Genomic DNA, 57,671 nt, shown 5'->3' with positions numbered 1-57,671 from the left:
ACCGCAACGCCCCACGCAATGCGGCACAGCTTTGCGACCCACCTGCTCGACGCAGGCGGCGACCTTCGCGCGATTCAGGAATTGCTGGGCCACGCGACGCTCTCAACCACGCAAGCCTATACTGCCGTCGACACCTCGCGCCTGATGGAGGTCTATAAAATGGCCCACCCCAAGGCCTGATGCGTTGCGCCCGCGGACAATTTGCGCCAAGACACCGCCATGACAGTTCAGTTCAAAGCCCTTTGCGTCCATCTTTTGACTGCTACCGGCGCGGTGTTTGCGATGCTGGCCATGCTTGCCGCAGTCGACCAGAATTGGAGCATCATGTTCCTCTGGCTGGTCGTCGCCTTTGCGGTGGACGGCGTCGATGGACCGCTCGCCCGGAAATACAATGTTAAGACCAACGCCCCAATCTATGACGGCGTGCTGCTTGATCTGATTATCGATTATCTGACCTACGTGTTTGTCCCGGCCTATGCGCTGTTCAAATCGGACCTTTTGTCCGGCTGGTCGGGCTGGATCGTCATTATCGTCATCACATTCACCAGCGCGCTTTACTTCGCCGACACGCGGATGAAGACGCGGGACAACTCGTTTTCGGGGTTTCCGGGGTGTTGGAATATGGTCGTTATCGTCCTGTTCGCAACTCAGCCGAATTATTGGATCATCCTTGGCATCGTCTGCCTTCTGGCGATCACGATGTTCCTGCCGCTGAAGTTCATCCATCCCGTCCGCACCGAACGCTGGCGCGTGCTGTCCCTGCCAATCGCTTTTGCGTGGACATGGTTCGCAGGCTGGGCCGCGTGGGTCGATTTCCACCCGGAAAGCTGGGCGTTGTGGGGGCTGGTTCTGACAAGCATTTACCTGACCGTCGTTGGCATCGTCCAGCAACTGATCCCAGTACGCACCCGCGCTTAGATCAGCAGGCTGGCCGCGCCCTCATGCTTTAGCAGGGCAACCTTCATCTCTACCCCGCCCGCGCCGGAAAACCCGCCGAGAGAGCTTGCACCAAGAACGCGGTGGCACGGGATGATGATCGGGATCGGATTGCCACCACACGCCCCACCAATCGCTTGTGCCGGCACGCCGAGTTCGGTTGCGATGTCGCCGTAGGTCCGAGTTTCACCGAAGGGAATGGCGGACATGGCGGCGCAAACTTTGCGTTGTAGGTCTGAGCCGTGGACGTTCAAAGGCAGGTCAAAGTCGGTGAGTGCGTCGTCAAAATAGGCGGATAGCTGACGGGCGGCTTCGATGAGAAGCTCCGTCACCTCGCCCTCAGGCTCTGCATCCCAAAGCAATCGCGTGATTGCGCCGCTTTCTTCAACAACGCCGAGGGTTCCGACAGGGGTTTTGACGGTTGTAATTGGCATGGAATAAAGGTGAGCGATGAAACGCCCCGGCGCAAGGGCCGAGGCGTTCCGTTTCTTGCGGATTGTGGTTAGCCCAACGCTTCGTCACACCGTGCGCACACCGCGGCATGAGAGTGTTTTCCAACATCCGGCAGCACTTTCCAGCAGCGCTGGCATTTCGTGCCGTCCGCCTTTTCGAACACCACGCCGACGCCTTCGACCTCTGGCATACGGAACGCTTCCGACGGGATCGGATCGCCCGACAGGTAGATGTCAGACGTGATGCAGATATCATCAAACGGAACGGTTTTCAGCGCGGCCAGCGTGTCGGCGTCGCGGACATGAACGACGGGCGCGGCCTCCAGCGATGCGCCGATCACCTTGTCCTGACGCTGCACCTCTAGCGCCGCCGTTACCGCGCGGCGGACGCGGCGGATAGCGGACCATTTGGCGGCAAGGGGTTCGTCCAGCCATTCAGCGGGCGTGACGGGCATGTCTTGCAGATGGACCGAGCTGTCATCTCCGGGGAAGCGTTCGAGCCAGACCTCTTCCATCGTGAAGGTCAGGACAGGGGCGAGCCACGTGACCAGCCGATGATAAAGCAGGTCCAACACCGTGCGCGCAGCACGGCGGCGGTCGCTGTTACCGTCGCAATAAAGCGCGTCCTTCCGGATATCGAAATAGAAGGATGACAGGTCCACCGTGGCAAAGTTGAACACCGCCTGGAACACGCCCTGGAAATCGTATTTGGCGTAGCCCGTCCGCACCGTGTGATCCAGCTGCGCAAGGCGATGCAGCACCCAGCGTTCCAGTTCCGGCATATCTGCGGGATCGACGCGATCCTCTTCGCGGAAATGGGCCAGCGCACCGAGCATGAAGCGCATAGTGTTGCGCAGGCGGCGGTAGCTGTCGGCAGTGCCTTTCAGGATCTCCGGCCCGATCCGCTGATCGCCGGTATAGTCGGTCTGGGCGACCCAAAGGCGCAGAATGTCGGCGCCGTATTGCTTCACGACCGCCTCGGGCACGATGGTGTTGCCCAAGGATTTGGACATCTTGTTGCCCTTCTCATCCAGCGTGAAGCCGTGGGTCAGCACGCCGCGATAGGGCGCGCGGCCACGGGTACCACAGGCTTGCAGCATCGAGGAGTGGAACCACCCCCGATGCTGGTCGGTGCCTTCGAGGTAGAGATCGGCAAGCCCATCGTCGGAGCCGTCTTCCCGGTCGCGCAGAACGAAGGCGTGGGTCGATCCGGAATCGAACCACACATCGAGGATGTCAAAGACCTGCTCCCAGTCGTCGGCGTTGTAGTCGTTGCCGAGGAACCGTTCCTTGGCGCCCTCAGCATACCACGCATCGGCCCCCTCAGCCTCAAACGCTTCGATCACGCGGGCATTCACGGCCTCATCCCGCAGCAGGAAGTCGGGGTCGGTCGGCAGCGCACCTTTCTTGGTAAAGCAGGTCAGCGGCACGCCCCAGGCGCGTTGACGGGACAGCACCCAGTCGGGCCGCGCTTCGATCATCGAATAAAGGCGGTTGCGGCCGGTCTGCGGAGTCCATTCGACCAGCTTGTCGATAGAGGTCAGCGCCCGTTCGCGGATCGTCTTGCCGTAATCGTCCATGCCGTCGCCAAGCTGCTTGTCGATGGCGGCGAACCACTGCGGCGTATTGCGGAAGATTACCGGCGCTTTCGACCGCCAGCTATGCGGATAGCTGTGCGTGACACGGCCACGGGCGATGATGCCGCCAACCTCAACCAGCTTGTCGATCACGGCGGGGTTGGCCTTGCCTTCCTTCCCTTTGCGGTCGAAGACCTGCAACCCGGCAAAGAACGGCACATGCGGCAAAAACTCGGATTCCTCGCCTACGTTATGGGTCATCCGGTCCATCCAGCCGCGCTTCACGAACGCCTCGTAGTCGTCGGCACCGTGGCTGGGGGCGGTATGAACAAAGCCGGTCCCGGCCTCTTCCGTCACGTGATCGCCGTCGATCAGCGGCACGGGATAGTCCCAGAAACCCTCTGCCCCGTCCGCTTTGTAGAACGGGTGGTGGCAGACCATCTGCTCCAGATCCTCATTCGTCACGTCATCTGCGCGGGTAAACGTGGTCACACGGGATTTGGTCAGCGTTTCTTCGGCCAACGAATCCGCGAGGATGTAAAGATCGCCCTTCGCGGTCCAGCTTTCTTCCTCGGTCTCGTCAACCTGATATAGCCCGTAAGAGATGTCGGGGTTATACGCGATGGCCTTGTTTGACGGGATCGTCCACGGTGTCGTCGTCCAGATCACCACCCGCGCGTCGCGCAGATCGGGGCGGCCTGCACGGCTGGCATTCGCGCTCATCCGAACTTTGAACGGCACCCAGATCGTGTGGGATTTGTGATCGTGATACTCGATCTCCGCCTCGGCCAGCGCGGTCTTTTCAACCGGCGACCACATCACGGGTTTGGAACCTTGGTAAAGCGTGCCGTTCATCAGGAATTTCTGGAATTCGGAGGCGATCACCGCTTCAGCGTGGAAATCCATCGTAAGATAAGGCTTCTCCCACTTCCCGGTGACGCCAAGGCGCTTGAATTCATCGCGCTGCACGTCGATCCAGCCATCGGCAAAGCGGCGGCATTCCTGACGAAAATCGACAACATCGACCTCATCCTTGTTCTTGCCCTTCGCGCGGTATTGTTCCTCGATCTTCCATTCGATGGGCAGGCCGTGGCAATCCCAGCCGGGGATGTAGCGGGCATCCTTGCCCATCATCTGCTGGCTGCGCACGACCATATCCTTGAGGATCTTGTTCAGCGCGTGGCCGATATGCAGATGGCCGTTCGCATAGGGGGGGCCATCGTGGAGCGTAAAGCTATCGCGGCCCTCAGCCCGATCGCGCAGGCGGTCATAGATGCCGATTTTCTCCCATTTTTCCAGCCATTCGGGTTCGCGTTTCGGCAACCCCGCGCGCATAGGGAAATCGGTGACGGGAAGGTTTAGCGTGTCTTTGTAGTCAGGCGTGTCGGCACACATATCTTGTGGTCCTTGAGACTTGAATCAAAAATATCGGAGGAAAGCGGCGCGGGGTTCCATACGCCTTGACCCGGTCGCCCTGATGGTCAGAGCGCCGGGCATGTAATTCGCAAGAGAGTCACAAGCAGGCGGGTCATGGGCGCGGTTATAGGCGCGGCCTTTGCCAACGTCCAGTCCTGCATACCCTAACCCTTGGATCGGCCGAACAACCCGGTCAGTGCCCGCTGGACAAGGTTCGTGACGGACGGACGCTTGGACTGACGGAAGGGAAGCGGGCGACAGACTTCCAGCGCGGCAACGCCGACACGGGCGGTCAGGGCACCATTGATGATCCCCTCGCCAAACCGTCGCGAAACCTTGGACAGCACTCCACCGCCGGCGACGGAACCGATCAGATCATCACCAACCGCTACAGCACCCGTTGCGACCAGATGGGTCAGCACCGTTTTCAGCAACCGCCAACTGCCAAGCGTTCCCGCCCGTCCGCCGTAAATCTCCGCAACCCGGCGGATCATGCGCATATTGGCGGCAAGCGCCGTGAACAAGTCAGCAAGCGCGATTGGAACGATAGCCGTCACCGTCGCAACTTGCCGCGCCGCCGCTTCGATTTCCTGTCGTGCCGCTTTGTCGAGCGGACTCATCAGTTCTGTCTCGGCCAGTCGCAGCAGGCTGTCGGCATCGAACATATCGCCCTGCCGCTCCGCGAACCGTTCCCGCGCCCAGCGCATATCTTCGCGGGATTTATAAAGCGCGTCGAGCCGTTCGGCCACGTGGCGCGCGGCGGGCAGATCATCAGCAATCAGCGCCTCTTCGGTGGCGGCATGAAGCGCATCAAGGCGGCGCAAGCGGGCGAACCCGGCGAGTTCGCGCAAGGTGATGGCGATCAGGATCAGGATGAACAAGCCAACCAAGCCCAAGGCAATCGCGCCAAGCACTGGGGAGCGATCGACCAACCCAGTCACAAAATCCCACGCCCAAAGCGACAGCGCGAAGGTCACGATTGACGCGAGCACCCCCCAGAACAGCCGCCCCAGCCAGGACCGTCGCCGCGCACCAATCATGGCGAGCGCTTGCATCGCCTGACCCTGCTGTGTGACCTCGTGCGACAGGTCCGGCACCGGCGGGGCCACATCCGGCCCCGGCCGGTCGTCGCTTGTATCAAGATCGATGACAATTGGTCCGCGTTTCTTGGTCATGCCGCCACCTTCTGTTCCCAGGCAAAGCGAATGTCGGGCAGATGGTCGTCATTGCCCGTTCCATCCGTCCGCTCAACCTCGGCAAAACCTTCGCGCAGGTAGAACCGCCGCGCGGGCGTGTTCGCCTGATGCGTCCAAAGCGTCAGTGTCGGACGGCAGCCTTTCGCATGGTCAAGCAAGCGCTTGCCTAGCCCCCTGCCCGGTTCGCTGACGTAAAGCGCGTGGACCACATCGCAGTCGCGGGCCAACATCCCCGCCACGTGATCCGTCAGGGCCAGAGTCACCCAGTTCCGGTCGATCATCAGCCGCGCGAAATGCAGCATCTCGTTCCTGCTATAGCGCTGGTGCAGCCACGGGGTTTCGCGCATCCAGCCGAACATGATCGCGGCGACCTCTGGCGCGTCGGACGGGCGCGCTTGTCTCAACTCCGGCGTCATAACTTATCCCCGATCAGGAACTGCGCGGCTTTGTCCAGCCGGATATGCGGCGGCCCGTCGCCGGGTTTCAACTTCAACGGTGCAGGCGCGAAGGACATGATGTCATAATCCTGATCCAGCCACCTGTCTGCCCCTGCCCGAGCCGAGGACAGCAGCGCGTTCGGGTCTTCCGGCAGTTCACCGGGATAAAGCGCCGCCTGCTTTCCGGTCTTCAGCAACGTCCCCCGCACACAGTCGAGCGGTGCGCCTTCATGGGTGATCGTCTCCTCGACCGTCGCGCGGATCGCTGCAATCGACATTGCCGCGGTCCCGGCCCCGGCGAAATCCGCCCGGTCGCGGGCGTCACGCAGCATTGCGTCCATGATCGCGGTCAGGCGAGGGTGCTGACTGTGATGAAGGTGATCTGCTTTGGTCGCGGCAAACAGGATTTTTTCGACACGCCGCCCCAGCAGCAGTTGGGTGAGGAACCCGTTACGTCCGGGCCGGAAGCTCGACAAGATTTCCGTCATCGCGCGGCGCATATCCTCAACCGCGTCGGGGCCACTGTGGATCGCGCCCAACGCGTCTACCAAAACCACCTGTCTGTCGATCCGTGCGAAATGATCCCGGAAGAACGGCTTTACGACTTGGGATTTATAGGCCTCATACCGGCGCTCCATCTCTCGCCACAAGGATTTGCGCGTCGGGCGGTCAGGCTGCGGCAGCGGGGCAAAGGTCAAAACCGGCGCCCCGGCCAGATCACCGGGCAACAGGAACCGGCCCGGCGTGCAGTCGGAATAGCCCGCCGCACGGGCGCGGATCAGGTAATTGGTATAGCTTTGGGCAAGCGCTTGGGCGGCGGATTCATCGAACGGAGCAGTCGGATCAGCGGCAGAAACGGCGGCAAGGTAGCCTTGCGCATCCTCACGTTTCTCGATGCGGTCAAGGGTCGCCGTCGACCATTCGGCAAAGCTCTTGTCGAGCAGGGCAAGGTCCAGCAGCCATTCACCAGGATAGTCGACGATATCAAGATGCACCGTCTTGGGGCCGGACAACCCGGCCAGAAACCCCGGCGGTTGCACCCGCAGCGACAGGCGCAGTTCGCTGACAGCGCGGGTGCTTTCGGGCCAATGCGGTTCTGGCGAGGTCAGCGCGGCAAGATGCGTTTCATAGTCGAACCTCGGGATCGTATCGTCGGGCTGCGGTTGTAGATAGGCCGCGCGGATGGCGCCTGTCGCGGCGGGCAACAGTTGCGGCATCCGGCCCTGGTCCAGCAGGTTGGCGATCAGCGAGGTGATGAACACCGTCTTGCCCGCCCGCGACAGCCCGGTCACACCCAAACGCACGGTCGGTTCAAACACGCCGGTCACGCTTGCGCCAAGGCTTTCCACGCCGCGCGTCAGCCCGTCTGCCAGATCCCCGATGCCCAAGGGCGCCCCTTTCCGTTTCGTTTTGCGAAAGATAGGGGTCGAAACAGTCGGATACCAGCCCGCATTGCAAATGGGCGCGGGCCGCGCTATCGCAACAACATGCCCCGATATGCCCTGAAGATCGAATATGACGGCGCGCCGTTCGCTGGCTGGCAACGGCAAAGAAACCAAGCCACCGTGCAGCAGGCGGTTGAGACCGCACTCGCGGCAATTGACCCCGATGGCCCCGTGGTTACAGGGGCCGGGCGAACGGATTCCGGTGTTCACGCGACCGCACAGGTGGCCCATTGCGATACATCGAAACCGTGGGACACGTTCCGCTTGGTTGAGGCGTTGAATTTCCACCTGAAACCGGCCCCCGTCGCGATCCTGCAAGCGGCCGAGGTTGACGATGACTTCAGCGCCCGATTTTCCGCGGTTGAGCGCAGCTATCTTTATCGGATCGTTTGTCGCCGTGCCCCGCTGACCGTCGAACGCGGGCTGATGTGGCGGGTGAACCAGATGCTTGATGTCGACGCAATGCAAGAAGCGGCGGATCATCTGATCGGAAAGCATGACTTCACGACGTTCCGATCCGTTATGTGTCAGGCGAAATCACCGGTCAAAACGCTGGATGAGCTGCGGGTCGAAACGCTCGACATTCCTTACGGCAAGGAAGTCCACCTGCATGTCCGCGCGCGCAGTTTTTTACACAACCAAGTGCGCAGTTTTGCCGGTAGCCTCGAACGGGTCGGCGCGGGCGCTTGGCGGCCTGACGATATGAAATCAGCGCTTGAATCTTGTGACCGGGCATCATGCGGGCCGGTCGCGCCTCCGCAGGGGCTTTACCTCACGAATGTTCGCTACGACCCGGATCCGTTCGCCAAACCTTAACCGCGCACGACTTCTGGCAGTCGTCCAGCAGGCGGCGTGTTGCGGCTGCGTTCGCTGCGGACGACGCCGTCGATGATGGTCATCCCGACGCCCGGTAGATTGCCAAGCTCCACCGACTCCAAAATGGTCGCGCCCGGCGCGTGTTGGGCCTGATCCATCAGCACGAAATCGGCGCAGTAGCCTTCGGCAATCAGCCCTGTATCCAGTTCCCGTTGACGCGCGGTGTTGCCATTGCCAAAGCAGAACGCAATCTCTGCCGGGACGTTCCCAAGGCTCGACAGCATTGCGATCATCCGCAAGATACCAAGCGGTTGCACGCCCGAGCCCGCCGGGCCGTCGGTGCCAAGGATTACGCGTTCCATCTGTTTCAATTCCCGTGCGGTGTTCAGCGTCAGAAGCGCCGCGCGTTCGTTGCCGTTATGCACAATCTCAAGCCCTTTGGTGCAGCTTTCGCAAAGGCAAACGATCTGATCGTCGGGCAACGCGGAATGGCCACCGTTGATGTGGCCGATCACATCGGTTCCGGCCTCGAGCACGATATCGGCATCGATCAGGCCCGAACCGGGGATCGACGGCCCGCCGGTATGGATCGTGCTTTGAATGCCATATTTTCTTGCCCAATCCACCATCTTCTTGGCGGTCGGGCCATCCTTGACGCTGCCAAGCCCAACTTCGCCTAACAGGGTGACGCCCGCGTCAGCGAGTTCCTTGAAGTCGTGTTCTTCCATCCCGTGCTCGATCACCGGGGCACCGGCCATGACCTTGACGCCGGAGGGGCGGAAATTCTCATACCAACGCTGCGCGGCTATCGCCATCGCCTTGAGACCAACGATGTCTTTCGGGCGTCCGGGCATATGCACTTCGCCCGCTGAAATCAGCGTTGTGACCCCACCGTTCAGCGTTGAATCAATCCAATGGAGCTGTTGCTGGCGGGGCGTGTAGTCCCCGACCACCGGGTGAATATGGCTGTCGATCAGACCGGGGGCGAGGGTCACGCCCTTCGCATCAATTTCTGTCGTCGCATCCTCTGTGTCGAGGTCGACCTCATGCCCCCAAGCGCTGATCTTTCCGTCGACGGCAACGATGCAATCCCCGTCAAGGATCGGCGCTTCGATCTTGCCGGACAGGATCAAGCCAATGTTGCGGATGACGAGTTTCTGGGATGGATCGGCCATGGCGCCCTCATCTGAACGGATGAATACTTGTTAGCACACTAACTAGGAAACGCCTTCAATCAAGGAAAAGCGCGGATAGACGGCACAGGCGACGCGGTTACGCGGACGCCCGTTTTCTGCTACGAAATAAAAAGGGGCCAATGCGGGCGTCGACAAACAGGCGGTAGCGAATTTGAACGACAGACCCGATGAAGCTGTGCAGGGCGGCTACCGGCTTGATGACCAGATCGGCTATGTCCTGCGGCTTGCCAGCCAACGGCACGCGGCGATTTTCCAGAACCTGAGTGTGATGAAGCTGACGCCGACGCAGTTTTCGGCGCTCGTGCGGATTGCCGAGGTGGGAGAATGTTCGCAGAACCATCTGGGGCGGCTAACGGCGATGGATGTCGCGACGATCAAGGGCGTGATCGACCGGCTCGGGAAAAAGGAACTGGTCGCGCTGAATGCAGACCCGGCGGACCGGCGGCGCACATTGATTTCGTTAACGGACAAGGCGGCGGTGCTGATCGCAGAGCTTCACCGCGTCGGGCGAATGATTACCGAAGAAACCCTCGCTCCGCTCAACAGCAGCGAACGACGGCGGCTTCTGCAACTGTTGCGCAAGATCGCCTAGCGCAGACCGTCCTTGCCTTCAGCCTCTTCGGCCAGCAATCCCCCGACACGCGGAAGGGGCCGCCCGCTATCTGTTACGGCAACGGCGACCATAATCTCATCCGCGCGGGGGGAGTCGTTCAGCCGCACCTCAATCCCATCGAAATGCGACCGGACATAGGCGGCGTCCTTGTGACCAAGCGGCACGTCAAGCACCTGCCCCGGTCCGCCCATTTTCTTTGACGACGGGACCAGTGCCGCGCCCTTCTCAACCGTTTTACGCAAAGGGGCGCCCAGTTTCGGGTGCAAAATGGCCGCAGCGTGTTCCAATTCGCCGTTCTCGCCGACCATTGCGGCCTTGCCGTAGCTTTCTGCATCGCGCGGCTCTATCCCAAGCGCGGCAACGCATTTCTCGCCCAAAAGCCCGCCAAGCTCCGCTCCTATCGTCATCAGCGGGGCGAGGTCTTCGACATATCGCCCGGCAAACGGGTTTGCGATGACGGCCACGGCAACCGCCTTGCGGGTGGCCGGAGAGATTTCCCTGCCGATTTCACGGTGCGTTTCTTCGACCCACACCGCGATCTTGCGAATATCTGCGCTCATCTCAAACCATCCTCGCCTTTGATATCTGCGGCACGAAGCCCGCCGGACCGCGCATGAACCCGCGCGCCTGTTGTCATCACCAAAACATACACCAGTTCATCGGCGCGGGGCGCGTCGTTCACGCCGACCTCCATCGAATCAAGATGACTACGCACGTAGCTGGCCGTGACATGGGTGATCGGCACATCAAGCCGCGCCCCGACCGCGCCGACCTTCTTGGCGGATGGCACAATCGCTTTCGCCCCGCCAAGCACATCGCGCATCACGTAGCCGCCCGGCGCGTGCCACAGCGCGCCATGCTCAACCTCTCCAGCCGTGCCAACGATGGCCCCTTTGCCGTAGCCTTCGACGGCGGACGCATCACCGCCCAACAGATCGACAAGTTTTCGCGCCATGTCGAGGCCAAGGGGTTTCAGGTCTTCCATAAACCCTTGAATGTCGGCCTCATATCGTCCGGCAAAAGGATTCTTGATGACAGCCACGACCGCCGCCCGCAGCAATGGCGGATCGGACGGGGTGCCGCCTTCGTGGTGGATTTCTTCCACCGCCGTTACGAACTTACGAATTTCAACGTCAGGCATGGGCCATCACCTTTTTATGGTCGATCAAGGCGGGCAATCCGATCGTCCGGGTGTCGCCCTGAAGCATCAGTGCGGCCCCGACGATCAGGCCGTCACGCAACATCCGCTCGGCTCTCTCCGCTCCGTTATTAAGCGCCATCGCGCGGTCGGATTTACCGAGTTGCCCGCACTCCGTCACCACAAGCCGGTCGCCAAGGTCGCTGTTCGGATCAACCTCGATAGCTGACGCGCTGTTGATCGACGGGTGATCCGGCAACATCACCGCATTGGCGATCAACGTCGCCGCCGCATCTGCATCCGCCGCCGTTTGGGCGAGGACTGTGACGGAGTCCGCAATCCCCATCGACAGGCTGCGCCCACCGCGCCCGCTTGTTGCAATGCCACGCACCGGATCATCTGACCGGATCACAATACGCCCGTTATCGGTGCCATCCACCCCGGCAATCGCCAGACGGAAAGATGCGCCGGGTGAGAGGTGAAGGGCGATGTCCCCACCGTTATTCACATATGCCCGCGTCAGGGTGTGCCCGGTCGTCATATGGGTCAAAATCTCATCCGCGACAGCGCCTGCGACGGCGGCCATTGGCGTAATGAAATCGGCGTTCCCATGCGGGCGGGTCGCGCGACACATGCGCCGGGCCGTCGCGCCGTGTAGGTCGGCGAAACCGACACGCTCCCGCAACAAGGGCAGTTCTTCAACAAGTTCCTCCAGAACACTATCGAACCGCCGCGCAGCCGCCCGAAGCGCATCCACTCGATCCGGCCCCTCCGCGTCGATAATCAAGTCAATCGGGCCGTGTTGCAGATGCAGTCGCTTTCCGTCGGGCAGCATGGCGACCTGTGGTTCGATCATGACTTGCCCGCCTTCCCAACCCGCCGGACGTCTTGCTGCAACACATCCTCAACCGGTTTCACGTGATCGACATGGCCGCCAAGCGCTTCGTAATCAGTGCGGCGCAGCGTGAACTCAATCGGTGCAACCAGCGCGGGGGTTGGCACGTAGCCAAATGAATTTGTTGGCATATCAAGCACGTCCGCCATCACCGTGATCCCACCGCCGGGCCAGACATAGGCAGATGATCCGCCGCAGGACACATGGGTCAGCGCCTCTTTCACCGACTTCGTCAGACGGACAGGGTTTTCCGTCACGCCAGCGCGGAGCGAACCACCCGCGCCACCCATGAACAGGACCGAACACAGGGAAGGTTCGCAATTCTCCGCAATCCGTTCGACCGATGCGCGCAGCGGCGGCGTGATCTCAGCTGCTTCCGGCTCAAGCGCTTCATTCAGGGTGTAGTAGCCCCACTGCTCTCCGGTTGTTGAAACCATCAGCAACCGCAGACCGGGCCACGCGACCTTCGCATCTGTCGGCTTCAGGATCGACAGCGGGTCTTCGACATCCGTGCCGCCCCAGCCTGTGCCCGGTTCTGCTACCTGAAAATAGCGGCCAGGCGTCGAGCGTCTTCCCTTCACTTTGATCCCTGTTGCGGGCACGTTCAGCCCCTTGCCGGCTTCATGCTCTGACAAGACGCCGGTGATGTGATCGTCAACGACCACGACCTCGTCCACATGCGGCGCCCATTGTTTCGCGAACATTCCAATCGCCGCGGACCCGCATCCGACGCGCATCAGCTTTTCCGGGGTTCCGTTGATAATCGGAGCCCTGCCCGCCTGCACGACCACGGCTGCGCCGTCATCAATCGCCATCTCAACCGCATCGCAGTTGCAAAGCCGCAGTAAAGCGTCGCAGGTCACGCGGCCTTCTTTCTTCGAGCCGCCCGTCAGATGATCCACCCCACCAAGCGACAGCATTTTTGAGCCATACTCGCTGGTCATCACATGACCGATCGGCTCACCCTCCACCCGAACAATGGCGCGTTCAGGTCCGATGTGGCGGTCGGTGTCGATCTTCACCTTCACGCCGCAATAGCTAAAGATCCCTTCGGTCACGACCGTCACCATATCGACGTCTTCGATCTGTTGGCTGACGATGAACGGGGCGGGTTTGTAATCGGGGTAGGTGGTGCCAGCGCCAACCGCCGTCACAAACGGACGGCTGCCTTGGATTACGTCGCCGTCCCAATCCACACCGCCGCCGGTGTTTAGAAACGGAACCGCCTGCCCGCCGGATTCGATGATTGTCAGAGGGTCAAGCCGCACAAGCTCCCCGTCGTGGTTGGCATAGCGGTCGCACGCCCCGGCCTTGCCATCGGCGATGTAGCACATCACCGGACAGGCATCGCAGCGGATTTTGTCGGCAACGCGGCTTTTGCTCATTCGGTCTGCCTTTTCATGGCCTGCAAAACCCTCTCGGGCGAGGCGGGAACCTGCCGCACGCGCGCGCCACAGGCGTTATATATCCCGTTCAGGATCGCAGGGGCGGTCGGGATCAACACATGCTCCCCCAGCCCCTTCGCGCCGTAGGGTCCGTGGGCGTCGGGTTCTTCGATGATGATCGTGTCAATGGGCGGCACGTCGCCAATCGTAGGGATCAGATAATCGTGTAGGTTTTCGGTTCTGCCCGGCAAGTATTCCTCCATCAGCGCCATGCCGAGCCCTTGGGCGATGCCGCCATGTACCTGTCCTTCGACCAGCAGCGGGTTAATCGCTTGCCCGACATCATGCGCCGCGACGAACCGCGTGGCCTTCACCGTGCCAAGCGCCGTGTCGACCTCGACCACCGCAAGATGGGCGGCGTATCCGAACTGCGCGTAGGGGACACCCTGACCGTCGGCGTCGAGCGGTTCCGTCGGCGGGTCATAGGTTTCTTGGGACGTCAGCACGTAGCCTTCGCCGTTGGCCTCCAAACGGCCAAGGTCGATCGCATGGCTTTGTCCACCATCCTCGACACGAATGACACCGCCTTCGATGTGCAGGACAGCCGCATCCGATGCGTTGCAAAGCGCCAGAATATCCGCACGCAGCGCCGTGCCAGAGAGTAGCGCCGCGCTGCCTGACACGTAAGTCTGGCGGGAGGCCGATGTTTTCCCGGCGTCCGGCGTCACATCCGTGTCCGCACTGATCAATTCAAGCTGCGACACCGGCAAACCCAACGCCTGCGCGAAGATCTGGGCGATCACGGTATTCGCGCCCTGTCCGATATCCATCGCGCCCTGATGCAAGACTACCGTCCCGTCCGCGCGAACACCGGCCTTGATCGTAGAGGGGTTGGGAAGGGATGTGTTGCCACATCCATACCACCCGCTTGCGACCCCGACGCCACGCCGAAGCGGGGAGCCTGTGGCCTTTGATCGGTCATTGAACGCTTCTGCTTTTGCCTGTTCCGCTGTCCAATCCGAGCGCAGCGCCTCCAGGCAGGCTTTGATGCCGACTCCGGTTTCAAAAACCTGCCCGCAGACGGTTGGATGGCCGTTTTCAAGCGCGTTCAGGATGCGGAATTCCAGTGCGTCAAGCCCGAGCTTCTCGGCCAGTTCATCGAACAGAACCTCCTGCGCGATGGCGGCCTGCGGCACGCCAAAGCCGCGAAATGCACCCGCCGGAACGCAATGCGTGTGAATGCCTCGCGCTTCTGCCAAGTAATTCGGGACTTTGTAAGGACCGGATGCGTGAACCGGGACGCGGTTCGCGACCGTCGGTCCCCAGGACGCATATGCTCCTGTGTTAAAGTCGCCGCGAAACTCCATCGCTTCAATGCCGCCTTCATGATCACATCCGATTTTTACTTTCATATCAGAGGGATGCCGCTTGGTCGTCGCCTGCATCGACTCCGTCCGCGAATAGGTGATCCGCACCGGCTTGCCGGTTTTCAAGGCTCCGAGCGCGAGATAGGGCTGCACCGACAAATCAAGCTTAGCCCCAAACCCGCCGCCGACCCCGGTTGGGATGATGCGAATATCAGTCGGTTCACAGCCCAAAATGACCGCAAGACTATCGCGGTCCATCCCCGGTGCCTGCGTGCAGGCGTGGACTTCGACCCGGCCATCCAAAAGTTTCGCAAACCCGGCCTCTGGTTCAATATAGGCGTGTTCGACGAACCCGCTTGAAAACCGCCCTTCGACGGTCACATGGGACCGGGCGAGGGCCGCATCCGCATCGCCACGACGCACAAAACCGCTGCACATGACATTGCCCGCCCGCGTTGGATGCAATTGCGGGGCATTGGCGGTGAGGGCGTCGGCAACGCTTGTGGCGGGCTCCAACTCCTCCCACTCAATCGGGACATCCGCGGGGTCAAACCGCGCCATTGCCTCGGGCGAGCCGATGACGGCTGCGACCGCCTCACCCCGAAACCGAATTTCCTCTTCTGCAAAGACGGGTTGATCGACGAAGTCAGGAATGACCCCGAACCGGTTTTCGCCCGGAACATCGGCAGCGGTCAGGACGGCCTCTATCCCCTCATGCGCGGCGACGTAGCTATCGATATCCCCGACGGTAAACTGTGCCCGCGCGAACGGCGACCGGACGATCCGCAGCACCAACGTATCCGGTGGCGCCACGTCATCGCCAAACGCTTCGCGCCCCTCGACCTTTGCCTTACCGTCAAGCTTGCGGATCGTCGTGCCGACCTCTCCCGATCCCGTCGGCCCATCTGCACCATCGGGCGAGGCTGCCTCCAGCACCGCGTCGATGATCTTCCGATACCCGGTGCACCGACACAGCACCCCGCCCAGCGCGTCTTTCACCGTCTCTGCATCGCTTGCGCCGCCATCGCGCAGCAGGGAAACCGCTGACACCATCATGCCCGGCGTGCAGATACCGCATTGCGCGGCGCCGTGGTTCTGAAACGCTTCGGCCAGCGCCTTTGCCGACGGATCGGCTTTGACGAGGCCCGCTACAGTCTCAACCACGCACCCCTCTGCCTGTTGCGTCGGCATCAGGCAGGCGCAGACCGGGGCACCATCGACGAGCACGGTGCACGCGCCGCAATCCCCGGCGTTGCAGCCGATCTTTACGTCCCGCAGACCAAGCCGTTCACGAAGCGTGTGTGACAACCGCTCCCCCGGTTTGGCTGCGACCTCCACGTTCTTGCCATTGGCGCGAAAGGTGGTGGCCGTATCTGAAAGGCGCCTATCCACTGCCCGCTCCGCCCGCCGCTGCGATTGCCCGTTCGCACAGCTCAGCGACCGCGCGTAGTCTGTAATCAGCAGTGCCGCGTGCATCGGTGATGGGTGACAACAGGGTCAGATGGCCCGAATCGACTGTCACGCGGCGAAGATCGGCAACCGGCATCCCGATCAACGCATCCTCAAGCACAAACAGCCGCTGCGCAACGGCAGAGCATGATCCGACCGCGACACGCGCACCTTCGACCCGGTCATCGGAGTCGACCCAGACAACGACGCCAACCATGGCAATCGAAATCACCAGATAGCGACGGCTGCCGAGTTTCACGAAGCTGCTCGTGGCGTTATCCGGCAGCGCAGGTATATGCAGCGCGGTCAGCAACTCCCCATCGCGGAGCCGCGTCTGGCGCACATTCGCAATGAACTCCGCCAGCGGAACCTGACGCGATCCGCCCGGTGCGCTTAATTCAACGGACGCCTCAAGCGCCAAGAGCGGTGGCACACCATCCGCTGCTGGCGACGCATTGCAAAGGTTGCCGCCAACCGTCGCGACGTTCTGGATTTGATGCGATCCAACCTCTGCCGCCGCGGCTTTCAAGCCATCAAAACAAGGGGGCAGATCGTCCTTCACCACATCGCGCCAGCGCGTGGTTGCGCCGATCCTCCAGCCGTCATCCGTCCGCCTGATCCCGCGCAGTCCGTCGATCCGCGTGATGTCGAGGATGTTGTCCGGCGCGGGCTTTTCCCCAAGCATCGGAAAGAAATCCGTCCCCCCGGCGACAACGGAAATGTCTCCCTCCGCAAGTGCGCTGAGGGCATCTTGCAGGCTGCTTGGCGCGAGATAGGCCATGCGCTCTCCCAGTCAGGGTCGCTAGTATACTAATAAACTCCTGCCCTTGATCGCCTGTCAATTTCTTTCTGGCGAAGGGTCACTCCACTACAATCTCAGCACTGACCGAGACTGGAACGTCATCGACGACATAGACCCGGTGATCGTTGGTGTTCAACGTTACTGTAACGGTATGACGTCCGGCGGGTAGCGCCCCGATCAACGCTTCGGGCCGATAGAGCCGCTGAAGCTTCAGCCCGTTGATATAAAGGTGCCCGTGCCCATAGCCCGGAACGTGGCCTAGCCCGTCAACCGTGGGCGAGAATGTGAATTCGTCGGATAGAACTGTGACGGACCAGCCCTCGCCATCCGCCGCTGGTTTGACTTGCAGATCAACCTTCGGCGCGGGTTCGCCCGGCCCAACCCGGCAGATATCGCCGAGGTCGGGCTGCCCGGCGACCGATGCACCGCCAGTCGGGTCCGCGACCGTGGCAAGGACCGAAACTTCCCCCGCGCGGTCGAAGGTCAGGGTCAGCGGGAAAGTCGCGCCGGGGCCGATGCCGCCGTCTACCCCATCGAGTGCGATATGCGCACCGTCCGCCGCCAAGGTGGGCGTCGCCCCCGACGGGATGGGCGCGGAAGTCGCCCCGATCAGACCCGCAGTCTCAGCAGATTTCGCAATGGACGTGTGGGCGCCGAGCAGCGTATCAGGCGGGCCGAGGTTTTCGATTTTCAGGAAGACGTTAAAGCTGTCGGCGGTATCCGCGTCCCAAACGGCCCGCGCCTCCGTGATCCGAAGCGGAGTGGTTGCCGATTGCAGCTTCCAGAAAACCAGCGCGCCGCCTAGAAGAAGGACAGCCAGAACAACGGTCGCACGTCTGTGTTTCATTGGACTTCCACGCCAAAGGTGTTTGTATCCTACCATGTTTCGATTGCCTGACAACGCCGGCCGCGCTGCCCTTGGACTGGTCCTGACCGCGCTTTGCTGGCTGGTGCAGGCGCAATCTGCGGCGGCGCACGCATCGGAACAGGCGTTTGTCTTGCTGCTGCCGACGGATGTCTACATCGCCGCCGGATGCGCTGCGGTTGCGTTCTCGATGATCGTGGTGGCGTTGGTTCCGCCGCGCTGGTTGGCCTCAATGTTTCGGCCTGTCGAGATCGGCGCGCACCCCAGCCTTGAGCGTTTCCAGACGGTAGCGAGCCTTGTGTCCCTCATCGCCCTTGCCGTGTTGCTGGTCATCGGCGTGACCGGGCCACGCGACCCGCTGACGAACCTGCTGCCCCTGACGATCTGGACAATCTGGTGGGTTGTGCTTGTCACGCTCCACGGTCTGTTCGGCAACCTATGGGCGTGGATCAACCCATGGACCGGGTTGTTCCGGCTGTTGTTCGGGACCCTCCGAAACACACCGCTTATCGCGTTGCCAAGGTCATTCGGTATGTGGCCGGGGGTCGTCCTGTTCGTGCTGTTCTTCATGTTCCTCATCGCGGACCCGGCCCCGCAGGATCCGGCGCGGCTGGCCAATGTTGTCTTCGGCTACTGGCTGCTGACCTTCGCGGGGATGGTGGTGTTCGGGGCGGAGGCTTGGCTGACCAACTGCGAGTGTTTCACAATGCTCTTCCGCCGCTTCGCGGCCCTCGCACCTGTCCAATGGGCCGGAAACGCGACAATCGGCGTCCCCGGTTGGGCGGCGCTGCGGCAATCCGCACCAACGATCGGCGGAGCCGTTTTCATCCTCATCCTGCTGGGGTCCGGCAGTTTCGACGGGATTGGCGAAACCTTCTGGTGGCTCGGCAAGATTGGCGTGAACCCGTTGGAGTTCCCCGGACGCTCTGCCGTGATCTGGCCGACGATTGCCGGGTTGCTTGCCACCAACGTCGCGCTTGTCGTTACCTTTGCGGGGTGCATCTGGCTTGGCCTGACCCTCGCCAATGCGGGCGCTGGAACGGGCGATCAGGTCGCCTTTCGCGCTGCATTCACAAGGTCCGCCGTGTCGGTTCTGCCTATCGCCTTCGGCTATCACATCGCCCACTACCTGACGTCGTTTCTGGTCGACGGGCAATATGCCATCGCTGCACTGTCCGATCCGCTGGCGCGGGGGGCGGATATCCTAGGCCTCGGGCAATACCAAATCACCACCGGATTTTTCAGTAACCGCGACAGCGTGCGCCTGATCTGGCTGACCCAAGCCGGGGTCGTCGTCGGTGTTCATATCCTCGCTGTTTTGATGGCCCATGCAATTGCGGCGGAGCTGTTTCGCACGCGACGGCGCGTGATCCTCAGCCAGCTGCCGCTGGCGGTCTTCATGATTCTTTACACGTTTCTGGGCCTTTGGCTTCTTGCTTCCCCGCGCGGAGTGTGACCTAAACTCCAGAAAAAGCTGGACTCATCGTTAGTGCGCATACAGCCTGTCGAGGCTCAGCGACTGCCCAACAAGGCGCCAACACGGAGGTTTGACATGACCAAGGCCAATAAAATTAAGCCGCACTTCACCCGCCGGAACGCGATTAAAACGCTTGGAGCGGGGACTGTTGCCGCGTCTGGCCTGCTGCCGGGGATGTCAGGATTTGCCCAAGCCCAAAGCTCTGAGCCGATCAAAATCGGCTTTCAGGTGCACCGCACGGGCATCGGTGCCGCCTATGGGCGCTGGTATGACCGCACGACCACCGCTGCAGTGAAGCGGATCAACGATATGGGCGGGATCAATGGCCGTCCGGTTGAGATTATCGCAGAAGACGACGGCACCGACCCCAAGCGCGGTGCAGAGGTCGTCGAAAAGTTCGCGACCCAGCATAATTGCGACATCGCCTTCGGCACGCTGTTCAGCCATGTCGTGTTCGGCTCCTCCCCCCGCGCGGGAGAGTTGAAAATCCCTTATTTCGTGGTCTCGGAAGGCCATCACGTCGCCAGTGGCAAGCTCAACCGCTACACGCTGCAACCCGGCATCACCGATGTGAAAAGTCAGGTGCAGGCGATGGCGCCGTATGTGGGTAGCAACCTTGGCAAGAAGGTCACGATGATCTACCCGGATTTCGCATTTGGCCACGATCATCGCGATTTCTTTTCCGAAGCGATTGAGCGTGAGGGCGGCGAAGTTGTCGCCAAAATCGCCATTCCGCCGACCGAAACGTCGTTCACCCGGTATTTTCCGAATATCCCGCGCGATACCGAAGTTATCTATCACGTCATGGTCGGCCCTGCGGTCCTGACCTTCGTGAAGGAAATGGGCGAGTTCTTTGGCGACAACAGCCCCGAGATTTTCGGCTTTATCGACAGCCTGGAAGCGGTCGATATCGCAAGCCCCGGCCTCGAATTCCTCGAAGGCACCTATTTCTGGGAAGGTTTCCCGCGTCATGCGCAGGCCGACCAGTCCGAGTTCGACAAGACCTACCGTGCCGCTGTCGGCGTTGATGACATGGGTGCATCAACTAGCGACCCAGCCGATGTTTCGACCTATTCCCACATGTTCGGTTGTTGGGAGACACTGAACATCATCAAACGCGGGATGGAGGCTGCGGATTACCAAGGCCCAGACAACCGCGCTGCACTTATCGAAGCGGTCGAAGCGATGTCCGACATGGAGCATTCAGAGGACCACCCGCAGGGCGCAAAACGCTTTAACGGCAAAACCCACCAAACCTTCGGCCATCAATACATCACCAAGGTGACCGGCGGCAAACTGGAGCTTGTCCACACCACATCCATCGAAGACACGCTTTATGAGGATGAGGTCGATTACACCACACAAGCGTTCTAGGCGCGGTCGCGGGGCGGCCTGACGAATGGATTTCGGACCACACCTGTTCCTCGCGTCGCTGGAAGGCGCGCTGACGGCGGCTGTTCTGGCGCTGACCGCGATGGGGCTGAGCATCGTGTTTGGCATCATGCGCGTCGTCAACGTGGCCCACGGCGAATTCTTCATGCTGGGCGCGGTCATCGCGTGGTGGGTTTCAACCCTCATCGGTGTCCATCCGGCACTGGGCTTCGCGCTGGCGATCCTGATCGCGCCGCTTCTTGTCGGCACGCTCGCCGCCCTCGCGGACAAGTTCGTTTTGCAGCGCATCGACTACGATCCAGAGCGCACGATAGTCGCAACCATCGGACTGCTCTACATCATCCAGCAGTCTACCCTGATGCTATTCGGTCCAGAAGCGCGCCCGGTGCAGCCGCCCTTCAGCACGCGATTGTCCCTGCCGTGGTTTGAATTTGGCGAAGGCGGGTTTGCGGTCATTTGGCCATGGGGGCTTGGCACGACCAGCTACAAGCTGTTCGTGATCGTCGCGGCCATCGCGATCCTGACCGGGCTTTGGTTGCTGATGTCGCGCACGAAATTCGGCCTCATCATGCGGGCGACACAGCAGGATAGCGAAATGGCCCAAGCCTTCGGTGTGCCCGTCAATCGCGTCTATTCGCTGGTGTTCGGCCTTGGGGCGGGTCTCGCGGCAATCGGGGCCGTTCTGATCGTCCCGATACAGCAGGCGCATTACCTGATGGGTCACGATCCGCTTTTGCTGTCGTTCATCGTCGTCATCATCGGCGGGCTTGGCAGCCTGCCCGGCACCGTCATCGCCGCCATTCTGATCGGGATGAGCGATGGCATCATCTCGGTCTTTTTCTCGCCCACCCTCGCCAAGATCATCGCCACGCTGCTGGTCGCCATGGTTCTCGTCTTTCGCCCACACGGACTGCTTGGGAGGCCGGAGAGGTGAGCGACGCGCAGCGATCGCACATATTGCATTTCGGGGTGATCGGGCTGCTGATCGTCCTGTTCTTCGTTCTGCCCGCCTATCACGTTGGCAACCTGTCCCGCATCATGGTGCTCGCGATCTACGCGATGGGCTATAACTTGCTGTTTGGCTACACCGGGCTTCTGTCGCTGGGGCACGCGCTATTCTTTGCCGCCGGGATGTATGGCCTTGGCATGACGATGCAGTTCTTCGACTTCACCCCGGCGCCGGCGTTTGTGTCGGGCCTGCTGGTCGCGCTGATCGTGTCGGCTGTGGTTGGGTTCCTCGCCCTGCGCACCTCGGGCGTTGCGTTCATGATCGTCACGCTGATGTTCGCACAGGCGGGCTACCTAACGATCCTTTACTTCGGCACCTACACGCGGGGGGACGAAGGTTTTGTGATCCAGCAGGCCGAACGCGTGTTTGCAGGAATCAGCCTGACAGGTGCGACCGAGCGGTACTTCGCCGCCCTTATCCTGTTTTCGGTGTGCTTTTTGCTGACCAGCTACCTCGTCCGGTCCCCGTTCGGGCGCACCCTCATCGCGATCCGCGAGAATGAGGAACGCGCGTCGATGCTTGGTTATGACACTGTGCGCCATAAGGTGAAGGCGGTGATGCTGTCGGGCACAATCTCCGGCGCGTCGGGCGCCGCTTATGCCCTGCTGTTCGGCTATACCGGGGCCACATTCGCGACGGTCCAGTATTCGATCTTTCCGCTGCTTTGGGTGTTGCTTGGAGGGGCTGGCACAACGATTGGCCCACTGATCGGCGTAATCTTCATGTTCTACCTGATCGATTACTCAAGTTCTCTCACCACCGCCTATATGCTGGTCGCGGGGGTTGCGCTGGTGCTGCTCACCTTGTTCGCGCCGCAAGGGTTGGCGGGGGAAATCCGCAAACGGCTCTGCCCGTGGCTGCCATGACGATCCTATCGACCACCGATCTGACCAAGACATATGGCGGGATTACCGCCAATGCCGGGATCGACTTTGAACTGCCCGAAGGTCGCATCATGGCCCTGATCGGCCCGAATGGGGCGGGAAAATCCACCTTTGTCGGTATGCTGAGCGGGCGGATCGAGGCAACCCGCGGCACCGTGTTTTTTGACGGGCAGGACGTCAGCCGCCTGCCCGCCCACAAACGCATCGCACTTGGCATTGCATATACGTTCCAGATCACGTCAGTCTTTGCAGGGTTGTCCGTCCACGAAAACGTCGCCCTTGCCGCGCGGCGACGCTTGGGGCGGGACGCAAAGGCGGTGAATGCCAAAGTGGCAGATGTTCTTGATCGCGTCGGCCTGAGCAGCCTTGCGAACCAGATCGCAGGCACGCTTAGCTACGGACACCAACGCATCCTCGAAATCGCGATGGGGCTTGCACAAGACCCCCGCCTGTTCATTCTGGATGAGCCGACCCAAGGGCTCGCGGAAAGCGAAATCCAGGACTTTATCACGCTGATCAAATCGCTTGCGGACACGATCACAATCCTGCTGATCGAACATAACATGGACGTCGTTATGGCGACGGCTGACCTAATCACCGTCCTTGATGCGGGCGAAGTTCTGGCCCGCGGCACACCCGACGAAATTCGCGATAACCCGGCGGTGCAGGCCGCCTATCTTGGAACTGACGATGCTGAAGGTTAAGGATATCCACGCCGCCTACGGGCAAGTGAAGGTGCTGTTCGGCATATCGCTTGAAGCGCGGCCCGGCGAAATCCTGTGCCTTGTTGGGCGCAATGGGGCGGGCAAAACCACGACACTGAAGGCGATCATGGGGTTGTTGCCGGCCCAGTCCGGGCGGATCACGCTTGACGGCGAAGACATCGGCACGCTGCCCGCGCATGAGGTGCCGCGCAAGCGTATCGGTTACGTCCCGCAAGGACGGCGCTTGTTTCCCGATCTGACGGTCGCGGAAAACATCGAAATGGGCCTGATGACGTGTAAGGCGGACCGGGCGACGCGGGATTGGGTTCTCGACATTTTTCCGCGGCTCGGGGAACGGTTAAAGCAACGCGCCGCCACGCTGTCGGGGGGAGAGCAGCAGATGCTCGCCACCGCCCGCGCGCTGTGCCTGCGTCCACGCGTGCTTTTGCTGGATGAACCGACCGAGGGGCTGCAACCGACGATGATTGAAACGATCCGGCAGGTGGTGATCCGAATGCGCGATGACGGCGTTGCCATCGTGCTGGTGGAACAACGCGTTGATGCGGTGCTATCGATTGCCAACCATGTCGCCTTCATCGAACACGGCCTGAGTGCCGAGACTGTGACGGCCCAATCGCTACGCGAAGATCAGACGAAGATTCACCAGTATCTTGGGGTGTGACGCCTAGCCGCCGAGTGCCCGTTCGAGCGCCACGAGATCGGCAGGCGTGTCGACGTCGGCCAGTTCCTGTTCGGTGACCGAAACCAGCGCGCCATCGGGCAGAGTCGCCAGTAGCTGCCCTGCCCCCCGATCCCCGTCGAGCGCCAGAAGCGCAGGGAACGCGGACGCCGGAAAACACGCAGGCGGTGCGCGCCGGTCGCCATCCGTCGCGGCCGCTGTCCCGTCCGTGCCCGCCCGTTTGACAACCGCATCAATCAACGCCGCGTTGACCAGCGGCATATCGGCAAGTGTGATGACAATGCGATCCGCGCCAATGGCGATTGCTCGACGGACGCCGTGTTTTAAGCTTTCAGATTGCGGGGCACCTTCGGGCGCATACACGATATCGAAGCCATCAAACCGATCGACCGCGGGCCTCACCACCACAATTCGATGATCGACCGCCGCCCCGAGCATCGCAACGGCGGCATAATGCGCGAGAGGTGCGCCATGAAATGTCGCGGATAGCTTGTCGGCCTCGCCGAACCGCGAGGATCGCCCTGCAGCCAGAACGATGCCAATCGTCGTCATTCCCCGGCGACCATCGCCTTGGCCACAACCTCTGCCAACACCGAAATCGCGAGCGTTTTGGGATCGCGCGCCGAAGGGATCAACCCGATCGGGCCGTGCAAACGCTCCAGCCCCGCATCATCAACCCCCATTTCGTGCAACGCCGCGTGCCGCGCATCTCGCGCGCGTTGGCTGCCCTGAGCGCCGATGTAGAACGCATCCGTTTTCAATGCGGCGTGAAGGATCGGCGGTTCCCATTCGTGGTCGTGAAAAAACAAAACAATCGCGGTGCGCGGATCGGGGATCAGCGCGGGCGGATAGTCAGGCTTGATCAGATGCCGCGTTTCGCATCCGGCGCGTTCAGCAGCCTCCAACGTCTCGACATCCGGCGAGGCAAGCAGATTGGGATACCCGGCAGACTGCACCAAGGCCGCGAAGGTGCTCGCCTCCGGGCCTTTCCCAAAGACGAAGAACCGCACGGGGGGCAGCAAGCGGACGTGGAACAAAACTCCGTCAGGGCCGGTCTGCCCTTCATCGGCCACGCGGAGCGCGCCGCTGTTCGTATCAATCGTAAGCGTGCAGAGAACCCGCGCATCGCGCCGTTCGACCACCTGTTGCAACACCACCTTATCCGGTCGCGGGACAAGCAGGATTTCCAGCCCGCCCCCACAGGGCAGCGCGATATCGACAAAGGGTGATCCGGCGCCATAACGAACTGATGTCGGCCCGCCATCCGTCAGTGCTGTCTGCGCATGAATGGCCAGATCCGCTTCGATACACCCGGAGGATAATGACCCGACGCGCGACCCATCTTCCAGGATCGCCATGAACGCGCCGACGGGGCGGTAAGATGGGCCGAGGACGTCAACAACGATCGCCAGAACGCCAGCACCGTCGGCCGCCAGCAAAGCGTCCAGCGGGTTTGTCACAGACATTTCGGGTGTGGCATTCAGCATGGTCGCGGCGGCCCCTTTCGCAATCGGAGCCTAAGTGTTCAAATCGAAACCGCAAGGCCTGAAGGGCTTATGCCTCGTGCGGGAAAACAACCTCTCCGCCCCACGCGGGGCACAGAAATTCGCCGTCGTCCAGCGTGACCGTCGCGCAGCGCGACAACAACCACGCTTTTTTCTCCAAGCCGTCTGCGGATTTACCGACGGCACCGGATGACTGCCCCAACGCCAGATACCCAGCAACCAAGGCAGACGACGCCGAGGTGCCGCCGAACCGGCAATAATACGATCCGAATTCGCGCACGCTCAGGTCTGGTTCGCTGCTGCGAAACGGGCTGCGTGAATAGCCGTAAACGCCCGGCACATCGGTTGAAATCACATCGAAATGGGAGAATTTGTAATTCTCGTTTTTGGACGGCACACCTTTTGGGGAATAGTCGTGCCGCTGATCGTCAAGGCGCACTTCGCCAACGTCGAAGACCTCGCTGTCGTTGCTGGGGGCAACGACGGTCGGGTTGCTCATCGCGCTGAAACCGCTGCGGTATCCCTTTGCGTTGACGGCCCCGACGGCAATGATGCCGTTCCCGTCATTGGCAAGGTTCGCGGGATAGATCCCGTCACGCTCATTCGCATTGCCACCGGCGCACACGACGGGCCGGTTCATCGACACGTTGATGATAAGCTGCGCTAGCTCAGCCCAAAGCGTTTTGTGATAGTCCGTCTGCGTATCGGGCGACACGAGGGTATCGAGCGTCTTTTCCCCCACCTTCGTATGTCGAAGCTCGGGCGTCGTGCGATCGGGATCAGGGATGATCCGGGGCAGAACCACCACATCGGCGTCGATCAGCTCCGCGTACAGGAAAGCGACGATCAGCACTTCGGGATCAAGGTCGAAATTGGTCGAGATCGGAACGATCTCGCAATCCGGGTCGACCCCGCGATAGGGTAGCGGGATTGTCTTGCTGGTATCGACGGACAACGGTTGGGTTGTCGGTCGCGCACCGATGAGGCCCGCGATCGCGGTTCCGTGGCCCGAAAATTCGGGCATCACGGCGGGCGAGATACCGTCGATTCGGGTCTGTTCGCTCGCGGACAGGCGGTCAATCAGTTCGGCGAGGATTTTTGCAACCTCCGGCAGGTCTTCGGCCACCTGGGTCGATCCGTTGATCTCGATCGCGCCAAGCAGACCGGTCGTGTCACCGTTCTGCGCCGTGCGGTAGGGAAACGCGCCCAGCCGGGTCGAAAAGACATCGAACGCCAGATCGCGGTTGATCGCGACGGCAAGGTTCGGATGATCGACGGCGACAGACGTGTCGATCATCGCAACCCGTGTCGTCGCACCCTTGGCGACCGCCGTTGCCCCACTGGCGGCTGCGTGGTCGCCGTCAATGACGCCCATGCAGACCAGATGCCAAAGCGCGTCGTAGTCTGAATAAACTTCTCGTCCGGTTCCTATTCCGTTAGTCATCCCCAAACCCCCCATCAGTACCATTCATATTGCGCGGCCAGCATCTGCTTGCGGCAGACTTTTTCCAGCACCGGCGCGACCATCCGCGCCAGATCATGCCCCGCCCGTGTGTCCGAGGCATAGTGCACCCCGGCCCATTCCCGATTCTCTGCAATCCGTCTTGCACTTCGAAACATCTCAGAGCTTCCGGGATGTTCGGGCAGCAGGCGCGACATCACGAATGCCACCGAAAACGACTGGAACGAATGATTGCTGGGATAAGACGCATGCGACGGGTTGGCGAGGAACGGGCGCAGCCGGGGTTCCACCTGATTAGGACGCAGCAGGTTGAACCGGTGCTTGTAGCGCAGGCCAATTTCATCCGTCAGCGCCAGAACCGTCAGGATCAGGCCAATCGTCGCGTCATAACCGCCCTGTTCTTCGATATTCAGCGGGCGAAGATACCGCGACAGTTCAAGCTGGCTTTCAATCAGGATTTCTTCGCGCCGGGTGATGTGTTCGGGCTGCGACAGCAGATACTGCTTTCGCAGCAGTTCCTGACATTCCACCCGCAACTGGTCCATCGTCGGCGGCGGTGGCAGGGGCAGATCGTCCCAATCGTTGATCAGTTCGTGCAGAATTTCCCGTTCTTCCCACGGTTCCTGAATCCCGCCCCCGCCTCCTTGCTCCGCAAACCCGCGGTTGCGATTGCGATTGCGGTTCTGGCTGCGGTTCCGATTTCTGTTGCGATTGCGGTTCCGATTACGGTTCAGCGCAAGCAGCGAAACCAGCGTTCCACCCCCTTGCGCCCCCGCGCCGGTTGCATCGGGTCCAATGCCCTGCGGCGCATCGGCATCGCCAAGACTCAGTCCCATGGTCGTGACAGTAAACCGGTGTTCTGACAAAATCGTGGTGTCGGCCATCAATCCCTCCCCTCAGGATTCGGCTTCACTTATCCCTTTAAGAACAAGATCTTCCGCAAATGTATCTGTAAGTCTAAACCGTTCCTGTTGCACCTGTCGGTCGGCAAAATCAGGATCGACCTTCAATAGCTTCGAGTAAATTTCCTGCGCTTCCTCAAACCGCCCGGCGTGCCCCAAATTGGCAATCAGATAGCGCATCGCCGCTGCAAAGCGCGGCTGTTTGCCAAGCGCGTTTTGCCCAGCCACAATCGCTTCGCCATGCTTGCCAACCATCGTCGCGGCCATCGAAAGCGTCGTGTCATAGCTGTAGCTGATCGGACTGTAAGCGCCGATATAGACAGCCTTCCGCGCGGCTTCATACGCCGCCTCAAAGTCACCGGTGTAGATTTTGTGCAGCGCCAGATGGTCCCACACGAACGCCTGTGAATCGTTTAGCTTGATCGCGCGTTCGATCAATTCATGCGCCAGATCGTGGTCACGGAAAACATAACCCATCACATGGCTCAGACAGGCGAGCGCGATGCTGTTGAACGGGTTTCCTTCCAGCGTCGATTTCACGATTTCGCGGGTCTGTATGGCGGCGTCTGATTTCAACTCACCCAGATTTTCGCCGGTCAGGAAAGACGTCACGTAGGATTGCAGCGCAGGATAAATCGAACTCGGTGATTTTTGGTGCGCGGTTTCCAACAGATCGCAGGAATTCAATAACGCGGTTTCGTCTAGTTTGAACATCAGGTTCAGCGCGGTATAGCCAGCGCGCCGCGCCGCGACTGCCGGGTCGTTCTGGAACGGGCGGTCCTCGAACACCGACTTTGCCAGCCGATCCACGTTTTGCGAGATGAAACCGGCAAGGACCGGAAAATCCTGGGACAGCAGCTCATCGACGCCCATCTGGATCGTCTGGCTCCATTCCAGCGACATCTGCGAAGTTTTGTAAAGGAACAGCGTCAGCGTAATCTGTCGCTGGACCTGCATCGCGCGGACGCGCACGAAGTATTCGGTTTCACAGGCGTTGGTCAGGTTCGAACTATGCTCAGTCGAATCCCTAAAATCGAAAATCTGGATCGGCTGAAATTCCTTCAGGTTCTTCGCGACCCCTTCCAGCACGTAGTCTGCAACGTGTTGGGTATATTCATCGCAGCCATGCTGGATATTCGGCAGGAACCCAAGGCTGTAGATCGGTGACAGAAGCTCGCCTTTGTCGCTAACAGCCGGCAAGTTTCCTCGTTCGCCGCGGCTTGTGACCTGTCCGGGGCGTATGGCCTTTTCGGGGATTTCGTCCGCGATATCCGCCCAGATCTGCCGCTCCATAGACAGCCATTGTTCGAATTCCTCATCCGCAACATCGCAACCTTCCAGCAGCTCCGTTTCCGGTGTCACGCCAAGCTCACCACAAACGTCGAGGTTTTCCTTCACCGCATGAAGATCAATCCACAGATTGTTCAGCTTCAGCCCGATCGAATGGCGGTCGATTTGCAAAATGTAATCCGCAAACTCTCCGAGATCTTTCTTGATCTCGAAAACAGTCTGCCGGAGCGAGGAGGAGGATTTCTTCTCGTCGCTCTCACTCCATAGTTTGTCGCGCAGCCAGACGCGCGTGCGTTGCCCGCGCGGGGCAAGTGCCAGAAGCGCCAGCAAACCCTGCGCTTTCTTACCCCGTGGGGTCAGCGACCGACCATCGTTGGCGATAAGTCCAAGCGGCCCGAGAACGTAGAGTTTTGAAAGGGGTGTCTTCCGCACGCCGCCTGTTTCAGGTGGCGAAACATCCGTTATTTTTTCGGAGGTTGGTGCATTTGGATGCGATGCGGACAATGCGTTTCCTGATCTGGTTCGGTCTTTAAAACGTCGGCCTGGGAAAAAACACCTCCCAGTTGTATCATCAAAATCTTGCTTAAATCCACTCACTCTAGAAATATCCGATTCCCCCACCAAGGAATGACTGCATCACATCCAAATGCAGAATCACCCTAGCTTACCTAACGTCATCGCATCGTTAGTCGGCTGAATGATGGTCGGTTGGGTCTGTGATGACGCGAATCCCGGATGCTTCCTCTTGCGCACCCCGATGTTTGATTCGGCAGGTGACACTCGACCGATCACAGCGTCGGGGTGCGCCACTTTCCGCCGGGCAGACATCGCCCAAACCGGACTCTGGCTTGAGAGGAATCGCGATTTTTGATACAATCTAAGGATTAGTAGAACACATTTTCGCTGATTGCTTTTTTAGAACAACAGCTTGGCATTCAGCACACAAAACCCCGCCGTTTCACATTTTTATTGTCTGAGTATGCGGGGTCATCAACGACCAGAAAACCGCTTCGGAAGATTACGTTTCCGCATGTTTTCAATGACTTGGCAGTATCGAGCATAAATCAGGCCGTTTTCGCGGTGTCTGTCGGCGTATTTTCCCGGCGGGTTTCGCGATTGTCAGGGACGGCCAACATTTGATCTTGGAGATTGAAAATGGCTGAGAAGAAATCCGGTGGTGGTGCCGGAGAAACCAAAGTTCAGGTCATCGTGGAAATGAGGGTCGCGCAAGACCAAGCGCCCTCTGCGACGATGAATGAAGCAGCGCAGCTAAACGTGAGTAGCTTTACGCTGGACCAAGAGTACGAACCTGTGCCGGCCGGCACAGCCGAAGACAGCAGTATCAGTGCAGAACTTGAAAATGCGGGGCAGGAGAGCGTGTTTGTTCTTGGCACCGTCGAAAAGGGCGACATGAAGGCGCTTGAAAAGCAGGACAACGTGCTGGGGGTATGGCTGAACGCCGAAATCGCCCCTTTCAGTGACGGACCGTCCGGCGAGTTCGAACCCTTCGTGACGCCATCCCAAGCCCCCGGAGACTGTCCGATTCCCCCGTGTGATTGCGATCACGGGACGGCGGCGTGCTCCAAAGGCTCGCTTGCGCAGGTCGCGCAATATCTGGGTGTCGATCAAATCTGGGCCAATGGCCACCGCGGACAGGGCATGTATGTGGCCTGTGTTGATGGCGGTATCACGGCGCAGGGACGTCCGATCAACTCTGCCGATACCAGCAATCCCAACTGGCCGAACAAGCTGATCCCGCGCGTCGTTGACGGGTGGCCAGCGGCAAGCTGGGGCACAACCGGCGTAAGCTGGGGGTGGCACGGCAACATGGTGTCGACCGACGTTCTTGGCATGGCTCCGGAGGCACGGATTTACGACATCCGCATCGCGTCTGGTTCGATGGCTGGCACGATGGCCGCCGCTTTGGCGGGGTATCAATGGGCGATCAACAAGTATCGCGCAAACGGCACGCCGCAGATCATGACAAACAGCTGGGGTATCTACCAGAAGTCATGGGACCCGGACTATGCGACCAACCCGAACCATCCGTTCACGCGGAAGGTCGTTGAGGCAATCAACGAAGGGATCATCGTGCTGTTTGCCGCAGGCAACTGTGGCGAAGGATGCCCCTCGGGTCGTTGCGGAAACGACAACGGACCGGGCAAGAGCATCTGGGGCGCGAACGGCCATCCGGCCGTGATGACCGTCGGTGCAGCCAATATCCAGAACAAGCTGGTTGGCTACAGCAGTCAGGGTCCATCCTCGATGGGCGCGCACAAGCCTGATTTCTGTTCGATCTCGCACTTCACCGGCTTCTTCGGCTGTGACACCGGCACCTCTGCCGCCTGTCCAATCGCGGCAGGTGTTGTGGCGCTGTTGAAGCAGTGTAACCAAAGCCTGACGCAAGCGGCGATCAAATCGGTCTTCAAGGCAACGGCCCGAGATATCGGAGCCGCCGGATGGGATCAACACTCCGGCTCTGGCATCATTCAGGCCAAAGCCGCGTATGATCGTGTCTGTCAGGATCCGTGCGAACGGTATCGCAAGGCGGCCCGCGATGCGCTGAAGAAGTATAGGGAAACGCAGAACAAGCGGTATCTCTGTATCTACTATCGCTACGTCGCGGCGTGGAACTGTTGCCGGTATCAGAAAACGCAGAAACGTCAGTATCTGTGCAACTGCTATCGCTACTATGCGGCCTACTATCGCTGCCTCTATCAGCAGTCGCAGAACCGCGATCACCTGTGCCATTACTACCGGTACATGGCGGCCTTCCATTGCTGCCGCTTCCGGGTGACGCAGAACCCGCAGGACAAGTGCCTCTGCAACCGCTTCTACGCCAACTACTACAACTGCATGTACCAGAAGACACGGGAACGTAAGTACCAGTGCCTCTACTACCGGTACATCGGGGCGTATTTCTGCTGCCTCTACGGCATCGACAAGAAGCTTGAGAACCGCTGCAGATGCCTGCGTTACTATGCGGCCTACTACCGCTGCAAATACGCGGAAACGCAGGATCGCAAGTATCTGTGCCTCTACTATCGTTATTTGGCCGCGTTCTATTGCTGCCAGTTCACGATCGACAAGAAGCCGGCGACGCGCTGCCTCTGCTACCGGTATCATGCGATGGCCTATGCCTGCATGTACCAGAAATCCCGCAAGAAGCAGCATCTGTGCCTCTCGTACCGTTACTACGCAGCCTACTACTGCTGCCGGTATCGGATCACGCAGAGCGCGCAAGATAAGCGGTTGTGTGAACGCTACACATACGCCGCGCGTAACTGCCAGTGATCAGTGGTGAAAAGGAGAAATACCATGACAAATCCTGAATGGATGGACGACCCGCTTGCCGCTGAGGGTGACTTGCCTGAACTGGCAGCCTTGGCAGAAGCGGAACTGGAAGAACTGGGGGCGCCGGATGGCGGCGCCCCCGCCATGGACGAGTTCGACGACATCGACGATCTGCCGGAGCCGCCCGAACCCGATATGCCCGATATGCCGGAGCCTCCGCTTCCGGACGATCCGGACACCCCGGATGATGGGCTTGGTGGCGACCTCGGGGACGATTTCGACGATCTGATCGATGACCCTGACTCCGATATTGCTGCCGCCCTTGAGGATATCGATCCCGACGTCGATATGCTTGGTGGGCTTGAGGAGGACGATCTGGATGAGCCCGGAGAACCGGATATGATCGACATCGATCTGCCCGAACCGCCGGACATCGACGAACCAGAGCTGGAACTCGACCTCGGTGGTGCGACGGACATCGACGGAGAGCTTCCAGACCTGCCCAACCAAAGTGACCCCCTTTCGGCCGACCTCCGGTCGTCGTCAGAGGTCGGCCGGGATGGAACGCGGACGATCCGCGTTACGACAACTCTGGAACTTCCGGACCGTGATGCCTGAGGCATCTATGCAAAATCGCTGTGGGCCTTCGCTGGCCCACAGCGTTTCACTTGAGAGTTCCGACAGAAAGCAGAGGGCACAATGGCCGATTGGTTAATCATACTACTGGCAGTTTTCGCGGTCTGGCGCGTCACGCACCTGATCGCGAAAGAGGACGGACCATGGAACGTGGTCATCTACCTTAGAATTGCCGCTGGCCGCAGTTGGGTCGGGCATTTGATGGATTGCTTCAAATGCCTGTCGCTTTGGGTGGCCATACCGTTTGCTTTCGTGATCGACGCCGCCTGGCACATGCACGTCGTTTTGTGGCTTGCCCTGTCCGGCGCGGCGATCCTGTTGGAAGAACGCTCAGAAGAACCAATTTTGATTGAAGGAGAACAGAAAAATGGGATGTTGCGGAGATCTGAGAGCGGAGATGCCTTGGTCAATTGACACAGGCCCCCCGCCCGTCATTCCGAAAGAACTGCCCACGACCGATGTGCGCATCGGCTATGTCGGCGGCAATTCCTTTACGGTGCGTGGCAGCTATACGGGGCGGCGCTATACCTTTTCGCCCGAAGCACGGGTGCAAATGGTCGATAGCCAGGACAGCCGCGTTTTGCTGCGGACACGCTATTTCAAGCGCGTCTGACGGCCCCAAAAATTCGCCCGCCGCCGGCCTGATACCGGCGGCGGGCGCACGCTCGCCCCCCTTTGGGCTAGAGCATATCTGCGATACTCTGTAACCTACGGATATGACCCAAGGAAATGATCGCGCCCTTGCGGCAATCAACGACCTGAAAGACCACAGCACGCTGAAGGTCTGGTCTGTCCTTGTGACGTTCTTCGGCGACCTCGCCGCCGCTCCGAAAACTCACCTGATAGGTCCGGTTCTGGCCGCACTCGTGCAGCCTATCGGGATCAAGCCCGAAGCCCTGCGCGTCGCGCTTCACCGTTTGCGTAAGGATGGCTGGATCGAAACCAGCAAAATTGGGCGGGTCAGCCTATACGCCCTCACCGATTTTGGCCGCCAGCAAACCAACGCGGTGCGCCACCGTGTTTATGGCGCGGCACCGGAAAAGCCCGCCGACTGGCACATCATCATTACCGCCCCACATAGCGCAGGCGACGCGGCAAACGGCCCGCTGCATGATGCGATTGCGGTGTCTGGCAACACCTATCTGCTGCCGATCCGCCCTCACCCCGCCCCGCCCAACGCCTTTGTGGGATCGCTAAGTGTGTTGTCTGACGTGGGTTGGGTCAGGGACAAAATCGCACCGCCAGAGATCGTCACGGCCTATGAGGAACTTGATGCACTGCTGAAAGGCATCACGCGCAACCTGCGCAGCATCCGGCAAAGCACCCTGATCGAACAGACGATCCTGCGCACGTTGATCCTGCACAACTGGCGCCGCATCCTGCTGCGCCACCCCGCCGCCGCCGATTTCGCGCTGGAGGGTTGGGCCGGGTCCGAATGCCGCCGGACGGTTCTACATCTGATGAATAAACTCGCCCGCCCAAGCCCCGAGGCTTTGGTCGCGGCACTGCAACACCCACGGGCAGCCGGCTAGGGTCGCTCAAGCTCCGGCGTGTAGATCGCGCGCTGGCCTTCCTCAAAATCATTGAGGTCAAGCTGCCACGTCGCCTTCGGCCATTTGATCTCCATCTGGCCAAGCCTTGGCCGATAGACCGCAGTATAAAGCGTGCCAAACCCTTCGTTGAAGGCCGAGGAATAAAGCGGTGGTTTCAGGAACGCGCTGACGAATTTTTCTTCCGGTTCCACATGTAGGGTCAGGCGTTGCAGCAGGAACCGTTCGCGTTCAACCGTCGCGGTGAAACGGGCGTGGCTGGCCCATTCGACCTTTTCCTGATGGTTCGTCGCCACCGCCGCATGGGTGATTTGCGTCGGACGATCCGGTGCCATGAGCGCGGTCAGAAACCTGCGCTTTGCATCCACCACAGTGACGTTATAGCTCATGTGTGTCGGCACTCGCGCGAGCGCTTCGCCCGCTTCCTCGGCCGTTTCGCAGGTTTGCAGCACGTAGCGAAGGATCAGCGGCACGCCGAACCCGTCACCAACCACGCGCCGCCCGCCGAAGGTCAACGACACCGCAAGCCCCGCATCATTCATGCCGTCGACCAAGCCCCACAATCCATCGCTTGTCCCGACGATTTTCCGGCCTTGCCATTCGGTCCGCAGGATCAGGCTGTCAAACGCCTTGGGATGATAGTCATAATTACGAACCAGCACCGGTTCTTTCCCCGGCCAGATCGCCTGCGAACAGCCGGACAGGTAGGGCGGCGGGCAGTAAAAGCTGAGGAACCGCGCAGCGTGGTCCGATCCGCCCGACAACTCGCACAGTTGTTCGTAAAGCGGCACAAGTTCCGGCATGTGGGTGTTCAGCGCTTGCAGGCTATCCCAATAGGTCGGGCGGGCCTCGGCCCCTGCCTTCAGCCACCAGCGATGATAGTCTGGCCAGTATTCCTGAAATATCCCGGCCCATTTCGGGCCGGGGGTCGGTTCATTTATGGCGCGCCAAAGAAGCTGCATCAGAATCCTTCACGCGGATGCGTCAGAGGTCAGAGAATCTTGAACGCCGGATCAGACAGCGCCGGCCCGGCTTCGACCACGGGCAATGGCTTTGCGGCCACGCCCTGCTTGATGCCGTGTATCCACCGTTTTCCGCGTTCGTTCAACTTGAAACCCGGCGTCATCGAACGGCCCCGCGTCACGAGAATGCCGATATCCGCCCCCTCATAGCGGTAATCGCCCGGCTGCAGGATGCGCAGGAAGAACGCTTCATTCTCGGACTCCACAGCGCGGCGGTGATAGTCGAAGCGGTCAAAGACAACGGAGCCGTCCTCTTTCATCTTGTAGATGCCGGTTTCTGGCACATCAGTCGCGATGTCGACGGTATCGTCCGTATGTTTGATAACCATCTGCGACCAGCTATCGATCATGCTCGGGTCCGCCCAGCGGCCGTTCAGCTCGGCCACATCGAGGTTGAATTTCTTCTTCGAGAATTCAAGCAGGTGGAACAGGAACAGCGGCGCGTCCGCATGGGCGAAGGCCGCGTGATTGGTCATTGAGGACGCGCCAGTGATGCGGGGGTTCAGTTCGCCCAGCCAGATATCGCCAGTCTTCTTGTCGATCAGGAAGTCGAGTTCGAAATACCCGCGATACCCTTCCTTGCGCAGTTGCTCACCGAACTTGAAGGTCAGTTCCCGCGCCTTCTGCCGGACCTTCGGCGGGAAAGCGGTCGAGAAAATCTCGTTCCCGCACCAGCCGCCTCGATAAGGGGTCAGTTCCTTGAACCCGACGAGTTCGGTCATTAAGGGGCCGACGATGGTGCCTTCCTTCGTCGCGCAAGCCTCGATCGCCGATCCCCGGCAATCGATGCGCTTCATGATCTTGATCTCGCCCTCTCCGACGATCTCATGCTCATGCCGCCGGAAATCGGCCTCGGACTTGATGAAGAACGTGGTGTGCCCGCTGTCGCCGAACGCCGATTGCAGCACGAGGTCATGCCCGATCTTGGCCTTCTCGCATGTCTTGCGCAGGTCCGCGTAGTCCTTCACCTCTGCCAGCACATTCGGCACCGACGGCACGCCCGCCTTGTTGCCGATCCGCACGGTTTCGATCTTGTTGTCCATATTGGTGCGCAGCTTGGCTTTCGGGAACCACACCTCCGCGCCCAGTTCCTTTGACAGCCGCTCTGTCTCCTCGTCGAACATCAGGAACACGAATTTTGGCTTGCCGCCCCGCCGCTTTATCAGGTCGATGACTTCCTTGTGCTGAAGCAGGTAGTTGTTGATGTCTTCGATCGACTGGAACTCAGCGTGGGGTTGTTCAGACGGGCAGAACACATTCGGATGCTTTCCGTCATAACAATCTATGTAGCAGATATACTTGAAATTTTTACACCACTCGTCCAATCCCAGCAGATTGAAGTTTGTCGCAGAGATGAAGTAGATCGGATCCTCGTTCCGGTGAAAATGGCGGCGAATCTCAGAGATATTCTTCAATACCGATTTCGTCATCTTGTCCTCTCTGTTTATTTGTTGCGCTCGGCGTTCAGCTTCAACCGGGCAGCGTTTGCCTTGGCCTGTTGTTTGAGCGCTTCTTTGGTAAAGACCCGCAGGCCCAGGTCGTCGCGGTAGCCGTGGATTTCGCTCACGTCGAGCGCACGCATGAAGGCGAGAATTTCCTCGCTTACCACTTGTCCTGGCACCAGTATCGGGAACCCCGGCGGGTAGGGAATAATGAAGGAGGCGGAGACAACATCGCCCCCCTCCTGCATCGCCGCTTTGACCGACCCGTCAAGTTCCAGATAGTCGCAGTTGTTCTCATCGTAGCTAAGGAAGAACGCGGATCGGATGTCGCCCTCCATCGTCTTCGCATCGGTGCGGAAGGCGTCGTGGAAGCGGCTGAAATCCGGCAGCGGCGGCAGATTGTGCATCAGGTTGTTCACCCGATTTTCAAACCCGCGCCGCTCCATTTTCGATGCGTCATCAAGAAGATCATCAAGATCCTTCGCAATCTCGACCAGAACCTCGATCAGATAGGCGACCGAGGATCGTGTCGTGCCGATATTGGTCATGAACAAAACGGTGTTGCGCGACGTCTTATTGATCTGGATGCCGTATTTATCCATCAGGATATCGGTCTTGAACGTATCACCGTCCCAGCCCGTGCCACCCACCGCAAGCGTCACCCGCGTCGCGTCGAGAACGAATTCATCCTTTTCCCAACAGTCCCAGATATCCGTCCAGCCCTGTTCGGGGTCGTAGTAGCTTTCCACTCCGCTTTCGCGATAATCCTCTGGGATCATGTCGCCGGCGGTCAGCACTTTGAAGTATTTCTGAAGCAAAGGATGGGTCGATATCGCGCGCCGCATCGACATCGCCGCCTCTAGCTGGCGCTGGACGAATTCGAACCCTTCCAGTTCGACCTGTCGCCGCCCGACGTCAAGCGACGCGATGATCTGGTAGTTCGGCGAAGTCGACGTGTGCGTCATATAGGCTTCGTGAAAGCTCGCCTCGACCTCGCCTTTGAAATCCTGATCATTGACGTGAACCATCGACCCCTGCCGCAGCGAGGTCAGCGTTTTGTGGGTCGATTGCGTTGCGTAAACCCGAACCCGCGCATTTGGCGGCGGGATCAGGCGGGTTGAAAGCAGCGTCTCCTCATCCGCATTCTCAAGCTTTTTCTGCTGCGCCGCGTAGGCTTTGGCGTGGGCGTCGGACCGCAGGCGTTCACGCAACGTATTCGCCGCGTTCATCCCGGTGCGTTGGCGATAGGTCGGGCCAAATCGGGCGAAGGCGAACCACGCCTCGTCCCACAAGAACACGAGGTCGGGCTTGATGGCGAGGCATTCTTCCATCACCCGCTCGACGTTATAAACAACGCCGTCAAAGGTGCAGTTCGTCAGCAGCAGCATCCGAACACGGTCCAGCTTGCCAGTTGCCTTCAATTGCAGCAGTTGGTGCTTGATCTCGCGCAGCGGCACCGCGCCATACATAGAATATTCGTTCAGCGGATAGCTATCGAGGTAAACGACCTGCGCGCCTGCCAACACCATTCCGTAATGATGCGATTTGTGGCAATCCCGGTCGACCAGCACGATATCGCCGGGCCGCACCACCGCCTGCACCACGATCTTATTGCAGGTCGACGTGCCGTTCGTGGCAAAGAATGTCTGTTTTGATCCAAACGCCCGACTGGCGAGCTCCTGCGCTTCTTTAATCGGGCCGTGGGGTTCCAGCAAGCTATCCAGCCCGCCCGAAGTGGCCGATGTTTCGGCAAGAAAGATGTTCGGCCCGTAAAACGCGCCCATGTCCTGAATCCAATGACTCCGCGAAATGGACTTGCCGCGGCTGATCGGCATTGCGTGAAACACACCGGTCGGTTGCTTGGAGTATTCGACGAGAGCCGTAAAAAACGGCGTCTTATACCGCGCCTGAACCCCTCGCAGGATGTTGAGGTGCAGTTCAAGGAAGTCTTCCTGATTGTAAAACACCCGCCGACATATACCGAGGTCGAGGCCCGCGATTTCCTCCACCGACCGTTCGGTGACAAGGTAGGCATCAAGCTCTGGTCGAACCCTGCCTATCAGGCGGCACAGTTCCGGGCCATAGTTTTCAGGCGCGAGTTCTTCAATCGCTTCAATCCCGCCCGCGCGGTTCAGATACCGGGTCAGGATCGGCAGTTCGACCTTCGATTCAAGGATCAGACCGGGGCGGATCACCACCGCCTGAATGTTGTGATTGAACAGAATACCGATTAGCGCATCCTGAAGGCTGGGCACGACGACGGGTTCGTAGTGGAACGGATCTTCGGGCCGCCGCATTCGGGAAAAGTTGCTTTTCAGCCAACGCTCCTGATGCTCATTCACATTGTCGACGATCATCACTTCGAAATACGGCTTGGCCAGCGCCCGCGCTTCAAGCGACTGGACCGCTTCGTCGTCGTGGTCGTCCTGATCGGCGGCGTCCCGTTCCAGCGGCACTTGCCGCCGACGATAGGCGCCGGTCGTCAGCGCCCGCGTAATCCGTTGCACGGCGAATGCTGCGTCTTCAAAGTTGTTGTGTTCGAACTGGCGGCGAACGTGATCGAACGCCTGCATCCCCGGAAAGGCCCAATACGCCTCGATCAATGACAGGGAGTCGAAAAGTTCATTGATCTGTTTGCGGGTCTTTTCGGCATCCTTGCCGGACGGGGATCGCGCGATCTTGTCTGTCGCCTCCCTGAGCGTGCTCCAGCGATCTGATCTAAGTTGAATCGCAGAGTAATAGTCGCTCATGGATGGCATCATGTTCGTCTCCACTGTTGTGGCGGCCGAACCTTTCGCGAAGATTGCCTAGGGCTTCAGACAGGTCGCCTTGGTCAGCCGCTCAGTATTTTTCCGACCACGGGCGCCGGTTCTTTTTCAGCATGCAAATCCGTGACGGTATTGTCACCCGGAATCTCCTCCGTGCCGACATCAACACGCAAACCGGCGCGGGTGCCTTGCTTGGGAACTTCGAGCGGACCCAATTGATGCAGGTAGGAATCAGTCCCGCTGTTCCGATCATAAACCGAGAAATCAACCGAGCGGTCGCGGAAGCTCTTCAACACCTGCCCAAGACCCTTCATCCCGGTTTCGCGCTGGCGGCGCACTTGGCTTAGGTCGACTTCGATGGGGAACATGTCTTCTTGCCCTGCTGACTGGTGCAACACCGTCGCGGAGGGGTCGATAATGCAAGATCGTCCGACACCCCCGGTTCCAAGGCCATTCACGTCAATCACATAGCACTGGAACTGTGCCGCCGTCGCCCGCGCAATCGCAAGCTCCGCATCGCGGTCCGTCGTGCCGGTCAGAACCGGATGCAGCAACACCTCAACGCCCTGACTCGTCAGTTGCCGCGTGGTTTCGGGGAACCAGATGTCATAACAGATCGACAGCCCGAACCGCCCGACCTCGGGCACGTCGAAGACGCAGAACTCCGTTCCAGCGGCCACGCCCTCTTCATATGGGCGGAAGGGGAACATCTTGCGATAGCGCGCTACGATTTCTCCGTCCGGGTTGATAACCGACGAAGTGTTGTAGATCTTTCCGTCCTCAGCCGATTCAAACATCGATCCGGGGATCAGCCAGATGTTGTGCTTCTTCGCGGCCTCGCGAAACCTGTCGATGGTTTCGTTTTCCAGCGGCAAGGCATAACGGGTCAGCGGGCCAAACGGTGCCAGTTCGCTAAACAGGACCATCTGGGTCCACGGGAACCGCGCCATCAGCACATCCAGGCGATGGATCATTCCATCGACGTTGGAGTGCAATGCGGCGACGTGCATCTGAATGCCTGCGATGGCAAAGGGCGTCATTTAGGTCTTCTCCGTCGATAACAAGGCGCAACCGCGCCCGCCCTGTTGTTACAGGGCCGTCCCACACTACGCTATTGCGCGGGAATGGAAAGCAGCTAATTGGTGACGTCGCGTGTGATTTGCCAGAGGCATGTGTAAAAATACTGCAATTGCAAAATCGTGGCGTGAACTCCTGAAATCGACAGCAGGATAATCAGCTTGGCGAGTCCGGCGAAAGCACAACCAGCTCCGTATCACTACGCCGCAGCAGTTTCGCAACATCGTCGGTGGGCTGCTGGTCAGTGAACAGGATATCAACCGACGGCGACGCACCCATCGCGACCGGGGCGCGTTTGCCGAACTTTTCTGCATCCGCGACGACGATCCGCACCTGCGCACCCGCGGCCGCGACCTTGGCGATGTTCGCCTCCTCCAGATCGTGCAGCATGAAGCCCTGCTCTGCGTTGACCGCGCCGACCGAAAACACCGCGAACCGGACGTTGAAGCGGCCAATGAACTCCAGCGCCTCCGCCCCGAACGCGCCGCCGTCATGGGGGCGAAGCTCTCCCCCAGCCAGAAAGACCCGGTTGTTGTTTCGGGTCGAAAGGGTCTGCGCGACGAAAACCGAATTGGTGACGACGTACAGGTCGCTGTGCTGCTTCAGCGCGATGGCCACATAAGCCGTTGTCGACCCGATATCGAGGAAAACGGAATCCCCGTCGCTGATGGTTTCCGCCACCGCTTCGGCCAATCGCTGCTTCGTGGCCGCCTGCGTATCCATGCGATTTTGCAACGGCGGTTCATGAGAATCGTCGCGCAGATGCACGCCGCCATGCACTTTTCGAACAATCGCGTTTTCTTCCAGCGATTTGATGTTTCGCCGCACGGTTTCGTTGGAAACGCCCAAACGCTCCGCCAGATAAGTGATGCGACACGACCCCCCGGACAGGCGAATTTCGCGCAGAATTTCCTGTTCTCTCTGGTTGGTGGTTTTACTGCTGATCACTATCGCTGCCCCCGGATGTCGATCTTGTTGTTATACGAAAAAGCCACAAAAAGCCAAGTGATTTGACGCAACTTCTCGAAATCATGCACTCATCAGTCGGTATATTTGGCATTTTGTGGTTTTTCTTGACAGAAACTGGGGCGAACTGCATGGTTAACATAAGCGAAAACATATTCGCGCCGTATCAACCAACATTGGGAGTGGAAAATGACAAGGAATTTCAAGACCCTGGGCGCTGGATTGATCGCGCTTCTCATGGGCTCTGCGGTGTCGGCAGACGTGGAATCAACCGATCCGATCCGGCTGACGCTGCATGACTGGTCCGGCCAGCTTATCAACACGAAGATCATGGGCAGCATTCTGGAAGAGGCTGGCTATAACGTCGAATATGTGCAGGCGGACTACATCGCGCAATTTGCCGGGCTAAAGACGGGCGATCTGCACCTTGCCATGGAAATCTGGGAAACCACCGGGCGCGAAGCGCTGGATGAGGCGACGGCATCGGGCCAAGTCGTCAACGTCGGTGAAACCGGCCTCATGGCGATTGAGGAGTGGTGGTATCCCCTTTACATGAAAGACCGCTGTCCCGGTCTGCCGAATTGGGAGGCGCTAAAGGACTGCGCCGAGGAATTCGCGACTGCGGAAACCTCCCCAAACGGACGTTACGTTGGCGGCCCCGTGACTTGGGGCGGCTTTGACGATGAACGCGTCGAAGCGTTGGAGCTTGACTTTGAGGTCGTCCATGCAGGCACCGATGCTGCGCTGTTCGCCGAACTTGAATCCGCCTATCAGCGCGAAGATCCGATCATCCTTTGGGTATATGTTCCGCATTGGGCCCCGGCAAAATACGAAGGCGAATTCGTCGAATTCCCGGCCTTTACGCCCGAGTGTTATTCCGACCCGTCCTGGGGCATTAACCCGAACATGGCTTATGACTGCGGCAAACCCCGCGGTCCGATCTGGAAAGCGGCATGGGCCGGTATGCAGGAAAAATGGCCCGGGGCTTACGACATCGTCGGCGCCTACACCCTCAGCAATGAGGAGATGAGCGCGATGGTCGGTTCCGCCGATCTTGACGGCATGGAAGTCGATGCCGTGGTTGCGAACTGGATGGATGCGAACAAAGACCGCTGGTCCGGTTGGATCGGTCAATAACGCCTCTGTCCCTGCCAAAGCCGTTCCCTGGCGGCTTTGGCAAATCCCTCATTTGACCTACCCTGCCGTTGAGTGCCCCGCGCCGATACCGCGCAAAGGGGCAGGATTTCAGCCGCCTGTCGCATAGGGAACCCGCGCGCCGATGACCAAACCGATCAAACTGTCCTGCCGCAATGTCTGGAAGCTTTACGGCGCAAACCCCGGCGCATTGTTAGAGCGGGAGCCAAAGCCCACCGCTGATGACATTCGCGATGCCGGTTTGATCGGCGCGGTCCGCGACGCGCAGCTCGACATCGCCGAGGGCGAGATTTTCGTCATCATGGGGCTGTCTGGGTCGGGGAAATCGACGCTGGTTCGCTGCCTGTCCCGCTTGATCGAACCGACGGCGGGCGAGGTTCTGTTCGAAGGCACCGACCTTCTGCGCGCCAGCGACAAAGAGATGATCGAACTCCGCCGTCACAAGATGGGCATGGTGTTTCAACACTTCGCCCTATTGCCACATCTGACAGTTCTGCAAAACGTGATGTTTCCGTTGACGGTGCAAGGCGTTGCGAAACCCGATGCGGCGGTCCGGGCGCGCGAGGTTGTCGATCTGGTCGGTCTTGAAGGGCGCGAAGACAACTACCCCCGCGAACTGTCCGGCGGTCAGCAGCAGCGCGTCGGGATCGCACGGTCGCTGGTGACAGAACCCGATCTGTGGTTTCTGGATGAACCATTCTCGGCGCTCGATCCGCTGATCCGGCGCGAGATGCAGGATGAGTTTTTGCGGCTTCAGGCCAAGCTTCACAAGACAATCGTGTTCATCACTCATGATTTCGACGAGGCCGTGCGCCTTGCCGACCGGATCGCGATCATGAAAGACGGCGAGATCATCCAGATCGCCACACCGGAGGAGTTGGTGCTGAACCCCGCGACGGATTATGTTGAGGAGTTCACGAAGCACATCCCCCGCGGCAAGGTTCTAACTGTCGGCGCGGTTGCCGACGCCGCCCTGACCGGCGCAGGAGAACCGCTTGCCGCCAGCACCCGTGTGTCCGACGTGGCGGAACGGATCATAGGCACGGACGCTCCGGTTCCGGTCATTGATGAGGATGGGAACACCATCGGCGCAGTCGACCGTATTGCCGTCGCGAAAGTCCTCTTTGGCTCGGGCGGTGGCGCTTGACCGGTCGCCTGACATATCGCGCCGCGCTTCTTTGGGGGCTGATCGCCGTTACACTCATCTTGGGGATTTATGGCCGCGACATCGCGCAGGCGCTCGATATGCGGTGGTTGGTGAAATACCCGTCGGCGTGGGTGATCCCGTTCAAAAACTACATTACCGCCGCGATGAAATGGCTGGTTGAAGACGCACAACTTGGCCCGGTCGCCTTCACCGACATCACCCGCGCAATCGCGTGGATGATTGAGGTGCCGTATGACTTCGTGGTATCGCTCCTCGCGACCGGATTTCTAAGCGGGCAAGGCTCCAGCGCGACGGTGATCGTGCCCGCAATCAGTTGGATAACGGTAACGGCGGCGGTCATGGCGCTTGGCCACTACTGCCGGGACTGGCCGCTCGCGCTGCTGGTGGGGGGGTGTTTTCTATACCTTGCCATCTTCGGGCAGTGGGACAGCGCGATGGTCACGCTCGCCTCCGTCATCATCGCCGTGCCAATTGGTGCAGGGGGTGGCCTGCTCATCGGCATCTGGGCGTATCGGCATCCAGTGGGCGAACGGGTGTTGTCGCCCATCCTCGACCTGATGCAGACGATCCCGATCTTTGCCTACCTTGTGCCGATCCTGTTCATGTTCGGCTTTGGTCCAGTCTCCGCGCTTGTCGCGACGATCATCTACGCGACCCCGCCGATGATCCGCATCACCACGCTCGCCCTGAAAGGCGTCGATCCCGAAGTCGTGGATTTCGGGCGCATGGCCGGATCCACGCCGCAGCAGTTGATGTGGCGCATCTTGGTGCCATCGGCGCTGAAAAGCATCATGGTCGGGGTCAATCAGGTCATCATGCTGACGCTGAACATGGTGATTATCGCGTCGATGATCGGCGCGGGCGGGCTGGGGTTTGACGTGCTCGCGGCGTTGCGGCGGCTTGATATCGGCGCCGGGTTCGAGGCCGGAATCGCGATTGTGGTTCTGGCGATTGCGGTTGATCGGTTAAGCCAAGCCTTCGCGGAGCGGGCCGGGCAGGTTGTGCCCTCCGCGACCGGGCACAACTGGTTTAGCCGTCACAAACGCACAACCCTAGTGCTTGGGCTGCTGGTTATCACCTTCGCGTTGGGTCGGATCGCCCCAGCGCTGCAAAGCTATCCTGACAGCCAGACGATCACCACGGGCGCGTTCTGGGACGATGTCGTCCGCTATCTGAACATCAACTATTTCGACACGTTCGAGGCGATCAAAGTGTTCTTCCTGACGTGGTTCCTGCTGCCGATCAAGCGGGTGTTGCTTGGCATCCCGTGGCCGTGGGCGATTGCGATGCTGACGCTGATCGGATGGCGTGCGGGCGGCGTGAAACTCGCGCTGCTTTGTGGAGTTCTGTCGGCGCTAATCGTTATCAACGGGCTTTGGGCCAAGGCGATGGTGACGGTTTATCTGTGCGGCGCGTCGGTCATTATCGCCACGTTGATCGGTGTGCCGCTTGGCGTTCTCGCAGCACTTAACCGTCGGGCGGGTCAGGTGATCGGCGTTTTCATCGACACGCTGCAAACACTGCCAAGCTTCGTCTACCTGATCCCCGTCGTCATGCTGTTCCGGGTCGGGGATTTCACAGCGATGGTGGCAATCGTCCTTTGTGCACTGGCCCCTGCGGTGCGCTACGCCGCACATGGGGTGCGTAGCGTCAGCGAAGACCTGATCGAAGCGGGCCGCGTATCGGGCTGCACCAACAGCCAACTTCTGCGCCTGATCCGCTTGCCGATGGCCCTGCCGGAAATCCTTTTGGGCATCAACCAGACGATCATGCTGGCGCTGTCGATGCTGGTCATCACCGCGCTCGTCGGCACCCGTGATCTGGGGCAAGAAGTTTATATCGCGCTGACCAAAGCCGACACCGGGCGCGGGCTGGTCGCGGGCCTTGCAATCGCCTTCATCGCGATCATCGCGGACAGGCTGATCTCGGCCAGTGCGCGCGGCGCGCGCATCCGCTTTGGGATGGAGAAGGCACGATGACTGATATTCTCAACCGCATTCGGGATTTACCGATCTGGAAGGACCCGATCACGCTGGCTCCGCTGGAAGGTGGCATCACCAATGTCAATTATCTGGTAGAGGATATGACCGGCAAATACGTCGTCCGCGTCGGCGATGATATTCCCGAACATCAGGTGATGCGGTTCAATGAACTCGCCGCCAGTCGTGCGGCACACGCCGCTGGTGTATCGCCGGCGGTGGTCCACGCCGAACACGCGCTGACGGTGCTCGAATTTATCGACAGCAAGACCCTCGCGCCCGAAGACGTGCGCGACCCCGATATGCTGCCGCGCATCCTCAACCTTGTGAAGCGCTGCCATCGCGAAGTGCCGAACCACCTGCGCGGCCCGGCGTTGATCTTCTGGGTGTTCCACGTCATCCGCGACTACGGCGCGACCTTGGCGGACAAGGGCTCCGCACACGGGCCGCTGGTGCAGGAACTCGTCGGGATTGGAAACGCGTTGGAACAGGCGGCGGGGCCGTTTGACATGGTGTTTGGCCATAATGACCTGCTGGCGGCGAACCTGCTTGATGATGGCGACCGGCTTTGGCTGATCGATTTTGATTACGCCGGCTTCAACTCTCCACTGTTCGATCTGGGTGGGCTGGCCTCAAACAACGAGCTGACCGCCGCGCAAGAACAATGGCTGCTGGAGGCGTATTTTGACGCCCCCGTCACCGACCATCTGCGGCACCGATATGAGGCGATGAAATGCGCGTCGCTGCTGAGGGAAACGATGTGGAGCATGGTCAGCGAACTGACCTCGACACTCGATTTCGACTATGCGGCTTACACCGCCGAAAACCTCGCCCGCTTTCGTGCGGCGCACGATGAATTCCTGAACAGCTGAGGCACGCGTTATGAAAGATCTCCCCTCATCAGCGAAGGCCGTAATTGTCGGCGGCGGGATTGTCGGCTGCTCAACCGCTTATCATCTGGCAAAGCTTGGCTGGACAGACACAGTGCTGCTTGAGCGGAAAAAGCTGACATCGGGCACAACGTTCCACGCGGCGGGGTTGGTGGGGCAGCTACGGTCGAACGCCAATATCACGCAGCTTCTCGGCTACTCCGTTGATTTATATAACCGGATTGAGGAAGAAACCGGCCTTGGCACCGGCTGGAAGATGAATGGCGGGCTGCGGTTGGCCTGCACCGAAGAACGCTGGACCGAGGTGAAGCGGCAAGCAACCACCGCCCATAGCTTCGGGCTTGAGATGGAGCTGCTGACCCCGAAGGAAGCGCAGAACCTTTGGCCGCTGATGCAGGTCGATGACGTGATTGGCGCGGCCTTCATGCCGACGGACGGGCAAGCAAACCCGTCCGACATAACCCAAGCGCTCGCCAAGGGTGCGCGGATGGCGGGGGCAAGCATCTTTGAAGATGTGAAAGTCACCGATATCGAAATCGACAAGGGCCAGATCAAGGCGGTTATCACTGATCAGGGGCGCATCGAATGTGAGAAGGTGATCTGCTGCGCCGGGCAGTGGACCCGCGATTTTGCTGCCCGGTTCGGTGTCAATGTGCCGCTTGTTCCAATGGAACATCAATACATGGTGACTGAGGCCTTTGATGGCGTGCCGTCGAACCTTCCGACCCTGCGCGACCCGGATCGCCTTACTTACTACAAGGAGGAGGTCGGCGGCCTTGTCATGGGCGGTTATGAACCGAACCCGATCCCGTGGGCGGTGGAAGGCATTCCAAAGGGTTTCCACTACACCCTGCTCGACAGCAATTTTGACCATTTTGAACAACTGATGGAACTGTCCCTTGGCCGCGTCCCCGCGCTGGAACACGCCGGGATCAAGACACTGACCAACGGACCAGAAAGCTTCACCCCCGACGGCAATTTCATCATCGGCGAAGCGCCGGAGCTGCGGAATTTCTACGTCGGCGCGGGGTTCAATGCCTTCGGCATCGCGGCGGGCGGCGGGGCTGGCATGGCGCTTGCCGAATGGGTGCATGGGGGGGAGCCGCCTTATGACCTTTGGTCCGCCGATATCCGGCGCTTTGGCCGGCCGCATTTTGACACCGATTGGGTGCGCACCCGCACGGTTGAGGCCTACGGCAAGCACTACACAATGGCCTGGCCGCATGAGGAGCATTCCTCGGGCCGCCCGTGCCGAAAGTCACCTCTCTACGAAGACCTGAAGGCACACGGCGCGTGCTTTGGCGAAAAGCTCGGCTGGGAACGCCCGAACTGGTTTTCCGGAAAGGGTGAAACGGCCGAGGATGTCTATAGCTTTGGCCGCCAGAACTGGTTTGATGCGGTTGGCCGCGAACACAAAGCCGCGCGAGAGGCTGCGGTGCTGTTTGATCAAACCTCTTTCGCCAAATTCGCGCTGAAGGGGCCCGACGCCGTCGCCGCGCTTGGCTGGATCTGCGCCAATGATGTGGACAAGCCCGTCGGCACCCTGACCTACACCCAAATGCTGAACGACAAGGGCGGCATCGAATGTGACTTGACCGTGGGTCGGGTGGCAGAGGATGAATTCTACATCGTCACCGGCACCGGCTATGCCACGCATGACTTCGACTGGATCAGCCGCAACATCCCGGATGGTGCGAATTGCCAGTTGTTCGACATCACATCGACGAACGCTGTGCTGTCGCTGATGGGGCCACGGGCGCGAGATATTTTACAGGCTGTGACGCGCGATGACGTGTCGAACGACGCGTTCCCCTTCGGCACGTTGCGCACCATCGGTATCGCAGGCTGCCCGGTCATGGCACTGCGCGTGACCTACGTCGGCGAACTTGGCTGGGAGTTGCACCTGCCCGTCGAATACGCCACGACCGTCTATGCTGCGCTGATGAAGGCAGGCGCACCGCTCGGGTTGGTCAACGCCGGCTACCGCGCGATTGAATCGCTGCGGCTGGAAAAAGGCTATCGCGCATGGGGCTCTGACATCGGGCCGGATCATACGCCGCATGAGGCCGGGCTAGGCTGGGCCGTGAAGCTGCGCAAGAACATCCCCTTCAAGGGCCGCGACGCGGCAGAGGCGCAGCGCGACGGTGGCGTCAAAAAGATGCTCGTCTGTTTCACTGTCGACCCCGATGTCGTGCTTCTGGGCCGCGAAACAATCTATCGTGACGGCGAACGAGTCGGCTGGCTGACAAGCGGTGGCTTTGGCTACACGGTCAGTAAATCGATCGGCTATGGCTACGTGCGCAACATTGATGGCGTCGATGCGGACTATGTCACCTCCGGCACGTATGAACTTGAAGTCGCCACCGAACGCGTGCCCTGCGAAGTGCAGCTCGGCCCGCTCTATGATCCGAAGATGGAACGGGTTAAGCAGTGAGCCGACGTATTCGGAGCGCGCGCTCTAGCGCCGCTGTTCGCCGAGTTGCAGCCGCTTAACCCGCCTTCACCGCTGCGACATGGCCCGCGAATGCCGGGTCGTTCATCAACGCCTTGCATCGGCCGAACCGCTCTGTCGCGTAGGCCCAGAAATCCTCTGCCGGGTTGTTGTCGGCGTGCTGAATCAAGCCCCAAAGCGTCCAGAGCAGGTCGCACATCGCCTTGTAGATCACGACGCGCCCCTCCTCAGCCGGGGTCGGGTCGGCCCCGAAATAGGCGCGCATCAACTCGCGGTCTTGCGCGGCGTCCATCCCGGCCTCGACCGATAGATCACCCACGTCCCATAGCGGATCGTTCATGCCGGAATACTCCCAATCAACGATCCACATCTTGTCACCGTCATCCAGAAAATTCTCGCACAGCGGATCGCAATGGCAGGGGGCAAGTGGGGCCGGGTGCGCGGCCAACGCCTCTTTCACCGGCTCCGCGGCATTGACGATGTCGTGGTAGCCGTCGGGCAGCGTTGCGTCCTTGGTCGACAGCAGCTTGAGGTAGTCGTCAATCATCGCGAACAGTTCAAACCGAAACTCGAACGTCTTGCCTGAATTATGCAGCTTTGCCAGCGCTTTGCCGGCGCGGGCGGGTGATCCGGCGCGAGATTTGAACAGCGCAGGGGTCATCGTTTCGATCCCGTCGATGGCTTCGGACACCATCACGCCGCTGCCCGCATCGGCCCAGATCACACGCGCCGAGACGCCCGCCCTATGCGCCGCCTTCGCGTTGGTGGCCTCAACCGCACGGTCGATGTATTCCTCCGTTCCCTCGCCGGGTATCCGAACGATCACGCGTTGCCCCGCGACCTCAACCAGATGAACAAGGTTCGTCAGCCCGCCCAGCCGGGTCAGTGTGCAGTCCTCCGCCGTCGCGCCTTCAAAGCCCGGCGCTTGCCGCAGCGCCGCGACCACCGTGTGCAGATGTTCTGTCATGTCCCCTCCCCCCTTATGCTTTCAGCCGCTCATTCTTCGGATCGTAAAGTCGCCCCTCCACCCGTTTTATGTTCGTGCGTTTGCCGAAAACCTCCACCTCGAAATCGGTCCGCTCCCAATGCGTCCGGTCAAGATAGCCGAAAAGAATCGTCTGGCCGACCGTGTGCCCGAACCCCGCACTTGTGGCGAGCGATACGGTCTGCCCCTCTGCCAGCACCGTTTCCCCACCATAGAGCGGCAGTTTTTCTGGCGTCACAAAGGTGCAGAGTTTGCGGTCAACACCGTCCGACTTCTGCTGCGCCAGCACCTTTCGCCCAATAAAGTCACCGCCGGATTTCAGATGCACACGGAAGCCCAAACCAGCCTCGATTGGCGTATAGTCGGGGGAAATATCGCCAGACCAATAAAGATACCCCTTTTCCAACCGCAGGCTATCGATCGCGCGGTAGCCGACGTTTCGGATGCCGTGATCCTGCCCGGCGGCCCAGAGCGTGTCATAGACATGCGCCGAATATTCGGTTGGAATGTGAAGCTCCCACCCCAGCTCGCCGACAAAACCGATGCGGATGGCCCGGACAGGCGCAGCGCCGATGATGATGTCGCGGGCGGTGCCAAACGGGAATGTGGCGGGGGACACATCGCCCTCGCAAACGCTTTCCAGGACCGCACGCGCCTTTGGGCCGCAGATGTTGATGACCGCGCGGGCGGAGGTCGCTTCGATCAGGTGGGCGGAGCGATCCTTCGGCATGTGCCGCCCGATCCAATTCGCGTCATGGGTGCCGAAACCGGAGCCGGTCACGATATAGAAATGCTGCGGGCCAAGACGGGTAATCGTCACGTCCGCCTCGATCCCGCCCTGTTCATTACAAAGCTGGGCGTAGATGACCGCGCCATCGGGCTTGTCCATGTTACAAGCCGCCAACCGTTGCAGCAGGTCTACGGCGCCGGGGCCGATTAATTCAAACTTCGCGAAACTGCTTTGGTCGATCAGCGCGACGCCCTCGCGCACGGCCCTATGCTCCTCTGCCGCGAAGGCGTGCCAGCCGGGGTTGAGGAAACCGAGCTGATCGACAGGCTCAACCCCGTCGGGTGCGAACCACAGCGGGCGTTCCCAGCCGTTCTTCGATCCGTAAACCGCGCCCATGCCCTTCAGCCGTTGGTAAAGAGGCGACAGGCGCAATTCCCGAACCGACTCATGCTCCTGCCCCGGATAGCGCATTTTGTAGTGGTGCGCGTAATGTTCAACCGCACGGGGATACATGAAGGCCCGCGTGCCGTGATGCGGCCCGAACCGGCGCACATCGAGCGGCCAGAGGTCGAGACTGGGCCGCCCGTCAACGATCCATTCGGCGATCATCTCGCCCGCACCACCGCCAGCTGCGATCCCATAAAGGAACCCTGTCGCCATCATCAGATTGTCGACCCCCGGCGCCCAGCCCATGACGAAATCACCGTCGGCAGAATAGGGGATCGGCCCGTTGATGACCTGCCGCACTCCAACCTCGTTCAATACCGGCGTGACTTCGGCGGCGAGTTCGGCGAGCGGCGCAAAACGGTCGAGGTTGTCGGGCAAAAGTTGGCGCACGAACGCTCCCGGAATGCCCCGATCACCAAAGGGTAACGTGTCGTCTTCATACCCGCCGACGACCAACCGCCCGCCCGCGTCGGGTTTGTAGTACACCAGCCGCTCCGGGTCGCGCAGGGTCGGCAGTTTGCGCACAATGTCCGGGTCGGGCAGTGGCTCAGTCACGATATACTGATGCTCAACAGCGCAGGCGGGCATTTGGATGCCGAGCTTTGCGCCAAGCTCACGGCTCCACATTCCGGCGGCCATGACGACGGTTTCGGCCTCATAATCGCCAGCTGAGGTGATAACTTTGCGGATGCGCCCGTCCTGCACCTCAAAATCGAGCACTTCGACCCCCTGTCGGATATCCGCGCCGTGCTGCCGCGCACCTGCGGCAATCGCCTGACACAAGCTCGCCGGGTCGACATGCCCGTCGGATGGAATGAACGCGGCACCCAACAGCCCGGTTTCGTCGATATAGGGGAACAGATCCTTCGCCTCTGCTGGGGAGATCGTCTCCATCTCAAGATCAAAGCTGCGGGCCATCGTGGTCAGGCGCTGCGCCTCAAGCATCCGGTCTTGGGTGGCAGCAAGGCGCAGGCTGCCGACCTTCTTCCAGTCGAACGCCATCCCGGTTTCAGCTTCAAGCCGATCATACATCGCAACGGATCGCTTCAGCATCCGCGTTGTATTGCGAGAGGATCGCAATTGCCCGACCAAGCCCGCCGCGTGCCACGTAGCCCCTTCGGTCAGCGATGCGCGTTCCAGCAGAACGACATTACTCTCGCCATTCCGGGCGAGATGATAAGCGGTGGAACAACCGATGATCCCACCGCCAATAATCAAGTGTTTCACCGATGTGGTGGTCATCCCCGGCCCCTCTGACCCTGTCAGCTCAGCGCTGTCTCAAGTTTCGCGTCAAAGAACGACATGAAGCTTGCCCGTCCGCGATAGCCGAAGTCGATCCCGATGATCTTGTCGGAAACAGCCCGGATATCAGCTTGGGCGGCATCAAACGCCGGGCGCCAGCCGACCTTGGGCAAGGTGTAGGCCACGGGATGCCCCCATTGATGCGCCGCATTGGCCCGGGTGCCGGGCTTTAGATACCCCGTCTCAACCATCGCCTTGAACGCCGCAGCACTGTTTTCCTCGGTGAGGGTCGCCTTGATATCCTTCGGGTGGCACGGCACCTCTGCCATCACCAGCGTGTGACCGTCGGGTTTCGTCTGATTGCCGTAGACGCCGGGCTTGCTGTAGCGGAACGGCAGGCGATCTGCAGAGTAGTCTTGCAGATAATCCGGCCCTTCAATCGCGTCCTCGGCCACCTCGAACGCGAAAAAACAAGTGCCGACTGGGGCCATGATCGATTTCAAATCATGGTTCAGGCCAAGTTCATCCGCCAGCAACGCCTCGGGCAACGACCAGAACAGCTTGGCGGCGCGCAGCTTTTGCTTGCCAGCGGTCACGACCACGCCGTCACCCTTATCCTTAATATCCGAAAGCGGGGAGGAGGTCAGAACATCGACCCCAAGCGTCTCCAACCGCTGAAGGGCAGAGTCGCAGAACCCCCGGAGCCCCTGCCGCGCCGGATAGGCGAACCGAAGGTTTTTACTGGCGCCTGCGAACCGCGCATCGCCCGACATTAGCGACACCCCAAGGCGATCATCCCAAAACGGAGCGGATTGTTTCAACGCGATCATCTCGGCATCGGTGCCGAGTTTTGGCCGCCGGAACATCGTCAATGACCCCGCCGCATCAACCGACACCGCCGCCGGATCGCTTCCGGTCAACTTGCGGATCATCGGCGCGATCAGCTGGGACAGCGTCTGGCCGTAGGTTTCTGCATACCACCCAAGGTAATCTTCCGGTGCCGAGTCGCTTCGCGGCGTGCTGCGCAAGGCGTGCATTTCATCAAGCGCTTTAGCGGCGATGTCCGGGCTGTCATGGCTGAAATCCGGGAACTCAAACATTTGGGTCCAGGTGGACTGCGTAACCGTCGCCCATGTCTGATCGGTGAAGATCAGAATGTTGTCGCGCAGAATATCGGTGAAGAACGCATCCCCTAACGGCGTGCGGATATCGAAATTATGCGTGCCATTGTCGATGAAATACCCGTTCCACTCACCGGAATAGAGATTGCCACCGATCTTATCCGACGCCTCAACCAACGCGACGCGCGCGCCGTTCCCCGCCATGCGCCACGCGGAGTAAATGCCCGCGAATCCGGCCCCCGCAATAATCAAATCATAGTTCTTCACATACGGACCTTTGCAAAAGCGACGTGGCTACGCCCGGCTGTTGCAACTGTGGCCCGCCTGACCGCTCGGATCAACGTATGATGTCGGATCGGGTGCCGCTTGATCTTCAACCGTTGAAAGCAAAAGCGGCCCCGGAAAGAAATAAGGCCCCCACTGACTTTCCCTTGCGGGGGTCCGGTGGAGGCCTGATTGATACTTAAAAAGGACACTCATCAATGACCTCTATGTGCGGGATGGAGCCCTGCATTCGTAGTTGTCTTTTTGTACATGTCTGTGATTAAGGTCGTCGCACCGGGAATTTTATTGTTCACTTTCAGTTATTTGTGCGTAGTGCCGCGTTGAAGAAAACACGTAAAAATATAGTCTTGCCACATTCCCGCCACTTTTGCGGGAAACGCTGAGGGTGCAGAATCCCGGACTGTTTCGCCTTCCACAACAAAAGCGGCGCGAAGATTTGGTCGCCCCGGCTCAGATCGACTCGGGTTCGGGCGAAATCGGGGTGTGTTGCTTGATCTCCCGCAGAATCAAATTGGTGCGGACCGTCGAAACGACCGGCTGGCGGAACAGGAAATCCTCAAGGAAGCGGTTATAGGCGTCCTTGTTCTTGCAAACGACGCGAAGGTAATAGTCCGCGTCACCGGTGGTCGAGAAGCAGTCGATAATCTCTTCCCGGTGCGCGATCGCCTTCGTGAAATCGTCAAGCTTGTCGGGGTCATGCCGCAGAAGCACCACCTGTAGGATCGCGTGAAACTCCAACCCGCAGGACGGCGCATCAAGGACCGCGGCGTATTTCTGAATCGCTCCTGCCTCCTCCAACGCTTTCACACGCCGCCAACACGCTGAGGTCGACATGCCGACCTGACCAGCCAGTTCCTGATTGGATTGCCGCCCATCGAGTTGCAGCGCAGTGAGGATTCGGATGTCGGGTTGGGAGAGCTTCATCGGCAACCTCACGCGGGTAATATTTTCGATTTCAATATATTACTCGAAATATCTTACCACATACACCCTTTTAGTAAGCGAAACAGAACACCCATTTCTCGAAATCATGGTATTTTGCGGACAAAGGAGCCCCAGATGACCGTGCAGACCCCAATCCTGAACGCCTATGAGTTGAATGATCGCTACGCCCGGACCGAGGGCCGCGTCTTTCTGACCGGCACGCAGGCCATCGTGCGGATGGCACTGGATCAGGCGCGGCGGGACAGGCGGAATGGGTTGAACACCAAGGGGTTCGTGTCGGGCTATCGCGGCTCTCCGGTTGGGGGAATCGACCTTGAGATCGAAAGCAACCGGCAGCTTGTCGAAGACGCCGGCGTCGATTTCCTGCCCGCAATCAACGAGGAATACGGCGCAACCCAGATGCTTGGCACGCAGCAGGTGGAAAGCGACCCGGACAAGACCGTCGATGCGGTGTTCGGCCTTTGGTATGGCAAGGGGCCGGGCGTGGATCGGGCGGCCGACGCGCTGAAACATGGCAACGCCTACGGTTCATCACCGCATGGCGGGGTGCTTGTCGTCGCGGGGGATGACCACGGCTGTGTCTCATCGTCGATGTCACATCAATCCGACGTCGCCTTCATGAACTTCTTTATGCCCGTCCTGAACCCCGCGAACGTGGCGGAGTTTCTGCCGTTCGCGGAATTCGGCTATGCCCTGTCGCGCTTTTCCGGCATGTGGGTCGGGTTCAAGGCGATTTCGGAAACCGTGGAATCCGGCATGTCGTTCGATCTGCCGCAGGATCGCAGCTTTATCCTGCCAGAAATCGACCTGCCCAAAGGCGGCCTGCACTACCGCTGGCCCGATCTGCCCGGCCCGCAGATTGAAGAGCGGCTGGAATGGAAGAAGAACGCCGTGCTGGCCTTTGCCCAAGCCAACCAGATTGACCACGCGATATACAACAATAAGGACGCGCGGTTCGGCATCGTGACGACCGGCAAGGGCCACCTCGATCTGATGGAGGCGCTGCGTTTGCTGGGTATTGATGCGGCACGCGCCAGGGAAATCGGGCTGGATATCTACAAGGTCGGGATGGTCTGGCCGCTGGAACATCACAACGCGCTGGAGTTCGCGAAGGACAAGCAGGAATTGCTGGTTGTTGAGGAAAAACGCGGCATCATCGAAAGCCAGCTTAAGGAGTATTTCTACGACAATCCGGGGCGCAAGCCGGAACGGATGGTCGGCAAGCGCGACCAGAATGATGACCGCCTGATGCCGTGGGTGGGGGAGCTTTCGCCGATGCTGCTCGCCCGGATCGTCGCGGCGCGGCTGGATTACAACTTCCCCGAACTGAACCTAACGGCGGCAGTCGATAAGCTGGAAAAGCCGGCGCCGGTCATCTCTGTCCCCGGTGCGACGCGGACGCCCTATTTCTGCTCTGGCTGCCCGCACAGCACCTCAACGAAGGTGCCCGATGGGTCGCAGGCACTCGCCGGGATCGGCTGTCACTTTATGGCAAGCTGGATGGACCGGAACACGACATCGCTGATCCAGATGGGCGGCGAAGGAGTCAACTGGGTGTCCCGCTCGCGGTTCAACGGCAATAAGCATGTGTTCCAGAATCTTGGCGAAGGCACCTATTTCCACTCCGGCTCGCTTGCCGTGCGGCAGGCGATCGCGGCGGGCACGAACATTACTTACAAAATCCTGTTCAACGATGCGGTTGCAATGACCGGCGGTCAGGATGTCGATGGCCCGATCACCGTCGCGGGAATCGCGCAGGCGATGGATGCCGAAGGTGCCGCAAAGATCGTCGTCGTGTCGGACCAGCCGGAGCAGTTCAAGCGCGGCGACTTCCCCGCCGGCGTCGACATCCGCCACCGCCGCGAAATGGACCGGACCCAGCGCGAATTGCGAGAGATCCCCGGCACGACGATCCTGATCTATCAGCAGACCTGCGCCACCGAAAAACGCCGTTTGCGCAAACGCGGCAAGATGAACGATCCGAAGAAATTCGCTGTCATCAACCCGCTGGTCTGCGAAGGCTGTGGCGATTGTTCGGTTGAATCCAACTGCCTGTCGGTTGAACCGCTGGAAACCGAATTCGGACGCAAGCGGCAGATCAACCTCAATTCATGTAACAAGGATTTCACCTGCCTTAACGGTTTCTGCCCCAGTTTCGTGACGGTCGAAGGCGGAACCCGCAAGAAACGCTCCGTCAGCGACTTGAC

The 57,671-nt window shown here is 60.0% G+C and carries 48 protein-coding genes (2 of these 48 only partly in view); 21 read left to right on the top strand and 27 right to left on the bottom strand.

From position 1 onward, the window contains the following. Both ACEWPJ_RS02650 and ACEWPJ_RS02645 read left to right on the top strand, forming a co-directional pair. Positions 1–180: the final stretch of a tyrosine recombinase XerC gene (locus tag ACEWPJ_RS02650; RefSeq protein WP_416510690.1), read on the top strand. Its footprint begins 741 nt before the window's first position; only the last 180 of its 921 coding nucleotides appear in the window; its start codon lies off the left edge, out of view; its stop codon occupies positions 178–180. A 39-nt stretch (positions 181–219) separates the two neighbouring features. Then, a complete protein-coding gene (locus tag ACEWPJ_RS02645; protein ID WP_416510689.1) occupies positions 220–918 on the top strand; it encodes a CDP-alcohol phosphatidyltransferase family protein in 699 nt (232 codons plus the stop codon). Here the strand turns inward: ACEWPJ_RS02645 and ACEWPJ_RS02640 are convergent. The 5 genes from ACEWPJ_RS02640 to ACEWPJ_RS02620 all read right to left on the bottom strand — a co-directional run bounded on the left by ACEWPJ_RS02640 (position 915) and on the right by ACEWPJ_RS02620 (position 7,402). Next, positions 915–1,370 (bottom strand): methylated-DNA--[protein]-cysteine S-methyltransferase, encoded by a 456-nt coding sequence (locus ACEWPJ_RS02640; RefSeq protein WP_416510688.1) that lies wholly within the window; start codon positions 1,368–1,370, stop codon positions 915–917. The genes ACEWPJ_RS02645 and ACEWPJ_RS02640 overlap by 4 nt on opposite strands. Positions 1,371–1,438: 68 nt before the next feature. Next, on the bottom strand, positions 1,439–4,360 hold the full coding sequence (gene ileS / locus ACEWPJ_RS02635) for an isoleucine--tRNA ligase (RefSeq protein ID WP_416510686.1): 2,922 nt from the start codon (positions 4,358–4,360) through the stop codon (positions 1,439–1,441). Between the two features lie 185 nt (positions 4,361–4,545). Then, positions 4,546–5,556 carry a YcjF family protein gene (locus tag ACEWPJ_RS02630; protein WP_416510685.1) on the bottom strand — a complete coding sequence of 337 codons (1,011 nt, stop codon included), beginning with the start codon at positions 5,554–5,556 and terminating at the stop codon, positions 4,546–4,548. Continuing rightward, complete coding sequence (locus ACEWPJ_RS02625) at positions 5,553–5,993, bottom strand: GNAT family N-acetyltransferase (protein ID WP_416510684.1); 441 nt, start codon at positions 5,991–5,993, stop codon at positions 5,553–5,555. The genes ACEWPJ_RS02630 and ACEWPJ_RS02625 overlap by 4 nt, the downstream gene beginning before the upstream one ends. After that, positions 5,990–7,402 (bottom strand): YcjX family protein, encoded by a 1,413-nt coding sequence (locus tag ACEWPJ_RS02620; RefSeq protein WP_416510682.1) that lies wholly within the window; start codon positions 7,400–7,402, stop codon positions 5,990–5,992. Before ACEWPJ_RS02620 ends, ACEWPJ_RS02625 begins: the two co-directional genes overlap by 4 nt. Positions 7,403–7,501: 99 nt before the next feature. Between ACEWPJ_RS02620 and truA the strand changes: the two genes are divergently transcribed. Then, positions 7,502–8,275, top strand: coding sequence for a tRNA pseudouridine(38-40) synthase TruA (truA, locus tag ACEWPJ_RS02615; RefSeq protein WP_416510681.1), 774 nt, complete (start codon positions 7,502–7,504; stop codon positions 8,273–8,275). On the opposite strand, the gene ACEWPJ_RS02610 is transcribed toward truA, so the two are convergent. Next, positions 8,272–9,450 (bottom strand): amidohydrolase family protein, encoded by a 1,179-nt coding sequence (locus ACEWPJ_RS02610; RefSeq protein WP_416510680.1) that lies wholly within the window; start codon positions 9,448–9,450, stop codon positions 8,272–8,274. The two genes, truA and ACEWPJ_RS02610, sit on opposite strands and share 4 nt — an antisense overlap. 172 nt (positions 9,451–9,622) lie before the next feature. Between ACEWPJ_RS02610 and ACEWPJ_RS02605 the strand changes: the two genes are divergently transcribed. Then, on the top strand, positions 9,623–10,063 hold the full coding sequence (locus ACEWPJ_RS02605) for a MarR family winged helix-turn-helix transcriptional regulator (RefSeq protein ID WP_416510678.1): 441 nt from the start codon (positions 9,623–9,625) through the stop codon (positions 10,061–10,063). Here ACEWPJ_RS02605 and ACEWPJ_RS02600 read toward each other — a convergent pair. From ACEWPJ_RS02600 to ACEWPJ_RS02570, 7 genes are all read right to left on the bottom strand, one after another. Further along, positions 10,060–10,644, bottom strand: coding sequence for an amino acid synthesis family protein (locus ACEWPJ_RS02600; RefSeq protein ID WP_416510676.1), 585 nt, complete (start codon positions 10,642–10,644; stop codon positions 10,060–10,062). The two genes, ACEWPJ_RS02605 and ACEWPJ_RS02600, sit on opposite strands and share 4 nt — an antisense overlap. After that, positions 10,641–11,225, bottom strand: coding sequence for an amino acid synthesis family protein (locus ACEWPJ_RS02595; RefSeq protein ID WP_416510674.1), 585 nt, complete (start codon positions 11,223–11,225; stop codon positions 10,641–10,643). The genes ACEWPJ_RS02600 and ACEWPJ_RS02595 overlap by 4 nt, the downstream gene beginning before the upstream one ends. Next, positions 11,218–12,078 carry a UPF0280 family protein gene (locus ACEWPJ_RS02590; protein WP_416510672.1) on the bottom strand — a complete coding sequence of 287 codons (861 nt, stop codon included), beginning with the start codon at positions 12,076–12,078 and terminating at the stop codon, positions 11,218–11,220. The genes ACEWPJ_RS02595 and ACEWPJ_RS02590 overlap by 8 nt, the downstream gene beginning before the upstream one ends. Next, positions 12,075–13,502: a 6-hydroxynicotinate reductase gene (locus tag ACEWPJ_RS02585; protein WP_416510670.1), complete on the bottom strand. Its 1,428-nt coding sequence runs from the start codon at positions 13,500–13,502 to the stop codon at positions 12,075–12,077. Before ACEWPJ_RS02585 ends, ACEWPJ_RS02590 begins: the two co-directional genes overlap by 4 nt. Further along, complete coding sequence (locus ACEWPJ_RS02580) at positions 13,499–16,261, bottom strand: molybdopterin-dependent oxidoreductase (RefSeq protein ID WP_416510668.1); 2,763 nt, start codon at positions 16,259–16,261, stop codon at positions 13,499–13,501. Before ACEWPJ_RS02580 ends, ACEWPJ_RS02585 begins: the two co-directional genes overlap by 4 nt. After that, a complete protein-coding gene (locus ACEWPJ_RS02575; protein WP_416510667.1) occupies positions 16,254–17,099 on the bottom strand; it encodes an FAD binding domain-containing protein in 846 nt (281 codons plus the stop codon). Before ACEWPJ_RS02575 ends, ACEWPJ_RS02580 begins: the two co-directional genes overlap by 8 nt. A 79-nt stretch (positions 17,100–17,178) precedes the next feature. After that, positions 17,179–17,967, bottom strand: coding sequence for a copper chaperone PCu(A)C (locus ACEWPJ_RS02570; RefSeq protein WP_416510665.1), 789 nt, complete (start codon positions 17,965–17,967; stop codon positions 17,179–17,181). Positions 17,968–18,001: 34 nt separating this feature from the next. On the opposite strand from ACEWPJ_RS02570, the gene ACEWPJ_RS02565 reads away from it, so the two are divergent. The 6 genes from ACEWPJ_RS02565 to ACEWPJ_RS02540 all read left to right on the top strand — a co-directional run bounded on the left by ACEWPJ_RS02565 (position 18,002) and on the right by ACEWPJ_RS02540 (position 24,133). After that, positions 18,002–19,441, top strand: coding sequence for a hypothetical protein (locus tag ACEWPJ_RS02565; RefSeq protein WP_416510664.1), 1,440 nt, complete (start codon positions 18,002–18,004; stop codon positions 19,439–19,441). A gap of 96 nt (positions 19,442–19,537) precedes the next feature. Then, positions 19,538–20,836 (top strand): ABC transporter substrate-binding protein, encoded by a 1,299-nt coding sequence (locus ACEWPJ_RS02560; RefSeq protein ID WP_416510662.1) that lies wholly within the window; start codon positions 19,538–19,540, stop codon positions 20,834–20,836. A gap of 25 nt (positions 20,837–20,861) precedes the next feature. Beyond that, a complete protein-coding gene (locus ACEWPJ_RS02555; protein WP_416510661.1) occupies positions 20,862–21,788 on the top strand; it encodes a branched-chain amino acid ABC transporter permease in 927 nt (308 codons plus the stop codon). Further along, positions 21,785–22,729 (top strand): branched-chain amino acid ABC transporter permease, encoded by a 945-nt coding sequence (locus ACEWPJ_RS02550; RefSeq protein WP_416510660.1) that lies wholly within the window; start codon positions 21,785–21,787, stop codon positions 22,727–22,729. Before ACEWPJ_RS02555 ends, ACEWPJ_RS02550 begins: the two co-directional genes overlap by 4 nt. Beyond that, positions 22,726–23,451 (top strand): ABC transporter ATP-binding protein, encoded by a 726-nt coding sequence (locus ACEWPJ_RS02545; protein WP_416510658.1) that lies wholly within the window; start codon positions 22,726–22,728, stop codon positions 23,449–23,451. Before ACEWPJ_RS02550 ends, ACEWPJ_RS02545 begins: the two co-directional genes overlap by 4 nt. Further along, positions 23,438–24,133, top strand: coding sequence for an ABC transporter ATP-binding protein (locus tag ACEWPJ_RS02540; protein WP_416510656.1), 696 nt, complete (start codon positions 23,438–23,440; stop codon positions 24,131–24,133). Before ACEWPJ_RS02545 ends, ACEWPJ_RS02540 begins: the two co-directional genes overlap by 14 nt. Before the next feature lie 3 nt (positions 24,134–24,136). Here ACEWPJ_RS02540 and ACEWPJ_RS02535 read toward each other — a convergent pair whose 3' ends face one another. From ACEWPJ_RS02535 to ACEWPJ_RS02515, 5 genes are all read right to left on the bottom strand, one after another. Continuing rightward, on the bottom strand, positions 24,137–24,703 hold the full coding sequence (locus ACEWPJ_RS02535) for a nucleotidyltransferase family protein (RefSeq protein ID WP_416510654.1): 567 nt from the start codon (positions 24,701–24,703) through the stop codon (positions 24,137–24,139). After that, a complete protein-coding gene (locus tag ACEWPJ_RS02530; protein WP_416510653.1) occupies positions 24,700–25,638 on the bottom strand; it encodes an XdhC family protein in 939 nt (312 codons plus the stop codon). Before ACEWPJ_RS02530 ends, ACEWPJ_RS02535 begins: the two co-directional genes overlap by 4 nt. A gap of 67 nt (positions 25,639–25,705) precedes the next feature. After that, positions 25,706–27,100, bottom strand: coding sequence for a S8 family serine peptidase (locus ACEWPJ_RS02525; RefSeq protein WP_416510651.1), 1,395 nt, complete (start codon positions 27,098–27,100; stop codon positions 25,706–25,708). 14 nt (positions 27,101–27,114) lie between these two features. Beyond that, on the bottom strand, positions 27,115–28,002 hold the full coding sequence (locus tag ACEWPJ_RS02520) for a phosphatase PAP2 family protein (RefSeq protein ID WP_416510649.1): 888 nt from the start codon (positions 28,000–28,002) through the stop codon (positions 27,115–27,117). Between the two features lie 12 nt (positions 28,003–28,014). Further along, a complete protein-coding gene (locus tag ACEWPJ_RS02515) occupies positions 28,015–29,742 on the bottom strand; it encodes a transcriptional regulator (RefSeq protein WP_416510647.1) in 1,728 nt (575 codons plus the stop codon). Between the two features lie 723 nt (positions 29,743–30,465). Here ACEWPJ_RS02515 and ACEWPJ_RS02510 point away from each other — a divergent pair. The 5 genes from ACEWPJ_RS02510 (at position 30,466) to ACEWPJ_RS02490 (ending at position 34,772) form a co-directional block, all read left to right on the top strand. Continuing rightward, positions 30,466–32,604 (top strand): S8 family peptidase, encoded by a 2,139-nt coding sequence (locus tag ACEWPJ_RS02510; RefSeq protein ID WP_416510646.1) that lies wholly within the window; start codon positions 30,466–30,468, stop codon positions 32,602–32,604. A gap of 24 nt (positions 32,605–32,628) precedes the next feature. Further along, positions 32,629–33,222: a hypothetical protein gene (locus tag ACEWPJ_RS02505; protein WP_416510644.1), complete on the top strand. Its 594-nt coding sequence runs from the start codon at positions 32,629–32,631 to the stop codon at positions 33,220–33,222. An 81-nt stretch (positions 33,223–33,303) separates the two neighbouring features. Continuing rightward, on the top strand, positions 33,304–33,654 hold the full coding sequence (locus ACEWPJ_RS02500; protein WP_416510642.1) for a DUF1360 domain-containing protein: 351 nt from the start codon (positions 33,304–33,306) through the stop codon (positions 33,652–33,654). Beyond that, on the top strand, positions 33,638–33,853 hold the full coding sequence (locus ACEWPJ_RS02495) for a hypothetical protein (protein ID WP_416510641.1): 216 nt from the start codon (positions 33,638–33,640) through the stop codon (positions 33,851–33,853). The genes ACEWPJ_RS02500 and ACEWPJ_RS02495 overlap by 17 nt, the downstream gene beginning before the upstream one ends. 103 nt (positions 33,854–33,956) lie before the next feature. After that, complete coding sequence (locus tag ACEWPJ_RS02490; RefSeq protein ID WP_416510640.1) at positions 33,957–34,772, top strand: PaaX family transcriptional regulator C-terminal domain-containing protein; 816 nt, start codon at positions 33,957–33,959, stop codon at positions 34,770–34,772. Here the strand turns inward: ACEWPJ_RS02490 and ACEWPJ_RS02485 are convergent. From ACEWPJ_RS02485 to ACEWPJ_RS02465, 5 genes are all read right to left on the bottom strand, one after another. Further along, positions 34,769–35,752, bottom strand: a complete 984-nt coding sequence (locus ACEWPJ_RS02485) for a C45 family autoproteolytic acyltransferase/hydolase (RefSeq protein WP_416510638.1) — start codon at positions 35,750–35,752, stop codon at positions 34,769–34,771. The two genes, ACEWPJ_RS02490 and ACEWPJ_RS02485, sit on opposite strands and share 4 nt — an antisense overlap. 29 nt (positions 35,753–35,781) lie before the next feature. After that, positions 35,782–37,242, bottom strand: coding sequence for a biotin carboxylase (locus ACEWPJ_RS02480; protein WP_416510636.1), 1,461 nt, complete (start codon positions 37,240–37,242; stop codon positions 35,782–35,784). 14 nt (positions 37,243–37,256) lie between these two features. Then, positions 37,257–40,013 carry an aminotransferase class I/II-fold pyridoxal phosphate-dependent enzyme gene (locus ACEWPJ_RS02475; protein WP_416512988.1) on the bottom strand — a complete coding sequence of 919 codons (2,757 nt, stop codon included), beginning with the start codon at positions 40,011–40,013 and terminating at the stop codon, positions 37,257–37,259. Between the two features lie 74 nt (positions 40,014–40,087). Beyond that, positions 40,088–41,062, bottom strand: coding sequence for a carbon-nitrogen hydrolase family protein (locus ACEWPJ_RS02470; RefSeq protein ID WP_416510635.1), 975 nt, complete (start codon positions 41,060–41,062; stop codon positions 40,088–40,090). A 193-nt stretch (positions 41,063–41,255) separates the two neighbouring features. Beyond that, the gene (locus tag ACEWPJ_RS02465; RefSeq protein ID WP_416510633.1) at positions 41,256–42,047 is read right to left on the bottom strand and encodes a DeoR/GlpR family DNA-binding transcription regulator; all 792 of its coding nucleotides are present in this window, start codon (positions 42,045–42,047) and stop codon (positions 41,256–41,258) included. A gap of 207 nt (positions 42,048–42,254) precedes the next feature. On the opposite strand from ACEWPJ_RS02465, the gene ACEWPJ_RS02460 reads away from it, so the two are divergent. The 5 genes from ACEWPJ_RS02460 to ACEWPJ_RS02440 all read left to right on the top strand — a co-directional run bounded on the left by ACEWPJ_RS02460 (position 42,255) and on the right by ACEWPJ_RS02440 (position 49,691). After that, entirely contained in the window at positions 42,255–43,202 is a 948-nt protein-coding gene (locus tag ACEWPJ_RS02460) for an ABC transporter substrate-binding protein (RefSeq protein WP_416510631.1), read from the top strand. Positions 43,203–43,344: 142 nt separating this feature from the next. Beyond that, a complete protein-coding gene (locus ACEWPJ_RS02455; RefSeq protein WP_416510629.1) occupies positions 43,345–44,367 on the top strand; it encodes a quaternary amine ABC transporter ATP-binding protein in 1,023 nt (340 codons plus the stop codon). Then, positions 44,364–46,367, top strand: coding sequence for an ABC transporter permease (locus ACEWPJ_RS02450; RefSeq protein WP_416510628.1), 2,004 nt, complete (start codon positions 44,364–44,366; stop codon positions 46,365–46,367). The genes ACEWPJ_RS02455 and ACEWPJ_RS02450 overlap by 4 nt, the downstream gene beginning before the upstream one ends. Beyond that, positions 46,364–47,239 (top strand): phosphotransferase, encoded by an 876-nt coding sequence (locus tag ACEWPJ_RS02445; RefSeq protein WP_416510626.1) that lies wholly within the window; start codon positions 46,364–46,366, stop codon positions 47,237–47,239. The genes ACEWPJ_RS02450 and ACEWPJ_RS02445 overlap by 4 nt, the downstream gene beginning before the upstream one ends. A 10-nt stretch (positions 47,240–47,249) precedes the next feature. Then, positions 47,250–49,691, top strand: a complete 2,442-nt coding sequence (locus ACEWPJ_RS02440; RefSeq protein WP_416510625.1) for a GcvT family protein — start codon at positions 47,250–47,252, stop codon at positions 49,689–49,691. 55 nt (positions 49,692–49,746) lie between these two features. Here the strand turns inward: ACEWPJ_RS02440 and ACEWPJ_RS02435 are convergent, their stop codons facing one another. The 4 genes from ACEWPJ_RS02435 to ACEWPJ_RS02420 form a co-directional block, all read right to left on the bottom strand. Further along, positions 49,747–50,676, bottom strand: a complete 930-nt coding sequence (locus tag ACEWPJ_RS02435; RefSeq protein ID WP_416510624.1) for a choline/ethanolamine kinase family protein — start codon at positions 50,674–50,676, stop codon at positions 49,747–49,749. A 13-nt stretch (positions 50,677–50,689) separates the two neighbouring features. Beyond that, positions 50,690–53,113 (bottom strand): GcvT family protein, encoded by a 2,424-nt coding sequence (locus ACEWPJ_RS02430; protein WP_416510623.1) that lies wholly within the window; start codon positions 53,111–53,113, stop codon positions 50,690–50,692. A 20-nt stretch (positions 53,114–53,133) separates the two neighbouring features. Beyond that, positions 53,134–54,501 (bottom strand): FAD-dependent oxidoreductase, encoded by a 1,368-nt coding sequence (locus tag ACEWPJ_RS02425; RefSeq protein WP_416510621.1) that lies wholly within the window; start codon positions 54,499–54,501, stop codon positions 53,134–53,136. A gap of 468 nt (positions 54,502–54,969) precedes the next feature. Further along, entirely contained in the window at positions 54,970–55,443 is a 474-nt protein-coding gene (locus ACEWPJ_RS02420; RefSeq protein ID WP_416510620.1) for an Lrp/AsnC family transcriptional regulator, read from the bottom strand. 135 nt (positions 55,444–55,578) lie between these two features. On the opposite strand from ACEWPJ_RS02420, the gene ACEWPJ_RS02415 reads away from it, so the two are divergent. Beyond that, a protein-coding gene (locus tag ACEWPJ_RS02415) for an indolepyruvate ferredoxin oxidoreductase family protein (RefSeq protein WP_416510618.1) crosses the window boundary here: on the top strand, positions 55,579–57,671 show its 5' portion. It continues 1,348 nt past the right edge of the window; only the first 2,093 of its 3,441 coding nucleotides appear in the window; it begins with the start codon at positions 55,579–55,581; its stop codon lies beyond the right edge, outside the window.

This window comes from Aliiroseovarius sp. YM-037 (genome assembly GCF_048060095.1).
GTDB lineage: Bacteria > Pseudomonadota > Alphaproteobacteria > Rhodobacterales > Rhodobacteraceae > JBLUOA01.
The sequence above is the reverse complement of the archived record's forward strand: the minus strand, read 5'-3'. Positions and strand labels throughout refer to the sequence as shown.

What these genes read in the sequence shown, in the direction of transcription:
- ACEWPJ_RS02470 (WP_416510635.1), bottom strand. Translation starts at nt 41,062, where the DNA reads ATGACGCCCTTTGCCATCGCAGGCATTCAGATGCACGTCGCCGCATTG.
- ACEWPJ_RS02490 (WP_416510640.1), top strand. Translation starts at nt 33,957, where the DNA reads ATGACCCAAGGAAATGATCGCGCCCTTGCGGCAATCAACGACCTGAAA.
- ACEWPJ_RS02520 (WP_416510649.1), bottom strand. Translation starts at nt 28,002, where the DNA reads ATGGCCGACACCACGATTTTGTCAGAACACCGGTTTACTGTCACGACC.
- ACEWPJ_RS02455 (WP_416510629.1), top strand. Translation starts at nt 43,345, where the DNA reads ATGACCAAACCGATCAAACTGTCCTGCCGCAATGTCTGGAAGCTTTAC.
- ACEWPJ_RS02510 (WP_416510646.1), top strand. Translation starts at nt 30,466, where the DNA reads ATGGCTGAGAAGAAATCCGGTGGTGGTGCCGGAGAAACCAAAGTTCAG.
- ACEWPJ_RS02505 (WP_416510644.1), top strand. Translation starts at nt 32,629, where the DNA reads ATGACAAATCCTGAATGGATGGACGACCCGCTTGCCGCTGAGGGTGAC.
- ACEWPJ_RS02530 (WP_416510653.1), bottom strand. Translation starts at nt 25,638, where the DNA reads ATGCTGAATGCCACACCCGAAATGTCTGTGACAAACCCGCTGGACGCT.
- ACEWPJ_RS02495 (WP_416510641.1), top strand. Translation starts at nt 33,638, where the DNA reads ATGCCTTGGTCAATTGACACAGGCCCCCCGCCCGTCATTCCGAAAGAA.
- ACEWPJ_RS02445 (WP_416510626.1), top strand. Translation starts at nt 46,364, where the DNA reads ATGACTGATATTCTCAACCGCATTCGGGATTTACCGATCTGGAAGGAC.
- ACEWPJ_RS02645 (WP_416510689.1), top strand. Translation starts at nt 220, where the DNA reads ATGACAGTTCAGTTCAAAGCCCTTTGCGTCCATCTTTTGACTGCTACC.
- ACEWPJ_RS02500 (WP_416510642.1), top strand. Translation starts at nt 33,304, where the DNA reads ATGGCCGATTGGTTAATCATACTACTGGCAGTTTTCGCGGTCTGGCGC.
- ACEWPJ_RS02565 (WP_416510664.1), top strand. Translation starts at nt 18,002, where the DNA reads ATGTTTCGATTGCCTGACAACGCCGGCCGCGCTGCCCTTGGACTGGTC.
- ACEWPJ_RS02585 (WP_416510670.1), bottom strand. Translation starts at nt 13,502, where the DNA reads ATGAGCAAAAGCCGCGTTGCCGACAAAATCCGCTGCGATGCCTGTCCG.
- ACEWPJ_RS02575 (WP_416510667.1), bottom strand. Translation starts at nt 17,099, where the DNA reads ATGGCCTATCTCGCGCCAAGCAGCCTGCAAGATGCCCTCAGCGCACTT.
- ACEWPJ_RS02590 (WP_416510672.1), bottom strand. Translation starts at nt 12,078, where the DNA reads ATGATCGAACCACAGGTCGCCATGCTGCCCGACGGAAAGCGACTGCAT.
- ACEWPJ_RS02525 (WP_416510651.1), bottom strand. Translation starts at nt 27,100, where the DNA reads ATGACTAACGGAATAGGAACCGGACGAGAAGTTTATTCAGACTACGAC.
- ACEWPJ_RS02555 (WP_416510661.1), top strand. Translation starts at nt 20,862, where the DNA reads ATGGATTTCGGACCACACCTGTTCCTCGCGTCGCTGGAAGGCGCGCTG.
- ACEWPJ_RS02430 (WP_416510623.1), bottom strand. Translation starts at nt 53,113, where the DNA reads ATGACCACCACATCGGTGAAACACTTGATTATTGGCGGTGGGATCATC.
- ACEWPJ_RS02600 (WP_416510676.1), bottom strand. Translation starts at nt 10,644, where the DNA reads ATGAGCGCAGATATTCGCAAGATCGCGGTGTGGGTCGAAGAAACGCAC.
- ACEWPJ_RS02625 (WP_416510684.1), bottom strand. Translation starts at nt 5,993, where the DNA reads ATGACGCCGGAGTTGAGACAAGCGCGCCCGTCCGACGCGCCAGAGGTC.
- ACEWPJ_RS02420 (WP_416510620.1), bottom strand. Translation starts at nt 55,443, where the DNA reads ATGAAGCTCTCCCAACCCGACATCCGAATCCTCACTGCGCTGCAACTC.
- ACEWPJ_RS02435 (WP_416510624.1), bottom strand. Translation starts at nt 50,676, where the DNA reads ATGACAGAACATCTGCACACGGTGGTCGCGGCGCTGCGGCAAGCGCCG.
- truA (WP_416510681.1), top strand. Translation starts at nt 7,502, where the DNA reads ATGCCCCGATATGCCCTGAAGATCGAATATGACGGCGCGCCGTTCGCT.
- ACEWPJ_RS02535 (WP_416510654.1), bottom strand. Translation starts at nt 24,703, where the DNA reads ATGACGACGATTGGCATCGTTCTGGCTGCAGGGCGATCCTCGCGGTTC.
- ACEWPJ_RS02540 (WP_416510656.1), top strand. Translation starts at nt 23,438, where the DNA reads ATGCTGAAGGTTAAGGATATCCACGCCGCCTACGGGCAAGTGAAGGTG.
- ileS (WP_416510686.1), bottom strand. Translation starts at nt 4,360, where the DNA reads ATGTGTGCCGACACGCCTGACTACAAAGACACGCTAAACCTTCCCGTC.
- ACEWPJ_RS02440 (WP_416510625.1), top strand. Translation starts at nt 47,250, where the DNA reads ATGAAAGATCTCCCCTCATCAGCGAAGGCCGTAATTGTCGGCGGCGGG.
- ACEWPJ_RS02570 (WP_416510665.1), bottom strand. Translation starts at nt 17,967, where the DNA reads ATGAAACACAGACGTGCGACCGTTGTTCTGGCTGTCCTTCTTCTAGGC.
- ACEWPJ_RS02460 (WP_416510631.1), top strand. Translation starts at nt 42,255, where the DNA reads ATGACAAGGAATTTCAAGACCCTGGGCGCTGGATTGATCGCGCTTCTC.
- ACEWPJ_RS02595 (WP_416510674.1), bottom strand. Translation starts at nt 11,225, where the DNA reads ATGCCTGACGTTGAAATTCGTAAGTTCGTAACGGCGGTGGAAGAAATC.
- ACEWPJ_RS02485 (WP_416510638.1), bottom strand. Translation starts at nt 35,752, where the DNA reads ATGCAGCTTCTTTGGCGCGCCATAAATGAACCGACCCCCGGCCCGAAA.
- ACEWPJ_RS02610 (WP_416510680.1), bottom strand. Translation starts at nt 9,450, where the DNA reads ATGGCCGATCCATCCCAGAAACTCGTCATCCGCAACATTGGCTTGATC.
- ACEWPJ_RS02475 (WP_416512988.1), bottom strand. Translation starts at nt 40,013, where the DNA reads ATGCCATCCATGAGCGACTATTACTCTGCGATTCAACTTAGATCAGAT.
- ACEWPJ_RS02480 (WP_416510636.1), bottom strand. Translation starts at nt 37,242, where the DNA reads ATGACGAAATCGGTATTGAAGAATATCTCTGAGATTCGCCGCCATTTT.
- ACEWPJ_RS02640 (WP_416510688.1), bottom strand. Translation starts at nt 1,370, where the DNA reads ATGCCAATTACAACCGTCAAAACCCCTGTCGGAACCCTCGGCGTTGTT.
- ACEWPJ_RS02545 (WP_416510658.1), top strand. Translation starts at nt 22,726, where the DNA reads ATGACGATCCTATCGACCACCGATCTGACCAAGACATATGGCGGGATT.
- ACEWPJ_RS02560 (WP_416510662.1), top strand. Translation starts at nt 19,538, where the DNA reads ATGACCAAGGCCAATAAAATTAAGCCGCACTTCACCCGCCGGAACGCG.
- ACEWPJ_RS02630 (WP_416510685.1), bottom strand. Translation starts at nt 5,556, where the DNA reads ATGACCAAGAAACGCGGACCAATTGTCATCGATCTTGATACAAGCGAC.